This is a genomic window from Ensifer sp. ENS10 (genome assembly GCF_014852025.1).
Classification (GTDB): domain Bacteria; phylum Pseudomonadota; class Alphaproteobacteria; order Rhizobiales; family Rhizobiaceae; genus Ensifer.
The window spans coordinates 1-57,671 of sequence record NZ_JACVAS010000008.1 but is presented as its reverse complement, the minus strand read 5'-3'; the positions used below and the strand labels follow the sequence as shown (position 1 = coordinate 57,671).

Sequence of the window (57,671 nt, the reverse complement as noted above, 5' to 3'; positions counted from 1 at the left end):
ACCTTGCCAAGGCGGGCTCGGCTGTTCTCGTCATCAGCCAGGATCTGGACGAGATCTTCGAGGTGGCGACGGAAATCGCCGTCATCAGCGACGGGCGGCTCTCCGATCCCTATCCGGCGAAAGAACTCTCGCGCGAAAAGATCGGCCTGCTGATGGGCGGCATGTACGGCAAGACGGAAGGCACGGAGGCCGCACATGCGCATTGAACTGGAAAAGCGCGCCAAGGTCTCGACGCTGTTTTCGATCCTGTCGCCGTTCATCGCCTTCCTGCTGACGATTGTCTTCGGCGGCATCATGTTCGCGCTGCTCGGCAAGAACCCGGTGATGGCGCTCTACAGCTTCTTCGTCGAACCGTTGAGCGAGGTCTGGTCGCTGCACGAACTGGCGATCAAGGCAGCCCCCCTGATCCTGATCGGCGTCGGGCTTTCGGTCTGCTTCCGCTCCAACAACTGGAACATCGGTGCCGAGGGCCAGTTCATCATGGGCGCCATCGCCGGTTCGATCCTGCCGGTGGTCTTCTACGACTGGCAGTCGCCGCTGGTGCTGCCGCTGATGATGCTAATGGGCATGCTCGGCGGCGCTTTGTTTGCGGCAATTCCCGCCTTCCTCAAGGCGCATATGAACACCAATGAAATCCTGACGAGCCTGATGCTGGTCTATGTCGCTCAGCTCTTTCTCGACTGGCTGGTGCGTGGCCCCTGGCGCAACCCGGGTGGGATGAATTTTCCGGAGACGCGCACTTTCGCCGTCGATGCGATCCTGCCGGAGATGATCGCCTCGGGACGGACCCATTGGGGCTTCGCTTTCGCCATCATCGCGGCAGTCCTCGTCTGGTTCATGATGCGCTACACGCTGAAGGGCTTCGAGATTTCCGTTCTCGGCCAGTCGGAACGGGCAGGGCGCTTTGCCGGTTTCTCGTCGCGCCGGATGATCTGGTTTTCGATGCTGCTGTCCGGCGCCTTGGCTGGGCTCGCCGGCATATCCGAGGTCAGCGGTGCGATCCAGCAGCTGCGCCCGGTCATCTCGCCCGGCTACGGCTTCACCGCGATCATCGTCGCCTTCCTTGGTCGCCTCAATCCGCTCGGCATTGTGGCCGCCGGCCTGGTGCTCGCCTTGACCTATCTCGGCGGTGAAGCGGCGCAGCTTTCGATCGGCGTTTCCGAAAAGGTGACGCGCGTCTTCCAGGGATTGCTGCTCTTCTTCGTGCTCTCCTGCGACACCCTCATCCACTACCGCATCAAACTGGTCTTCGACCGGTTGACCGCGACAAACACCGAGGTGAGCCGCTGATGGGTATTGTCGAAGCGATCCTCTTGAGTGTCATCACCGCCGCGACCCCGCTGGTGCTCGCCGCGATCGGCGAACTGGTGACGGAACGCTCAGGCGTTCTCAACCTCGGCGTCGAAGGCATGATGATCATGGGGGCGGTCTCCGCCTTCGCGATCACCCAGATTACCGGCTCGCCCTATCTCGGCATGCTTGCAGGTGTTGCCTGCGGCGCGATCTTCTCGCAGCTCTTCGCTTTCCTGACGTTGACGCTCGTGGCAAACCAGGTGGCGACCGGCCTTGCCCTGACGCTGCTCGGGATCGGCGTTTCCGGCATGATGGGCGAGAGTTTCCTCGGCCTTCAGGGCATCAAGCTGCAGCCGATCACGATACCGCTTCTGGCGGACATTCCGGTTATCGGTCCGCTGCTGTTCCGACAGGACATCATCTTTTATCTATCGATTGCGATTGTCGCCGGCGTGCACTGGTTCCTGTTTCGCAGCCGCGCCGGTCTCAAGCTCAGGGCTGTCGGCGACAGCCACGCTTCCGCGCACGCGCTCGGCGTTGACGTCATCCGCACCCGTTATCTGGCCGTCATGTTCGGCGGCGCTTGCGCCGGGCTCGCCGGTGCGCAGCTGTCGCTCGTCTACACGCCGCAATGGGTGGAAAACATGTCGGCGGGGCGCGGCTGGATCGGGCTGGCGCTGGTGGTCTTTTCTTCCTGGCGGCCCTGGCGGCTGGTGGCCGGCGGCTATCTCTTCGGTGCGGTCTCGATCAGCCAGCTGCATGCGCAGGCCTTCGGTCTGGGTATTCCCTCACAACTCCTTTCATCGCTTCCTTATGTGGCGACGATCGTCGTACTCATTCTCATTTCGCACAACCGGCGCATGACCTTGATCAATACACCGGCATCGCTCGGCAAACCGTTCGTGCCGGACCGCTGACAGACAGTATTTCAGACAAACGTTTCTCAAACCGACAGGGGTAAAAAAATGAAGAAACTACTGCTCGCTCTCGCAAGCACCGCGGCGGTGATCGGCTTCGCCACGGGTGCCAGCGCTCAGGAAAAGGCCAAGGTCTGCTTCGTCTACGTCGGTGCCAAGACCGATGGCGGCTGGACCCAGGCGCACGACATCGGCCGTCAGGAGCTGGAAAAGCAACTCGGCGACAAGATCGAGACCCAGTATCTCGAAAGCGTGCCGGAAGGCCCCGATGCGGAGCGCGCAATCGAGCGCCTGGCACGCTCTGGTTGCGGCCTGATCTTCACGACGTCGTTCGGCTTCATGGATGCGACCATCAAGATCGCGCAGAAGTTCCCGGACGTGAAGTTCGAACATGCCACCGGCTACAAGACCGCGCCGAACGTCGCGACCTACAACAGCCGCTTCTATGAAGGCCGCTACATCCAGGGCCAGATCGCCGCGAAAATGTCGCAGAAGGGCGTCGCCGGCTACATCGCATCCTTCCCGATCCCGGAAGTGGTGATGGGCATCAACTCCTTCATCATCGGTGCGCGCTCGGTAAACCCCGATTTCAAGATCAAGGTCGTGTGGGCAAACACCTGGTTTGACCCCGGCAAGGAAGCCGATGCCGCCAAGGCGCTGGTTGACCAGGGCGTCGACATCCTGACGCAGCACACCGACACGACGGCTCCGATGCAGGTTGCCGCGGAACGCGGCATCAAGGCCTTCGGCCAGGCTTCCGACATGATCAAGGCTGGCCCGGAGACGCAGCTGACGGCCATTGTCGACACCTGGGGCGCCTATTACATCAAACGCACGCAGGCTTTCCTCGACGGCAAGTGGGAAACGACATCGAGCTGGGACGGCCTGAAGGACGGCATCCTGACGATGGCGCCCTACACCAACATGCCTGATGACGTGAAGAAGCTGGCCGAGGAAACCGAAGCCAAGATCAAGTCGGGCGAGCTCAAGCCCTTCACCGGCCCGCTGAAGAAGCAGGACGGCAGCGAATGGCTCGCAGCCGGCGCAACGTCTGATGACGGCACCCTGCTCGGCATGAACTTCTACGTCGAGGGCGTCGACGACCAGCTGCCGAAGTAAACGGCTGCACAGAAGCGAAGTGGGGCAAACCCCGCCGCCTGGCGGGGTTTGTTCGTTTCAGAATGGGGCATGGCAAGCCTGTGCGGCTACGATCGGACATCGTTTGCCAACGCCGATTTCGCCTGTCTTTCCGGGGGCTTTCCGGAATCGGTCGATCAAACTACACTCGTTTGCGCAAGTTTGGACAAACGGTCGGCGGCGCTGCGCAGCACCGATATCCGTGTGTCGGCAAAGTCAGGCAGGGGAGTGCCTGGAGGAGATGGATTGAACAGGAGTTTGCTGGAAACCGTTGTGTCCGGCTCGCGCAAACGCACGAGCCATGCGCATGTCGTCGATCAACTGGGAAAGGCGATCATATCCGGCGAGTTTCCTGTGGGCTCGATCCTTCCGGGAGATCCGGAGCTCGCCGCGCGCTTCAAGGTGTCGCGAACAGTACTGCGCGAGTCCATGAAGACGCTTGCCGCCAAGGGGCTGGTCGTGCCCCGTGCCCGCATCGGCACGCGCGTAACGCCGCGCAACGACTGGAACCTGTTCGACAGCGATATCCTGACCTGGCATTTCGAGTGCGGGGTCGATGAAGATTTTCTCTACCACCTGAGTGAAGTGCGCCTCGCCTTCGAGCCGCATGCAGCAGCCCTGGCCGCGCGAAACGCCTCGGAAGCGGAAATCAGCCGTATGATGCGGCTCGCCGTTGCCATGGGCGAAGAGGGACACACGGCAGAGAGCCTTGCCGTGGCGGATCTGAAATTTCACCTCGCTGTCGCCGAAGCCTCCGGAAATCCGTTCATGCGGACGGTCGGCGGGCTGATTGAAGCGGCGCTGGTTGGCGTCTTCAAGCTGAGCTCGCCTGTCGCCGAAAGGGGCGGCATAGACGAGGTCGCCCGCAACCATATCCGCATCGTTGAGGAAATCGGCCGCCGCGACGAAGTCGGCGCCCGGCTCGCGATGGAGAATGTGATCAAGATCGGTCGCGAGCGGGTCCGCAGCGCCTTGCATAACCGCGCCTGAGTTCAGCTTCTCCGGGATTGTTCGAAATCCCGCTATTGATGATCTCCAATGTTCAGCAGATCGCATAGATTTCAATGCTTGCGCTTGCTCAGATCGCCCGCTGGCCTTATCTGGTGATTGGTCGTTCCCAGCGGAGCGGCTTTCGTCAACGGTGATCTGGAGACCATGTCCGAATTTTTTGTCATTTTCGTCCTGCTTTTGATTAATGCATTTTTTGCTCTCTCGGAAATGGCAATCGTCTCGGCAAGCAAGCCCATGCTTCGCCAGATGGCAAAACAGGGAAACGCCCGCGCCGAGGTTGCGCTGCGGCTGGCGGAAGATCCCGGTAAATTCCTTTCCACGGTACAGGTCGGCATTACGCTGGTCGGCACGCTGGCCGGCGCCTATGGCGGTGCGACTATCGCTGCCAAGATCGCACCGACCCTCGATGAAATCGCCTGGATTCATCCCTACGGAAATACGGTCGCCGTCGCGCTCGTCGTCACCCTGATTACGTTCCTCTCGGTCGTGATCGGCGAGCTTATCCCGAAGCAACTGGCACTGAAGAATTCCGAAGCGCTGGCGATGTTCGTCGCGCGCCCGATGCATCTTCTGTCGCGGATCGCGGCTCCGATCGTCTATCTGTTCGAAACGGCCGCATCGGTCGCCATGCGCCTCCTCGGCATGCGCCCGGATGATCCGGACCATGTAACGGAGGAGGAAGTCCACGCGATCATGGCCGAGGGTGTCGAAAGCGGCGCGATCGAGAAGTCGGAGCACGAGATGCTCCGCCGCATCATCCGGCTTGGCGACCGCAACGTGAAGTCGATTATGACCCACCGGACCGAGGTGAGCTTCATCGACGTCAACGACAGTCTGGAGACGGTGGGCCGCAAGATCGGCCAATTCAACCATTCCCGTTATCCGGTGGTCGATGGACCGAGCGGCGACGTGCTTGGCGCCGTCCTAGCGAAGGAGGTCCTGAACGCCCCGACCTCCAGTCCGTTCGATGTGCGCAGGTACATAAAGGAAATCCACACCTTGCCGGAGACGGCTTCCTGCCTAAAGGCACTGGAAGCCTTCAAGTCGTCGAGCATCAATTTGGCGATGATCGTCGACGAATATGGCAGCACCGAAGGCATCATCACCATCGCCGATATCCTCGAAGCGATCGTCGGCGTGTTGCCGTCGAACTACGACGACATCGAACACGCGCTGATCCGTGTGCGTGAGGATGGCAGCTACCTCGTCGACGGCCGCACGCCGATCGACGAAATTCACCTGACGATCGGCATCGAAGGCATCGATGCCGACGGTAACTTCGAGACAATCGCCGGTTTCCTGGTGCAGCAGCTGCGCAAGACGCCGGAGGAGGGCGATATCGCCATCGCTCACGGCTACCGGTTCGAGGTAATCGACATGGATGCACGCCGGATCGACAAGATCCTGGTCAGCCGAAGCGACGAAGCGGCCAACTGATCCAGTCCATGAAACGTGTCGAGGGGGCCGGGGGCGCAGTTGCTCTCGGCGCGAGGCGGTAGCGTCGCTATGGATTGCCTCACCCGCCGCAAATGCAAAAGGCCGGGCTAAACCCGACCTTTTTCCAGATCACCGCGGGTCCGCTAGTACATCCGTAGTCGGAGGTCCTCGGCGGTGGTAGCTTGCTTGTACAGAGTTATGATGTCGGCGCCATGACACCAGCCACGGCTCCGGAGCAGAAATGAGTCCGTCCAGTATCGGCGACGCTTGGTCCGCCGGTCCGCGGATGCCAGCAGAATTGACAAAGCGGTTCAGCGAAGCCTGAGGATGTCGCAGGATGCGCCCTGGGGTGCTTCTGCAGCGTGCGGCCGGCGCACGATCAGGCAGTCGGACTGGGCAAAGACTTTCATCATCGACGAATCCTGCCGCGAGAACGGATGGGCAATGAGGTCACCATCCTCACCCTTAGTGAGCCGCGCGCGCACATAGTCCTGCCTGATGTCGTTGGCGGGCAAGGCGCTTGCAAGTTTCGCCGTCGTCATGCGTTCGCGGAACGGTAGCTGTGCGAGCTTGCGTGTCAGCGGCTCCAGGAACAGCAGCGCGCAAACGAGGCTCGAGACCGGGTTGCCGGGGAGGCCGAGCACGGTCGTAGCTCCGAGCTTGCCTACCATCAGTGGCTTTCCCGGCCGCATGGCGATGCGCCAGAAGTCGAGCGTCATGCCGCAGGAAAGTAGAGTTGCCTGAACCAGGTCATGGTCGCCGACCGACGCGCCGCCGAGCGTGACAAGCACGTCGACATCGGCTGCTTGAGCCCGCGCGACCTGAGCGGCGATTGCCTGCTGGTCGTCGGCGACAATGCCAAGATCGATGACCTCCGCGCCATTGTCGCGCGCGATTGCCGCGACGCCGAAGCTGTTCGAGGCGATGATCTGGTCCGGCCCCGGCTTGCTCCCGGGAGGCAGAAGCTCGTCGCCGGTCGCAAGGATTGCGATCTTCGGCCGCTTGAAAACGGGGAGATTCGCGTGGTTCATGCCCGCGGCCAGCGTCAGTCGCCCGGCATCGAGTAGGTTACCAGCCGATAGCGCCTTTTCGTCCTGAGCGAAGTCCTGTCCGGCCAAGCGGATATGGCGGCCCTTGCCGGGCACGAACTTGGTGCGGATCCGGTCTTCCGGCCGGCGCTCGGTATCTTCCTGGATGATCACCGTATCGGCACCGGCGGGCAGGGGGGCTCCGGTGAAGATGCGGACGGCCTCTCCAGGCCCCACCTCTCCCTTGAAGCCATGGCCGGCAGCCGATTGGCCGATCACAATAAGTTCCGCGCCAGCGGTCTCGATATCCTGATGGCGAACCGCATAGCCGTCCATCGCCGAATTGTCGAAGGCGGGATGAGTGACGAGTGCCGAGATATCCTCGGCAAGGACGCGGCCGACAGCGTCGTGAAGATCGACACGCTCTGCCAGTGGTCTCGGGGTTGCGCTGTCGAGAATTCGGTCGAGTGCATCTTCGACGGACAGCAGCGACATGACCTCAGTTCCCTTCGCGCCGAAAATCGCCGGACCGACCGCCGGACTTGCTGACCACCCGGATCCCGCCGATCTCCATTTCCCGATCTGCGGCCTTCGCCATATCGTAGATGGTAAGGCACGCGACGCTCACAGCCGTCAACGCTTCCATCTCGACGCCCGTGCGGCCGGTGAGTTTGGCGAGTGCCTCGACCCGGAGGCCGGGAAGCGTGGGGTCGGGCGTGATGTCAACGGCAACCTTCGTCAGCATCAGCGGGTGGCAGAGCGGGATGAGATTGGCGGTCTGCTTGGCGGCCATGATGCCGGCGAGCCGCGCGGTGCCGATGACATCGCCCTTCTTCGCATCGCCTTCGAGAATGAGCGTCAGCGTTTCCGCCTTCATGCGCACATGGCCCTCGGCGACCGCAATGCGCACCGTCTCGGCCTTTTCGCCGACATCCACCATGTTCGCTTCGCCGCTGCCACCAAGATGCGTGAGCGTCGGCTTACCCATCACTCGGCCGCCAATGTGTTTGCAGCGCCGGTCAGCAGGGTACGCGTGGCCGCTTCCACATCGCTCTTGCGCATCAGGCTTTCGCCGACGAGGAAGGTGGTGATGCCGCTCTTTTCCAGGCGCTGGCAATCCTCATGGGTGAAGATGCCGCTTTCGCCGACCAGCAGCCGGTCGGAAGGGACCATGCCTGCTAGCTGCTCCGAGACGGCGAGGTTGACCTCGAAGGTGCGCAAATTGCGGTTGTTGATGCCGACGAGGGGGGAGGCGAGCTTGAGCGCCCGTTCCATTTCCTCGGCGTCGTGCACTTCGATCAGCACATCCATGCCAAGCTCGAAGGCCGCATCTTCAAGGCGGCGGGCGTCGTCGTCGCTGAGCGAAGCCATGATCAGCAGGATGCAGTCCGCGCCCCAGGCCCGAGCCTCGAACACCTGGTAGCTTTCGAACATGAAGTCCTTGCGCAGTGCCGGCAGGCCGCAGGCCGCGCGTGCGGCTTCCAGAAAGGCCGGTGCACCTTGAAAGCTCGGCGCATCCGTGAGTACCGAGAGACAGGCGGCACCACCAGCTTCGTAGGCCTTGGCAAGCGCCGGCGGGTCGAAGTCCGGACGAATGAGCCCCTTGGATGGGCTCGCCTTCTTGATCTCCGCGATCAGCCCGAATGTGCCGCCGGCCCTGCGCGCGGTGAGCGCTGAGTGAAAGCCACGCGGCGCAGACTGTTCGGCAATATGCGCCTTGAGTTCGGAAAGCGGCGTCTGTGCTTTCGCGGCCGCGATCTCGTCGCGCTTGTAGGCTTCGATCTTGCGCAGGATATCCGTCATCGTTGCCGATCCTTCTTCAGGCTGCGTTCGAAACGCTGATCAGGCGCTGCAGCGCCATCTTGGCGCCGCCGCTCGAAAGCGACTGGCGGGCGAGCGCCATGCCCTCGCCGAGGTCTTTCGCCCGTCCGGCTATCATCAGCGATGCGGCCGCATTGGCAAGGGAAATGTCCCGATAGGGGTTCTCGGCGCCATCGAGCACGGCCTGGAGCGCAACGGCATTGTGCGCGCCGTCGCCGCCTTTCAGTACATCGAGCGTCACCGTAGGAAGGCCGAAATCGGCCGGCGTCAGCGTGAAAGTCGAGATCTTGCCGTCTTCGAGGGCAGCGACCTGCGTCGTCCCGGTCGTGGTGATCTCGTCGAGGCCTTCGCCGTGAACGACCCAGACATTTTTGGAACCGAGATCGCGCAGCACTTCCGCGAGCGGCTGTACCCACTGCGGCGCATAGACGCCGACCAGCTGTCGCTTGACGCCCGCCGGATTGGAGAGCGGGCCGAGCAAGTTGAATATCGTGCGCGTGCCAAGCTCCACCCGCGTTGGGCCGACGTGGCGCATTGCCGAATGATGCTGCTGTGCGAACATGAAGCCGACGCCCGCCTCGCGAATGCACTGCGAGATAGCTTCGGGGCCGATGTCGAGCTTGACGCCGAGGCACGAGAGCGCATCGGCGGTGCCCGACTTCGAGCTCAGCGCGCGGTTGCCGTGCTTGGCAACCGGTACACCGGCGCCGGCGACGATGAGCGAAGCGAGCGTCGAGATGTTGTAGGTGCCGGCGCCGTCGCCGCCGGTTCCGACGATATCGATGGCATCATCAGGTGCATCGACCGGCAGCATGCGGGCACGCATGGCGCCGACCGCGCCGACGATCTCATCGACCGTTTCGCCGCGCACGCGCAGCGCCATCAGGAAGCCACCGATCTGCGATGGCGTCGCGGCCCCCGACATGATGATTTCGAAGGCGGCACGCGCGTCTTCGCGGTTCAGCGCCTCACGGGCGGCCACCTTGGCGACGAATGGCTTCAGATCACTCATCGTTTGTTTCCTCGAAGCCTATCGTTGCGCAATTGCGGTTTCGCCGAGCGTCTGGTTGATCGTCACGCCATAAGCGGCCTGCAGCGTGGCGACCATTTGATCGACAATATCTGCACCGCTGACGCTGGCCAGAGCCTCGATCTGACGGCTATCGTCCTGCAGGGCATCCGTCGGGCCGCCATCCTCGACCGCCGTCACCTGCAAGAGCACCTGTCCCTCGCCACCGATGCCGGCAGCGTTGGTGACAAAACCGTTCGGGCCCGAGAAGGCAGCGACGACAGCCGCCGGGCTAAGGGCGGCGTCCGAAGTGGAGCGCATCAGGCCGGACTTCGTTTCGACGGCGAGGCCGAGTTCATTGGCAATGTCGGCAAGCTTTGCACCCTGCGCGAGACGCTGCTTCAGCTCACCGGCCTTCTTGGCAAGTGCTGCGCGCTGCTGTTCTGCCATCCAGTCGGCGCCGACTTCGTCGCGAGCCTCGTCCAGCGTGCGATCACGCGCGGGGGTAACTTCATCGAGGTCGAACCAGACATAGCCGTCGCGGCCGACATTCACCGGCAGGGTTTCTGCGCCGACATCCGCCTTGAAGACTTCCTGCAGAAGGGCTGCCTGCTCCGGCAGACCGGCAACGTCGTCGCCGTTCTTGTCCTTGCCGGTTGCATCGATCGCATCGATGGTCACCAGCTTCAGCTTGAGCTGGTCGGCCACTTCCTTGATCGGAGCCCCGGAAGCGCGCTCGTCCTCGATCTTGTCGTGGAGGCGCATGACTTCTTCGCTCGCCGCGGAAAGCGCGATGTCCTTGCGCAGCTCTTCCTTGACTTCGTCGAAGCTGCGCACCGCTTCCGGCCGGATATTCGTCACGCGGAGAATGACCGGGCCGAAGGCGCCGTCGACAACCGGAGATACGCCGCCGTCTGCGGCAACTGCGAAGGCCGCCTCGGCGACCTTGGCATCGGGCACGCGATCCTTGGAGAATTCGCCGAGAAGAACGTCGGCCGACGTCTTGCCTTCGGCTTTCACCAGATCGTCGAAGCTCGTGCCGGACGAGAGCTTGGCCGCTGCGGCGTCAGCCGCTGCACGCGACGGGAAGGTAAGCTGCTCGATGGTCCGCGTCGCAACGGTGCGGAAGCTCTCCTTGCGCCGGTCATACTCGGTGCGCATCTCATCTTCCGTCACGGCTGCGGTGTCGGCGACGTCGACCGGCTCGAGCTTTACATAGCTGACCTTGCGGTATTCGGGGGCGCGATAGTTTGCCTTGCGGCCATCGTACCAGGGCGTCAACACGTCGTCGCCCGGTGCCTTCACAGCGTCGATATTGGCGTTCGAGAGCAGCAGGTAGTCGACCGTCCGCTTTTCGTGGCGGTAGGCGCCGATCGCGTCGGTCAGCACCTTGGGAGCGGCATAACCGTCCGAGAGGGCATCGACGATCTGCGAACGGATCGCGGTCTGGCTCTGGCTGTTGATGTAGTCCTGTTCGCGCAGGCCGGCGTTGCGCAGAACGCTGGAGAACGTCAGACGGTCGAACTGGCCGTTGACGCTGTGGAACGCCGGATCGTCGGCGATCAGCTTGGCCAGCCGGTCCTGCGACAGCCCGAGGTTCATGTCGTCTGCAAGCTGGTCGAGAGCAGCGCCGGCGACGACCTGCGAATAGACCCGCTGTTCGATGCCGAAGGCGCGTGCCTGTTGTGGCGTCAGCCGCGTGCCGAGCTGGCGGGAGGCCTGAGCCAGCATGGTTTCATAGGTAAGCCGGAACTCCGGCGCCTTGACCTTGACGTCGCCGACGACCACCACCGCATCCGATTGGTTCGTCATCGTCAGAGATGAGCCGCCCCACACCATGAACGACAGCACGAGAATGACTAGCAGGCCTTTGACAACCCAGGTCTGGGCGGCAGTTCTCAGGAATTCGAGCATGGGGGCAGAAACCTCGTTGCAATGCGGCGGCCATTGGCCAAAACGAATTCGTTCCTTAAAACAAACGAAACAGGAAATGAAGGGTTGTTTGCCGCAAATTGCGCACGCTCACGGGATCGTTGGTCGATCCCGATCGCCCGGTTTTCAATGGTTGCCACCGGCGCATTGCAGCGCGCGCGTGAGATCGCCGGTCAGCCCGCCAGCCCATCGGGCGCGCGCGGTACAATCCATGTCGGATTCATTAGCCGGCAATTGAAATTTATCTGTCAGATTGTGTCGAATACGCCTTGGAACTGTGCTTCTGTTGCACGGTAAGGGGCGATTCTGAAGACCCCGCAGGAAGGCATGCCATGCAGTCGACAATCGTGATGGTCAATCTTTTTGGAGCAGTCGCACTGCTGCTCTTCGGCCTGTCGCTCGTCAAGGACGGCGTGACACGCGCCTTCGGTGCGCGCTTGCGCGCCGGTCTCGCCCAAGGAACCAACGGGGCCGTACGCTCGTTCGCGACCGGACTTGTGGCGACGCTGGCCCTGCAGAGTTCGACGGCCACCGCCTTGATGACCGCTTCCTTCGTGGAGAAGGGGCTCGTGCGCTCGCGCATGGCGCAGATCGTGCTTCTCGGGGCCAATGTCGGGACAGCCATGACCGCCTGGATCGTCGCGACCGGCATCGAGTGGCTGTCGCCGCTCGTGATCCTCGTCGGCGTAGTTCTGCACCGTGCCAGCCGCTCGAACGCCCGCCAGGGTCTCGGGGCGGCCTTTGTCGGCATCGGCCTCATGCTGCTGTCGTTGCATCTGCTGGGCTCGGCGACCGAGCCGATGCGTGATTCTCCGGCGCTCGCCGCGTTTCTCGGCATGCTCGACAGCGCCTGGCCCGTCGCGCTCATCATATCTGCCGGGCTTGCCTTCGCTTCATCTTCCAGCCTGGCGGTCGTCATGCTGGTCCTGTCGCTTTCGTCTGCGGGCATTCTCACCGTGGGGCTGACGGTGGCGCTCGTGCTTGGCGCGAACCTTGGAGGAGCGATCCCGCCGGTCATGGCGACCCTGGCTTCTGCCCCGTCCGCGCGCCGCGTCACTCTCGGCAATCTCGTCATTCGTGCGGTCGGCTGTTTGATTGCGCTGCCGCTGACCAGCATGAGCGTCGAGTTCCTGCAGAGCCTGCCGCTGCCGCGCCAGAACCTGCCCGTCGATATCCATCTTGCCTTCAATCTCGCCGTCGCGATCCTCGCCTGGCCTTTTGCCGGGCTATTGTCGCAACTGATGGTCCGCTTCATTCCCGATACGGAGACGGAAGAGAGCGGGCCGCGCTATCTCGACGAAAATGCCCTGCACACCCCGGTCATGGCGCTTTCCGGAGCGACCCGCGAGGTGCTGCGCGTGGGCGACCTGGTCGAGATGATGCTGATGCGCGCAGCCAATGCTTTCGAGAACAACGATCTCTCCGATATTCGCGACATCGCCAAGTTCGAAAAACAGGTCGACCAGCTACAGCAGGAAGTGAAGATCTTCCTGTCGCGCTTGGGGCGCGATGGTTTGAGCCAGGAAGACGGCCGGCGCTCGATCGTCATCATCGACTACGCCATCAACCTCGAGCATATGGGCGACATCATCGAGAAGGGGCTCTGCGATGAGATCGCCAAGAAGGTCAACAACGGTCTGAAGTTCTCGGAGGAAGGTTATCAGGAGCTGAAAAGCCTGTTCAATCTTACGATCGACAATCTTCGCGTTGCCCAATCCATCTTCGTCAGTCGCAATGCCGATCTCGCCCGCCAGCTCATCGAGGTGAAGGTGAGCGTTCGCCACATGGAGAAGCGTTCGGCCGAGCGGCACATCGAGCGGTTGCGCGACGGGCTGGTTCAAAGCCTGCAGACCAGCTCGCTGCATCTCGACATGCTGCGCGATCTCAAGCGCGTCAACGCGCATATCGCGTCCGTCGCCTATCCGATCCTGGAGGAGAGCGGGCTTTTGACCGAAAGCCGTCTCCGGCCCGAAGCCTAATCGTCAGATCTCAAGAGCCACTGGCGGCGGGCGCCGCGGCCTTTAATTCATTGCGGATGAAGGCGTCATAGCATTTCGTCAGCATCACTCGGGTGTGGCCGGGCTCGAGGCTCGGCTGATAGAGCGAAAGCAGCATGCGGTTTACGTTGGTGACCGGACAAGTCGGTACGAGCGCGATGTCGAGTGACCGGATAGCGGCGCGGACATTTTCATCCGGCGGAGGGACAGCACGGAACGGATCGGCACCGATGGCGACATGTTCCGGCGCGCGGCGATCCATCAGCCAGGGAAAAGGATTGGTGAAATCGACGTTGAGGATCGTCTCGAAACGTACGCCATTTGCCGTTTCATAGGCGCGCATCGCATCGATGGCTTCATCCACATTGGTCAGCCAGCCGGCCTGGAAATCGAAATCGCTGTAAAGCAGGAAAGACGGTAGCTCGCCGGCATCCGCCATGGCATCGAATGTGGGGCGATGCGCCGCATAGATATCGCGCAGGCGCTCGGCGCGCAGTGCGAGAATCGGCCGTAGATTGACTGCCCCCATCGTTTTGAGGTTTCGGCTCTCGAGCGGCACATTGTTGACGGCGCCGATCCAGGCGCGAGCGCTCTTTTGAACAATGGCGCTGGCCGGCGGCAGGGCGGCCGCCAGGGCAAGAATGGCCACTGTGATCGCACGTGGCTTGGGCGCGGCACCGCTGACCTCGTCGACAACGATCTTGAGCAGCAAAGGCAGCAGAAAGATAAAGGCCTGGCTGCCGGTGTTCTGGCTTTCGAAAAGAATGCCGGCGAAAACGAAGGCCGCCAGCCAAAGAAACGATTGGTCGAAGACGTCCGCGAGTGCCGATGCAGAGGGGTTCCCGCCAAGCTGTCGCAAGGACCGCGCAAAGGACAGAAGGTGCGCCACGAAAAGCACCAGCGCGAGCAGTCCGGCCGGAATCAGCAGGCCGGCATTGAGCGACGCCGCCTGCAGCAGACGCGGCAACAGGCTGCCGTCATTGACGGCCAGCAGCGCAAGGATGTCGTCGATATAGGCAGACACCGCGCCCATCGAAATCTCGACCACGGCCAGCACGGCGAAGAACAGCAACGCTACGGCTACCGCTGATTTGAAGGGGATACGGCCTGCGGCAAATGCCACTAGGCAAAGAACTGTGCCAGCGATAACGCCCGTGATCTTCACGAAAAAGAGAGCGGCCATCGCCGCTGCAACGACGACCACGAGAATACGACGGTCGCGAACATGAACCAATGCCGCTGCCAGCACGTAGAGGAGCTGGCAGACCTGGCGGTTGTAAATGCCGAAGCCATCGGAGCCGGGGTAGGGGTAGAAATCGCCGGTGTTGAACGGCACCACCGAGAAGACCAGGAACGGCAGCAGGATCGCATAGGCAAGGAGCGCAGAGCGCTTTTGCACGTCGAAGACGACGAGCGCGATCGCCGGCCCGGTGACGAGCAGCAAGCACCAGCTCGCCAGCAGCAACGGCTGGCCGTTGGGAAAGATGCCCTGGAGACCCGTGAACAGGTAGTAGCCAAGCGCGCCAACGGGCGTGAAGAAGTCGACTGACGGCACTTGCCCGTCTCGTATGCGGTTGGCGGCATCGAGATAAAGGTAGTGATCCCAGAACATCGGGCCGATCGGCTGCCGGATCGTGATGGAGAGCAGGAGCGCGAGCACGCCGAGGGTGACGACAAGCAAGAACAATGGTGAGCGGACGAAGGTGAGGGCCACGCTCGCCTGTCGTGCCTGTACATCCAGTTCGGTGCGGCTATGCATTGCGGTTTCGTTCCCCCCGGGGAGCGATGCACCCGCACTGCTTGCTGACACAGGCTCCGCGCCTTCTTATGCCATCATCCGGTTTTAAGCCGGTTAATGCGACGTGATTGTGAGAATTATGCTTCTCGCAATATCTTGGCGATACCACAGCGCCGAATCGTGCGTGATTTTGTACTTGAGGCGATTTCGATTTAAGAAATTGTGCAGGGGGCGTCGGCCTCGGAAAGACCAAGGAGACTATTGTATGGAACGGACGTGCCTGGCCATCATTCTGGCTGCGGGTGAAAGCACGCGGATGAAATCGTCCATGTCGAAGGTGCTGCATCCGGTCGCCGGCCGGCCGATGATCGCTCATGTCGTCCAGGCGCTGGCAAGCGCTTCGATTTCCGATATCGCCCTGGTGGTCGGTCGTGATGCGGAATCGGTTTCGGCGGCGGCCGATGTCGGCGGCGTGTCGGTCTCTTCCTATCTGCAGAAGGAACGGCTGGGCACGGGTCATGCAGTGCTGGCCGCGCGTGACGCCATAGCGAAAGGCTATGACGATATTCTCGTCGTCTTCGGTGATACGCCGCTGATCAAGCCGGAGCCGCTGAAGGCCGCACGTGATGGCCTTGCCGCCGGCAACGACGTGGTGGTGATCGGCTTCGAGGCGGCGGATCCGAGCGGGTATGGACGTCTAATCGTCAAGGACGGTGCCTTGCTCGCCATTCGCGAGCATAAGGATGCGACCGACGAAGAACGCCGCATCACCTATTGCAACGGTGGACTGATGGCGATCGACGGCCGCAAGGCGCTCGATCTCCTCGGGCGCATCGGCAACGCCAACGTCAAGGGCGAATATTACCTGACGGATCTCGTCGAGATCGTGCGCGAGATCGGCGGGCGGGCGATCGCCGTCGAGGCTCCTGAGGAGGAACTGACCGGCTGCAACACACGCGCCGAACTCGCCTTCATCGAGCGGCTCTGGCAGCAGCGGCGGCGCCACGAGCTGATGTTGTCGGGCGTATCGATGATCGCGCCGGAAACGGTGTTCCTCGCCTGGGATACGGTGCTTGAGCAGGATGTGCTGGTCGAGCCGAATGTCGTCTTCGGTCCCGGCGCGCGCGTCGAGAGCGGTGCGATCATCCACGCTTTCTCGCATGTCGAGGGCGCGACGGTCCGGGCAGGGGCGACAGTTGGTCCCTTTGCTCGGCTGCGCCCGGGCGCCGATCTTGGCGAAAAGTCCAAGGTCGGCAACTTCTGCGAGGTCAAGAAGGCGGAGATCGGCGCCGGCGCCAAGGTCAACCACCTGACCTATATCGGCGACGCCTTCGTCGGCGCGGGTTCGAACATCGGGGCCGGTACGATCACCTGCAACTATGATGGCGTGAACAAGCATGAGACCCGCATCGGCGAAGATGCCTTCATCGGGTCGAATTCGTCGCTGGTCGCACCGGTGACGATCGGCGATGGCGCCCTGGTCGCCTCGGGCAGCGTGATTACCGAGGATGTTCCGGCCGATGCCGTTGCCTTCGGCCGCGCGCGCCAGGAGATCAAGCCGGGTCGGGCGCGGCTGCTGCGCGAGCGCTACCTGGCTGTGAAGGCGGCCAAGAAAGCTGCGAAAACGGCCGAATAGATCTACAGCGCCGCGCGCCTTATCGGATGCGCAAAGGTCGCTGTAGCGCTTTGATTGCTGCAGGTTTTCTTGCCTGAATCGGTTGCGATTCAAGGAAGCCTGCGGAGCGTTAAATACTGAAACCGAAAGTGAAATCGGGGCGGATTGCCTCGCTCGACAAATGCTTTACCAAGGCAGCGCAACGGGCGGGACATCCGCCCTTATCGGCTGAGGCGCCACAACGGGCGCGGGGACAAATCGGAGACGACTATGTGCGGTATTGTTGGCATCGTTGGCAACCAGCCGGTATCGGAGCGCCTGGTTGATGCGCTGAAGCGCCTCGAATACCGCGGCTATGATTCCGCCGGCGTTGCGACCATCAATGGTGGAGCGTTGGAGCGCCGGCGTGCCGAGGGCAAGCTCGTCAATCTCGAGATCCGGCTTCGCGAAGAGCCGCTCGCCGGCACGATCGGCATTGCGCACACGCGTTGGGCGACCCATGGCGCGCCGACCGAGCGCAACGCCCATCCGCACTTCACCGACGGTGTCGCCGTCGTCCACAACGGCATCATTGAGAACTTTGCCGATTTGAAGGACGAACTGATCGCCGACGGCGCCAAGTTCGAGACGGACACCGACACCGAGGTCGTGGCACATCTGCTCTCCAGGTTCCGCCGCGAGGGCCTTGGCCGGCGCGAGGCGATGCATGCGATGCTCAAGCGGGTCACCGGCGCATATGCGCTCGCCGTGCTCTTTGAGGACGACCCGTCGACGATCATGGCGGCGCGCAACGGACCGCCGCTGGCGATCGGCCACGGCAAGGGCGAGATGTTCCTCGGCTCCGACGCGATCGCGCTTTCGCCCTTCACCAACGAGATCACCTATCTGATCGATGGTGACTGGGCGGTGATCGGCGCAAACGGCGTGCATATCTTCGATCTCGCCGGCAATGCCATCGACCGTCCGCGGCAGATCTCGTCGGCCGCCGCCTATATGATCGACAAGGGCAACCACCGGCATTTCATGGAGAAGGAGATCTATGAGCAGCCGGAGGTGATCGCGCACGCGCTCAGTCACTACGTCGATTTTGCCGGCAACCGCATCAAGGCACTCGGCGACACGATCGATTTTGCCAAGGTTCCGAGTCTCGCAATCTCCGCTTGCGGCACGGCCTATCTTGCCGGCCTCGTCGGCAAATACTGGTTCGAGCGCTATGCCCGCCTGCCGGTGGAAATCGACGTCGCTTCCGAGTTCCGCTATCGCGAAATCCCGTTGTCGCCGCAGTCGGCAGCACTGTTCATCTCGCAGTCGGGCGAAACCGCCGACACGCTGGCTTCGCTGCGCTATTGCAAGGAGCTGGGCTTAAAGATCGGCGCCGTCGTCAATACGCGCGAATCGACGATCGCCCGCGAGTCGGACGCCGTGTTCCCGATCCTCGCCGGTCCGGAGATCGGTGTCGCCTCCACCAAGGCCTTCACCTGCCAGCTCGCGGTGCTGGCGTCGCTCGCGATCGGCGCCGGACGCGCCCGCGGCACGGTCAGTGCAGACGAGGAGCAGGTGCTGGTTCGCTCTCTCGCCGAAATGCCGCGTATCATGGGCCAGGTGCTGAACGCGATCCAGCCGCAGATCGAGCTTCTGTCGCGCGAGCTGTCGAAGTGCCGCGACGTGCTCTATCTCGGCCGCGGCACCAGCTTCCCGCTGGCGATGGAAGGCGCGCTGAAGCTCAAGGAGATCTCCTATATCCACGCCGAAGGTTATGCCGCCGGCGAGCTGAAGCATGGACCGATCGCGCTGATCGATGAAAACATGCCGGTCATCGTCATCGCGCCGCACGACCGCTTCTATGAGAAGACGGTCTCCAACATGCAGGAAGTGGCTGCGCGCGGTGGCCGGATCATCCTGATCACCGACGAGAAGGGGGCCGCCGCCTCCAAGCTCGAAACGATGGCGACGATCGTGCTGCCAAATGTCGACGAGGTCGTCGCGCCGATGATCTTTTCTCTGCCGATCCAGCTGCTTGCCTACCACACCGCGGTGTTCATGGGCACAGACGTCGACCAGCCCCGCAACCTCGCCAAATCGGTGACCGTTGAGTGATCTACGTCCGGCATGAGCGCCCAGGAGATGAGAAGGGGATCCGCGAGGTGACCGCGGCCGCCTTCGAAGGGCATCCGCACAGTGATCAGAGCGAGCCCCTCATCATCGAACGCCTGCGCGAAGCCGGGGCGCTCAGCGTGTCTTTGGTTGCCGAGATGAACGACGAGATTGTCGGGCACGTCGCCTTCTCGCCCGTCACTCTGACGCCGGCAGAATCCGGCTGGTTCGGGCTTGGGCCTGTGTCGGTCAAGCCGGACGTTCAGGCACAGGGCATCGGCAGGCAGTTGATCCGCGAGGGCCTCGAATGGCTGCGTGCCGAGGGTGCCTCTGGCTGCGTCGTCGTCGGCGATCCTGCCTATTATCAAAAGTTCGGTTTCCGCAACGAATCGGCTCTTGTATTCCCCGGTTGTGCGCCGCAATATTTCATGGCGCTGGCTCTTTCCAGCGCGATGGCGGCTGGCACGGTCGCCTATCATCCGGCCTTTGGGGCCGAGTGAGGTTAAGACGGAAGAAGCATGACGGAACACTCAAAACGCGGCTATATCGGCACCCGGCTGCGCAACTATTTCCTGACCGGCCTGATCGTCTGCGCACCGGTGGCGATCACCGTTTGGCTCGTGCGCACGTTCATCGATTGGGCCGATGGGTGGGTGAAGCCGTATCTGCCGAACTTCTACAATCCGGACACCTATTCGCCCGTAGCCATTCCCGGCTTCGGGTTGCTCGTTGCCATTTTCGTGATCACGTTCGTCGGCTTCATGACCGCAAACCTCGTCGGTCGGTCGATCGTCAATTTCGCCGAGTCCCTGGTCAATCGAACGCCGCTCGTCCGTACGATCTACAAGGCAACGAAACAGATCTTCCAGACGGTGCTGCAGGAACAGTCGTCGTCCTTCAAGAAGGCAGGGCTGATCGAGTATCCGAGCCCCGGCCTCTGGTCGCTCGTGTTCATTGCGACCGACGTTAAAGGCGAGATCGCATCCAAGTTCGACGATCGTGGCATGGACATGGTGGCGGTGTTCCTGCCACCGACTCCGATCCCCACTGCCGGCTTTCTGCTGTTTGTTGCGCGCGACAAGATCATACCGCTTGAGATGAGCGCGGAAGATGCAGCCAAGCTGCTGATTTCCGGCGGCTTGGTGACGCCCGACTACAAGCCGCTCGCCAACGCGCCGCTGAAGATCAGCCAGCAGAAAACCGCCTGACATCGAGGCACACTTCGGGACGGAAACCGGCTCACGCTTTCTCGCCTCTAGCCGGCGCGCAGGAAGCGGATCGCCTCGTCGCGTCGGTAGAGATAGAGCAGCGTCCGGAGTGCTTCACCGCGTTCCGACGTCAGATCTGGGTCGCGCTCGATCACATAGGCGGCGTCCTTCCGCGCGATTTCCAACAGGTCGCCATGGGCTTCCAGGCTGGCGATGCGGAAGCCCGGCGTGCCCGACTGGCGCGTGCCGAGCAACTCGCCTTCGCCGCGCAGCTTCAAGTCTTCCTCGGCGATCAGGAAGCCGTCCTCGCTGTCGCGCAGGATCGAGAGCCGTGATCGGCCATTTTCGCTGAGCGGTCCCTTGTAGAGCAGGATGCAGGTCGAAGCCTCATCGCCCCGGCCAACGCGGCCGCGCAATTGATGAAGCTGGGCAAGGCCGAAGCGTTCCGCATGTTCGATCACCATGATCGTCGCATCGGGCACGTCGACGCCGACTTCCACGACGGTGGTGGCGACCAGCAAGCGGATCTCGCCATTCTTGAAGGCGAGCATGACTGCATCTTTCTCCGCCCCATTCATGCGACCGTGTACGAGGCCGACGGTGTTGCCGAAGCGTTTGGCGAGGCCTTCGTACCTCTCTTCCGCCGACATGACGTCGACTGCTTCCGACTCCTCGACAAGCGGGCAGATCCAATAGGCCTTTTTGCCTTCGCGAAGCGCTGCATCCAGCCGTTCGACGATATCGCCGGTACGCTCCGTCGGAATCGTCACGGTCTGGATCGGCTTCCGCCCGGCAGGCTTCTCAGTCAGCTTCGAGACATCCATGTCGCCGAAGGCCGCGAGCACCAGCGTACGCGGGATCGGTGTTGCCGTCATGACGAGCATATGCGGCGAGATTCCCTTGGCGGTCAGGCGCAGGCGCTGGTGAACGCCGAAACGATGCTGCTCGTCCACCACCGCCAGCGTCAATTCTCTATAGTTCACCGTATCCTGGAAAAGTGCGTGCGTACCGATCACCATCCGCGTCTCGCCGGATGCGATGCGATCAAGGATTGCATCGCGTTCCTTGCCCTTGGTGCGGCCAGTCAGGACGTCAATCGTGATGCCGGCCGGGGCGGCCATCCTGGCAAGGGTCGCATGGTGTTGCCGGGCGAGGATTTCCGTCGGTGCCATCAGCACGGCCTGGCCGCCGGATTCGACCGCTGCGAGCATCGCCATCAGCGCCACCATCGTCTTGCCGGAGCCGACGTCGCCCTGCAGCAGCCGCAGCATGCGTTCGGTGCCTGCCATATCCTTGAGGATGTCGGCAATAGCCGTGGACTGGCTCGCCGTCAGCGAAAAGGGAAGGGCGTCGATGACCGGGCGGGAGAGCGCGCCGGTAGCATGGACCGGAATGCCTGCGACCTTGCGCAGACGTTGCCGGACCAGTGCCAATGACAGTTGCCCGGCAAGAAATTCGTCATAGGCCAGGCGGCGGCGCGCGGGTGCCTGGGGATCGATATCCGTTGCATCCCGGGGATCATGCAGCGCTCGGAAACTCTCGGCCGCACTGGCGAAGCCCTGCTTGGTGAGCAGCGCATCGTCCACCCATTCCGGCATTTCCGGGACGCGGGCGACAGCCGCCTCGATCGACTTGCGCAAGGTCCGGGGCGAAAGTCCGGCGGTCAGACCATAGACCGGTTCGACCAGCGGCAGGTTTTCCGCCTCGCTTGCGCGGACCGCGTAGTCTGGATGGACCATCGAAGGCCGGCCGTTGAACCAGTCGACCTTGCCGCTGACGATCACCGTCTCATCCACCGGCAGCGATTTCTCCAGCCAATTGCCTTTGACCCGGAAGTAGGTGAGCGCCAGTTCGCCGGTTTCGTCATGCAGGAAGACGCGGTAGGGCAGGTTTGGTTTGCCGCGCGGCGGTGGCTGATGGCGATCGACCCGGCCGGTAATGGTGACGATTACCCCTTGCGGCGCATGGGCAATGCCGGGCTGCTGGCGACGGTCGATCAGCGAATGCGGCGCATGGAAGACAAGATCGACGACACGGCAATCCTCGATCGTTTCGCGGCCGAGCAGCTTGGCATAGAGCTCGCCGATCTTCGGGCCGATGCCGGGAAGCGTGTCGAGCGGTGAGAAGAGCGGGTCGAGCAGGGCGGGACGCATGGTGATGAAATTGCGATGATAAATCGGGCTTTGGCAAGGCTGACAATCACCAATTCAGAGTTTATAGAGCCCATTGACGACAAACCGTAGCCTAGAGCGTCCCGCTTTCAAGTGGTATCACTGAAGGCGACAAGGTGCTCTGGAATCAAAGCGCTGGAGCGTCCCTCGCGTGTTCGTCCGAATGCGCGGCGCTCTCCTGCATGTTGCCTTTCTCCCTAAATCCAATCCGGTTTAGGGACAAAAACATGCAGCAATCTAAAGTGCTACAGCGACTTTCGTGCGCCTTGGAAGACGCGCGGCGCGGTAGCGGGCGGCAGGAAGGAATTTCCATGACTGGCATCTCACGCACCAGCGCCGATCTCGATCCGCGGCGACGGCGGATCCTGTTCCGCGCCTGGCATCGCGGCATCCGCGAGATGGACCTGATCCTCGGGCAGTTTGCAGAGGCCGAGCTTTCGGTGCTTTCCGAAGTGGAGCTCGATGAACTCGAGACGATCATGCGCGAAGAGGACAATGATCTCGTCAGGTGGATCACCGGTGAACAACCTCTGCCCGTTCGCTATCAGACGCCGATGTTCGAGCGCATTGCCGCCTATCGTCCGGATTTCGACAAGCTTCCCGAAGGGATGAAATAGAGCGATGATGCTGGTTGGCCTTGATCCGAAGAAGATTGTCGAAGCACAACGAGAGATCACGATCGGCCCGGTTCCATCAGGCGCCGAGGCACTGGTTCTCGCCGAGCTCGCGCGGGCGGGCCAGCCGGTCGCCTATATTCTCTCGGATGGTCAACGGATCGCGGATCTTGAGCAGGTTCTCGGCTTCGTGGCACCCGATATCCCGGTATTGACGCTGCCGGGCTGGGACTGCCTTCCCTATGACCGCGTGTCGCCAAGCGCCGACACGTCAGCGCGGCGTCTCGCGGCGCTCAGTGCGCTCATCGCGCACAAGAAGAAACCGCATGCAGCGATCGTGCTGGTGACGATCAACGCTGCCCTGCAGAAGATCTCGCCGCAGAATGTGATCGAGAGTCTGGCGTTTTCGGCCCGCCCGGGCAACCAGGTGCGCATGGATGACATCGCGATGCGGCTCGAGCGCAATGGTTTCGAGCGCGTCGCGACGGTGCGTGAGGTTGGCGAATATGCCGTGCGCGGCGGCATCCTCGATGTCTTCGTGCCCGGCAGCGGCGAACCTTTGCGCCTCGACTTCTTCGGCGATACGTTGGAGACCATCCGCTCCTTCGATCCCGCAAGCCAGCGCACGACCGGCCAGGTCCGCTCTCTCGATCTCAACCCGATGAGCGAGGTGTCGCTGACGCCGGAGACGATCAGCCATTTCCGCAAGCAGTATCTGTCGCTTTTCGGCGCGACCACCCGCGACGATGCGCTCTACCAGGCCGTATCCGAAGGGCGGCGTTATGCCGGCATGGAGCACTGGCTGCCGCTCTTTTATGACGGGCTGGAGACGGTCTTCGACTATCTCCATGGTTTCCGCATCGTCACCGATCATCTGGCGCGTGAAGCTGCGGCCGAACGCTCGAAGCTCATTCTCGACTATTACGATGCCCGTCTGGCATCGGCCTCTCCCGGCAAATCGCAGACGACCCAGGGCACGCCCTATAAGCCGGTTCCGCCGGAACTGCTCTATCTGAATTCGCAGGGCTTCAATGCTGCACTGACCTCGCGCGACGCTATTCGTCTGTCGCCTTTCAACGAGCATGAAGGCGAAGCCCGGCAGGTGATATCGGTCGACGCGCGCCAGGGCATGCGCTGGGCCAAGTCGGCCGGCGAGGGCGAGACCGATAGCGAGCGCGTCAACGTCTTCGACCAGGCGGTCAAGTACATCGCCGAGCGGCGCTCGAAGGGCGCCAAGGTGGTCATTTCGGGCTGGAGCGAGGGATCGCTGGACCGCCTGTTGCAGGTGCTTGCCGAGCACGGACTCGGCAACATCAAGCCGATCAAGGCGCTGGCCGAGGTCAAGAGCCTGAAGCCGGGCGAGGCGGGATCGACCGTCCTCAGCATCGAGGCCGGCTTCGAGACCGGCGATCTCGTGATCATCGGCGAACAGGATATCCTGGGCGACCGCATGGTACGCCGTTCGAGGCGCCGCAAGCGCGGGGCCGACTTCATCGCCGAAGTCGCGGGCCTCGACGAGGGCAGCTACGTCGTGCATGCCGAACACGGCATTGGCCGGTTTGTCGGCTTGCGCACCATCGAAGCCGTCGGCGCACCGCATGATTGCCTCGAGCTCGTCTATGCCGACAATGCCAAGCTGTTCCTGCCGGTCGAAAACATCGAGCTTCTGTCGCGCTATGGAGCAGAAGGGACCGATGCGATCCTCGACAAGCTTGGTGGCGTCGCCTGGCAGGCACGCAAGGCCAAGCTCAAGAAGCGCCTGCTGGACATGGCAGGCGGTCTCATCCGTATCGCCGCCGAACGCCACACGCGTCGGGCACCGGTTCTTGCAGCGCAGGATGGCGTCTATGACGAATTCGCCGCGCGCTTCCCCTATGATGAGACCGAGGACCAGCTGAACTCGATCGAGGCCGTGCGCGACGATCTCGGCAGCGGCCGCCCGATGGACCGCCTCGTCTGCGGCGACGTCGGCTTCGGCAAGACGGAAGTTGCACTGCGTGCCGCCTTCATCGCGGCCATGAACGGCGTACAGGTCGCCGTCGTCGTGCCGACGACGCTGCTGGCGCGCCAGCATTTCAAGACCTTCTCCGAGCGTTTCCGCGGTCTGCCGATCCGCATCCAGCAGGCATCCCGCCTCGTTGGATCGAAGGAATTGGCGTTGACCAAGAAGGAGGTGGCGGACGGAAAGACCGACGTCGTCGTCGGCACCCACGCGCTGCTTGGCACGTCGGTCAATTTCGCCAATCTCGGCCTTCTGATCATCGACGAAGAGCAGCACTTTGGCGTCAAGCACAAGGAGCGGCTGAAGGAGCTGAAGTCGGATGTCCACGTGCTGACGCTTTCGGCAACGCCGATCCCGCGCACGCTTCAGCTGGCGCTGACCGGCGTTCGCGAATTGTCGCTGATCACCACGCCGCCGGTCGACCGCATGGCGGTGCGCACCTTCATCTCACCCTTCGACGCGCTGGTGATTCGCGAAACGCTGATGCGCGAGCATTATCGCGGCGGCCAGAGCTTCTATGTCTGCCCGCGCCTGAGTGACCTCTCGGAGATCCACGACTTCCTGAAATCGGACGTTCCGGAATTGAAGGTAGCGGTTGCTCACGGCCAGATGCCGGCAACCGAGCTCGAAGACATCATGAACGCCTTCTACGATGGGCGTTACGATGTGCTGCTTTCGACGACGATCGTCGAATCCGGTCTCGACGTGCCGACGGCCAATACGCTGATCGTGCACCGCGCCGACATGTTCGGACTTGCGCAGCTCTACCAGCTGCGCGGTCGTGTCGGCCGCTCGAAGGTGCGTGCCTTCGCGCTTTTCACGCTTCCGGTAAACAAGACGCTGACGGGACCTGCCGAACGACGGCTGAAGGTGCTGCAGTCGCTCGACACGCTCGGTGCCGGCTTCCAGCTGGCGAGCCACGACCTCGATATTCGCGGCGCCGGCAACCTGCTCGGCGAGGAACAGTCGGGCCATATCAAGGAGGTCGGCTTCGAGCTTTACCAGCAGATGCTGGAAGAGGCGGTCGCCGAGCTCAAGGGTGAAGAAGAAATCCACGATACCGGTTGGTCGCCGCAGATCTCGGTCGGAACCCCGGTCATGATCCCCGAACACTACGTGCCGGATCTGCATCTGAGGCTCGGTCTCTATCGCCGCCTCGGGGAACTGACGGATCTCAAGGAGATCGACGGCTTCGGCGCCGAAATGATCGACCGCTTCGGCCCGTTGCCGATCGAGGTCCAGCACCTCTTGAAGATCGTCTACATCAAGTCGCTGTGCCGTACGGCGAATGTCGAGAAGCTCGATGCCGGGCCGAAGGGTGTCGTGGTGCAGTTCCGCAACAAGGAATTCCCGAACCCGGCCGCGCTCGTCGGTTACATCGCCAAGCAGGGTACGCTTGTGAAGATCCGGCCGGACCACAGCATCTTCTTCCAAAGGGAACTGGCAACGCCGGAGAAGCGTCTTTCGGGCGCTGCGATGGTGATGACGCAGCTCGCAGGGTTGGCGAAATAGCCTATGCAGGCATCGCGCTGCCGCGTGATGCGGCAGCGTCAGCGTTCGCGGCGGCTCAGTTCGGCTTGCCGCTTGCCTTCATCTCGGCGATTTCGCGCAGCGCATTCGTCAACACGTCGACGGATTGCGCTCCCATCACGGCATATTGCCCTTCGAGGATGAAGCAGGGGACACCGGTCACGCCCATCTCGCGGGCCAAACCGACCTCTTCCTTGACCGCGTCCTTATCGGCGTCGGAGGTCAGCAACGCCGCGATGACGGGACGGTCGAGACCGGCCTTCTCGGCGATATCCAGAAGCACGGCGTGATCGCCGACATTGCGGCCTTCCTCGAAATTCGCCTTGAACAGCATGCCGACGACGGCCGTCTGCGCTGCCTCGCCGCTGGTTGCAGCCCAGCGGACGAGCCGATGCGCGTCGAGCGTGTTCGGGCTGATCTTCACGGCGTCAAAGTCGAAGGCGATGCCCTCGGCGTTTCCGAGTTCGCGCAGCATATCATGGGCGCGATCGACCGCCGCCTGGCCACCGAGCTTTGCCGCCAGGTGCTGCTTGTGGTCGACGCCTTCCGGCGGCAGGTCGGGATTGAGCTGATAGGGACGCCAGTTGACGGTGACGAGCACGTCGGGGACGTTGGTGATCGCCTGATCCAGCCTTGCCTTGCCCAGATAGCACCAGGGGCAGACGACGTCCGAGACGATATCGATGCTGACGGTTTGCATGGTGCGGGTGCCTTTCCTTGTTTTGGTATGTCGGCGAGATAAGCCGGTTTTATCCGGCTTTCAATGCGTTACCAAAAGGGAACCAACCCTCTATTGGGCGTTTTGATCCCACCAGGCCGGAAGCTGATAGCCATAAAGCGGCAACACATCGGGGCGGCCGATGTGCTTGCGTCGGGCCACCCACTGTGCGTCCAGATGATAGAGCGGAACCAGGTAGGAATTGTTGATCAGCAGCCGGTCGTGGGCGCGCACGGCAGCCGTGAAATCCTCGGTCGTGCGGGCCTGGAGAATGTTGTTGATCATGCGGTCGACATCCTTGTCGGCAACGCCGGCAAAGTTGTCGCTGCCCTGCCGATCCCTGGCCTGGGAGGACCAGCGCCCGGCCTGTTCGATGCCGGGTGACAACGTCGACGGGAAGGACTTGATGATCACGTCATAGTCGAAGGACTGACTGCGCTGCTGGTATTGCGAATCGTCGACGGTGCGCACCGACACCTGGATGCCCAGCGGCGCGAGGAAGCGCTGGTAGGCGAGGGCGATCTTTTCCTGGCCCGCGTTCTGGCTCATGATCTCGAAGGCGAGCGGCGCGCCCTTGGCGTCCACCATCTTGCCGTCCTTGATCTGGAAGCCCGCCTCTCGCATCAGCGAGACGGCGACGCGCAGCACGTTGCGATCGCGCCCGGAGGCGTCGGTCACCGGCAGCCGGTAGGTGCCATCGAGGATTGCCGGATTGATGCGATCGCGCGCATCGCCGATGAGGCCGAGTTCGCGGTCGTCTGCCGGTGCGCCGAGGAAACTCAGCGTCGAGTTCTGCCAATAGCTCTGGGTGCGCGTGTAGGCACCATCGAAGAGGTTCTTGTTGACCCACTCGAAGTCGAACACCAGCGCCAGACCCTGGCGGAGCTTGAGATTGTCGAACATCGGCTTGCGGGTATTGAACACGATGCCGAGCATGCCCGAGGGCGTTTTCGGCTTGAAGGTCTCTTTGACGACGTCGCCGGAGCGGACCGCCGGGAAATCGTAGCCGCGTGCCCACTTGGTGGCGCTGCCTTCCGGATAGATGTCGATCTCGCCCTTCTTGAACGCCTCGAACAGCGAATTTTCCTGGAGGAAGTATTCGACCGAGATTTCGTCGTAATTATCCTGGCCGACCTTCGACGGCAGGTCCTTCGCCCAGTAGTCCGGGTTTCTCTTGTAGACGATGCGTTCGCCGGGCTTCACTTCAGTGACACGATAGGGGCCGGAGCCGAGCGGCGGTTTCAAGCTCGTCTGGTCGAAGCTTGCAACGTCGATGGCGTGTTTCGGCAGGACCGGCGAGAGGCCGAGCAGCAGCGGAAGCTCGCGGTCGGCTTCTTCGGTGAAGGTGAAGCGTACGCTGCGGTCACCGACCTTCTCCATCTTCGCCACCTTGGTCAGGCGGTTGCTGAAGGGGACACGTCCCTTGTCGCGCATCAGTTCGAAGCTGAAGATCACGTCTTCAGCGGTGACCGGCTGCCCATCGGCCCAGCGGGCATTGGGGTTGAGGTTGAACTGGATGAAGGTCCGGTCGTCATCCCATTCAACCGATTCGGCGAGCAGGCCGTACATGGTGAAGGCTTCGTCGCGCGAGCGCTGCATCAGCGATTCGTAGACGAGGTTGCCGTATTCCGGATCCCACATGCCGCGCGCTGTCGTGCGCATGCTTTTCAGAATGAAGGGATTGAGGCTGTCGAAGCTGCCGACGACGCCGTAGGCGATCTTCCCGCCCTTTTTCACGTTCGGATTGACGTAGGGGAAGTTCTTGAAATCGGCTGGCAGCGCCGGCTCGCCGTGCATGGCAATGGCATGCACGGGCGCGGCTACCGCACCATTGCCGAACGAAGTGACGGTCATGAGCAGGGCCAGACCGGAAAGAAATGCACGCAAAGTCACCTCCCGTGAAGGGGTATCAACAGGCCGATTCCCTGAACGTTACCAATGGAGACCGATGAAGCCAACCGATCAGCCGCCCAAATTCCGCCCAGTAGCAAGTCAAAAAATGACAGGAAACACTGGATAATCGAAGCGAGCCAATGTAACAGGTGTTTCCGGAAACGGGGTCATGCATTTGCCTTATTTGGCCAACAGGACAACGGCGGCTGACGATACTCACCTGCGGAACGAACTGTTCCGTTACCGGATTTCAGGAGACGGAATCACAATGATCTTCAAGTCGAATTTTACCAAACGCTCGGCTATGGCAGCGCTGGCGCTCTCTGTAGCTGCTGCGGGCGTACCGAGTGTTGCATCCGCCCAGCAGGCGGGTGGCAAGCCGCCGCAGGGCTGGTTCAAGATCTGCACCAAGCAGGAAGACAATGACGTCTGCATCGTTCAGAACCTCCTGACCGCCAACAACGGCCAGCTCGTGACCGCCGTCGGCCTCATCACCGTAAGCGGCAAGGTCAACCGTAAGGTCCTGCAGGTTTCCGTACCGTCCGCACGCCTCATCCCGACGGGGGTCCAGATGCAGATCGACGGCGGCAAGCCGGTGAAGCTCGACTACGCAATCTGCATGCCGGACAAGTGCGTCGCCGAAGCGCCGCTGTCCGACCAGCTGATCGCCAGCCTGAAGAAGGGCAACGAGGTGGTCTTCACCTCGGTCAACTTCCAGCGCGCTCCGAACCCGATCAAGATGGCCCTCACGGGCTTCACCGGTATTTTCGACGGCGAGCCGATCGAGCAGTCGCAGCTCGAAGAGCGTCAGCGCCTTCTGCAGGAAGAAATGCAGAAGAAGGCGGAAGACGCCCGCAAGAAGCTCGAAGAAGCCCAGAAGGCTGCCAAGAAGAACTAAGCGATCTCTCGCTATTCCCAAAAAGAAACGCCCGGACTTAGCGTCCGGGCGTTTTTATTTGTCCGGGGCGAAAAGCCCTAGTGACGGAAAGCCGCCTTGGGCCTGTAGTGGCCGACGCCGTCCTTGTCGAACAGGGCATCGACTTGGGCGTGGCGCATCGGCCGGTCGCTGTCGTCGAACTCCAGGTTCTGCTCGGAAACGTAGGCGACATACTCGCTGTCGTCGTTTTCGGCGAACAGATGGTAGAAGGGTTGATCCTTGCTCGGGCGGATCTCCTGCGGAATGGCGTTCCACCATTCCTCGGTGTTGGCGTATTCCGGATCGACGTCGAAAATGACGCCTCGGAACGGGAAAATCCGATGGCGAACCACCTGTCCGATCTCGAATTTGGCGTTTCTTTGTTTCATGACGCAACACATCCTTTCAGGAGATTATCTGGGTTGGCGAACCCAAAACATCAATAGGGATCTCCCTTCCGCCCCGCGTTGGGCAATTGCGCTAGCTGTCCGGATAGACGCGCACAAGTTGCCGTCAACATAATATCACACAATTCGGCAAAGCGTGCCGCCCACCACAAGGTGCGGCGTTTCCAAGAGCGCGAGCATCAGCCGAAAAAGAAAGGCCGGCGACCTCGATCGAGGCGCCGGCCTTCTGCATGGGGTGCTTAGCTGGAAGCGGTGTTGCTGCCGGCCTGCATGGTCTTAGACCGAGTAGTACATGTCGTACTCGACCGGATGCGGCGTCATTTCGAAGCGCATCACTTCCTGCATCTTCAGTTCGATGAAGGAGTCGATCTGGTCGTCGTCGAACACGCCGCCGGCCGTCAGGTACTTGCGGTCCTTGTCGAGGCTTTCGAGCGCTTCGCGCAGCGAGCCGCAAACCGTCGGGATCTTCTTCAGCTCCTTCGGCGGCAGGTCGTAGAGGTCCTTGTCCATGGCCTTGCCCGGATGCAGCTTGTTCTTGATGCCGTCGAGGCCGGCCATCAGCATGGCTGCGAAGGCGAGGTAGGGGTTCGCGGTCGGGTCCGGGAAGCGGACTTCAACGCGCTTGGCCTTCGGGTTCGTGCCGAACGGAATGCGGCAGGAAGCCGAGCGGTTGCGTGCCGAATAGGCGAGCAGAACCGGTGCTTCGTAGCCCGGGACGAGACGCTTGTAGGAGTTCGTCGACGGGTTGGTGAAGGCATTCAGCGACTTGGCGTGCTTGATGATGCCGCCGATGAAGTAGAGGCAGGTTTCCGACAGGCCGGCATATTCGTCGCCTGCGAAGGTCGGCTTGCCGTCCTTCCAGATCGACAGATGCACGTGCATGCCCGAACCGTTGTCGCCGAAGATCGGCTTCGGCATGAAGGTTGCCGTCTTGCCGTAGGCGTTGGCGACCTGGTGCACGACGTACTTGTAGATCTGCATCTTGTCGGCGTTGCGCACCAGCGCGTCGAACTTGACGCCGAGCTCGTGCTGGGCGGCGGCCACTTCGTGGTGATGCTTTTCGACCGTTACGCCCATTTCGGACAGAACCGTCAGCATTTCCGAGCGCATGTCCTGGCAGCTGTCGATCGGCGGAACCGGGAAATAGCCGCCCTTGACGCGCGGGCGGTGGCCGAGGTTGCCGGTCTCATAGTCGGTGTCGTCGTTCGACGGCAGTTCCGAGGAGTCGAGCTTGAAGCCGGTGTTGTACGGATCGGCCTTGTACTTGACGTCGTCGAAGACGAAGAATTCGGCTTCCGGGCCGACGAAGACGGTGTCGCCGATACCCGATGCCTTGAGGTAGGCTTCCGCCTTCTTGGCCGTGCCGCGCGGGTCGCGGTTATAGGATTCGCCCGAAACCGGATCGAGAATGTCGCAGATGATGACCATCGTCGACTGCGCGAAGAACGGGTCCATATGCGCTGTTTCCGGATCGGGCATCAGCACCATGTCGGACTCGTTGATGGCCTTCCAGCCGCCAATCGAGGAGCCGTCGAACATGACGCCATCGGCGAACATGTCTTCGTCGACGCAGACCACATCCATCGTTACGTGCTGCAGCTTGCCCTTGGGATCGGTAAAGCGCAGGTCGACGAACTTGACGTCGTTGTCCTTGATTTGCTTCAGAATATCGCTTGCAGTCGTCATTTGCCGTTATTCCCTGTGTGAGATGACGAGGTTTGAAAAGAACCGGGCCGGACGGCCCGTGATATCAGATGGCGTCGAGGCCGGTTTCGCCCGTGCGAATTCGGATGACTTCTTCCACATTGGAAACGAAAATCTTTCCGTCACCAATGCGGCCGGTTTGCGCGGCATTGCGGATTGCCTCGATGACGGCCTCCGCGTTTTCGTCCGCCAGCACGACCTCGACCTTAACCTTCGGCAGGAAGTCCACCACGTATTCGGCGCCGCGATACAGCTCCGTGTGACCCTTCTGCCGCCCGAAGCCCTTGGCTTCCGTGACGGTGATGCCCTGCAGGCCGACTTCCTGAAGGGCTTCCTTCACTTCGTCGAGCTTGAAGGGCTTAATGATCGCTTCGATCTTTTTCATGAGAAAATGTCTCTCCGCTTCTCCCTTTAAAGCAGGATCATGCCCGCTCGCCCTGAATATGCACGTTGCATGCCAGTTTTTCTGCGAAAATCTGTCAGAACGACAAAAAATCTACTGCCACGACGTGGATTGCGGGGTTTCCATGCCATTTCCTGGCTGGGATCTGCCTAATTTTTATGATTTTCGATCGAAAGTTGCCCGGCATCGGTCGATGCTTTCAGTCATCAACAGGGTGAAGCACGTTATTTGAGCAACAAATATGTGCAAATGCATAATTTTGGGGCAAATCCGTGCTGGGTGTGAGGCCTTGCGTCACGCCGTCGGGCATGGATAAGTCTACGACATGCGCTCCGAACTTCAGCACTTGTTGATCACGCCCTCGGAAATGACGGCAATCGATCAGGCGGCCGCCCAATCCGGCATCGAAAGCTTCACACTGATGCGCAACGCCGGCCTGGCCGTGACCGCGGCGGCCTTGCGACACTTCCCGGATGCCCTCCGTTTCCTCGTGCTCTGCGGGCCGGGCAACAATGGCGGCGATGGTTATGTCGCGGCATGCGGTCTTGCGGAAAGTGGGGCGGATGTCGCGGTTTTTACACTCGGCAATCCCGCGGCACTTCAAGGCGACGCCGCACGCGCACGGTCGGAATGGAAGGGACCGGCGGCGTCGCTTGACGCAATCGAACTTCGGGCCGGCGATGTCGTCATCGATGCGCTGTTCGGGGCCGGGCTCTCGCGCGGTCTCTCGGGGGACGTCGTTCAGCTCATTGAACGGATCAACGCGAGCGGGCTCCCGGTCATCGCGGTCGATCTGCCGAGCGGCATCGATGGGCGGACCGGTGAAGTCCGTGGCGCCGCCTTCGCAGCCCGCCACACGGTAACCTTCATGGCGCCGAAGCCGGGCCACTGGCTTTTGCCCGGTCGATCCCTGTGCGGAAAGCTCGACGTCTTCGATATCGGAATCCCGCCGCGCATCGTGCTGGCCGAGGCCGGCCCGCTGCGTCTGAATTCGCCGACGGTCTGGTCCGGCTGGCGTGGAGATCTCGCGCCGTCAACGCACAAGTTCAGGCGTGGTCACCTCGTCGTCTTTTCAGGCGACCGGCAAGCAACGGGGGCCGCGCGCCTGGCGGCCACGGCAGGGCTCGCGGCCGGCGCCGGACTGGTCACGGTGGCAACGGGAAAGGCTGCGCTCGGCATCAATGCGTCGCAATTGACCGCTGTGATGGTCAACGAAGTGGAAGGTAAGCGAGACCTGACGAAATGGCTGCAGGATCGTCGCTTGGGCAGCTTCGTCCTCGGGCCCGGCTTCGGTGTCGGCAAGAAGGCGAGGGACTTTGCGCTTGCTTTGTGCGATCGGTCGCTGGTGCTCGACGCAGACGGGATCACGTCGTTTCAGGCGAACCGCGAGGAACTCTTCGCCGCGCTTGCGAGGGGCGGAGGGCAGATGGTCATGACGCCGCACGAGGGCGAATTCGCGCGCCTCTTTCCCCAAATTGCCGGCGACGGCGCACTCTCCAAGATCGAAAGGGCGCAGAAGGCGGCTCGCGAGAGCCATGCGGTCATCGTCTACAAGGGAGCAGACACGGTGATCGCAGCACCGGACGGTCGGGCCGTGGTCAATAACAATGCGCCAGCATGGCTGGCAACGGCCGGTTCGGGCGACGTTCTCGCCGGCATCATCGGCGCACATCTTGCTCAAGGGATGCCGGCCTTCGAGGCAGCGGCGGCCGCCGTGTGGCGACATGGCGCGGCCGGCAGCCAGGCCGGGCGGGGGCTCACCGCCGAGACATTGATTGGCGTCATACCGCCATTGGCGTGAGGCTGGAAATGCAACGCCTCGAGCAGCCGGACTTCATGGGAGGGACCGCTCGAGGCGCTTTTGTCTGTTTGCCCGGCTCTTAGATCATTTCATTGTTTCATCGAAACACTGATATGATCTAAGTCTTTGAAATTACGCAATTCCGGACGGAAAACCGTTTCACACTTTTCCTGGAATTGCTCTTAGCCGCGGGTGCCCTTGGCGATCGGCTCCTGATAGGTGAAGCCCATGTCCCAGGGGAAGTAGATCCAGGTGTCCTGGCTCACTTCGGTAACGAAGGTATCGACCATCGGCCGGCCCTTCGGCTTGGCGTAGACGGCGGCGAAATGCGCCTTCGGCAGCATGGCGCGCACTTCCGCGGCGGTCTTGCCGGTGTCGGTCAGGTCGTCGACGATCAGCACGCCTTCGCCGCCGTTCTCGGCGATTTCGGGTGCGATGCCCTTCAGCACCTTCATCTGACCCTGCGTGTCATAGTCGTGGTAGGACGCGATGCAGACGGTCTCGATCATGCGGATATTGAGCTCGCGGCAGATGATCGCCGCAGGAACCAGGCCGCCGCGTGTGATGCAGACCATGGCGCGCCATTCCTGGCCGTTGTCGGCGAGGCGCCACGCAAGCGCGCGCGCGTCACGGTGGAACTGGTCCCAGGAGACGGGAAAGGCTTTATCGGGCAGCGACATCAGTGGGCTCCGGCTTGTCTGTACTTGGTAAAGACGAAGCGTCCGGCAGATCGGGCAGGCGGGAACGCGTCATCCTGATTTGCCGACATGCAATAACGGCAATAGCGGTCAAAGTGCAAGGCTCTACAGCGCCGCGCGTCCTTTAAGACGCGCTAAGGGCGCTATACAGGGAAGTCACGCTTTTGCGCGTGCTTCGGTGATTGCCTGGATCATCGCCTGCACATCGGCTTCGGCCGCAGCCAGCGCCTGCGGATCGCGGGCACGCACGACAATATCGGTCGAGAAGTTCTTGCCGTCGAACTTGGGGTAGGAGCCGATGCTGGTCTCCGGATGGTTTTTCTGCACCTCCGTCAGCGGACTGCCGATATCGCCTTCGCCGAATGGCGAGCGAACGGTGCGCGAGAGGAGGGGCGAACCGACCTGAAGGCCGGGCAGCAAGGCGTCGAGCATGGCCTGAAACACCTGCGGCACACCGGCCATGACATGCACATTGCCGATCGCGAAGCCCGGCGCGGTGGAGACGGGATTCGGGATGTGGCGTGCGCCAAGCGGCATGCGCGCCATGCGCTTGCGGGCGTCGGTGAACTCCATGCCGCGGCGCTCGTACATCGCGCCGAGCAGGGCCATCGCCTCGGGCTCGTAGACGCACTCGACGCCGAAGGCGCGTGATATCGCGTCGGCGGTGATGTCGTCATGGGTGGGGCCGATGCCGCCCGAGGTGAAGACGTAATCGTAGCGGCTGCGTACGGCGTTGATCGCTTCGACGATGGCGGCTTCGTCATCGGCGACGATCCGCACTTCGCGCAGATCAATGCCCACCATGGTCATCATGTCGGCGAGATGGCCGATGTTCTTGTCCTTGGTGCGACCCGACAGAAGTTCATCGCCGATGGCGACCATCGCGGCAGTGACGATTTTTGTGCTCATCGGTAATTCCTACTTATATAAGCCAATCATTTAACAGTGATTGTTTATTGTTCGACGGGCGAGAACAGTCTGTTTCTCGGACAGCTTCTGGCAAGCGGCCGCATTTTGATAAATCTTCCCGGCAGCGGTGATCAAGTGGGATCGCTTGAATCCAAAGGAGCATTTTATGGCCAAGGTTCTTGTTCTCTATTATTCGGCATACGGACACGTCGAAACGATGGCCTATGCGGTGGCCGAAGGCGCGAAATCGGCCGGCGCCGAAGTGGACGTGAAGCGCGTGCCCGAACTTGTGTCGGAAGAAGTCGCCAAGGCTTCGTACTACAAGCTGGACCAGGCAGCGCCAATCGCCACCGTCGAAGAACTTGCGCAATATGACGCAATCATCTTCGGCGCAGGCACGCGCTACGGCACCGTTGCCTCGCAGATGCGCAACTTCATCGACCAGACGGGCAGCCTGTGGGCCAAGGGCAAGCTGGTCGGCAAGGTCGGCTCGGTCTTCACATCCTCTGCGACGCAGCATGGTGGCCAGGAGTCGACGATCCTCGGCTTCATCCCGACCCTGATGCACCACGGCATGGTCGTCGTCGGTCTTCCCTATGCCTTCCAGGGCCAGATGGGCCTCGACGAGATCAAGGGCGGCTCGCCCTACGGCGCCTCGACGATCACCGGCGGCGACGGTTCGCGCCAGCCCTCCGAGGTTGAACTCGAAGCCGCTCGTTTCCAGGGCGCACATGTCGCCAAGATCGCCGCGAAGCTCGCCGATTGATCGCTCAAGATATTGGATTTCTTGATCAAGGGCGGCTCCGAAAGGGGCCGCTCTTTTGATTCGCGACACGCCGTTTCGGAGTGATTCGCGAAGGTGGCAATTCGCACCGCACCTGTGGTAATATCCGCGGCGTTCGGCATGAACATGCCTTTGACGAGGAGGAAAGAACGGCCGTGCGGCAACGGCCCGCCGAAGACCGAAGCGTTTTCGGACGATTGGGAGGGAAGTATGGCGCGGATCACTTACACCATCGTTCCTCATGACGGAGGATGGGCCTATAAGGCCGCCGAAGCATATTCGGAGCCCTTTCCCAGCCGCGAAATGGCGCTAGCCGCCGCCAAGGCTGCCGCCGCCGAACAACAGGTCGGCGGCGACGACGAAGATATCAGTTTCCAGGATGACGAAGGCCACTGGCACTTCGAGCACACAGACGGCGGCGATCGGCCGGAAGCGACCGTAGAAGACGGCTAGTACGCTTCAAGGCAGGCCGGCTCAATCCGAACACAAGCGTGAGTATTGCGTGCACACCATCTCTCCCACGGAGGATATTCGATGCACTATAACGTTCAGATCTTCACCTGGACCCCGCGGCAGGGAGTCCACCAGGTCGGATCGGCAATCGAGGTGGACGCCCCCAATTCGAAGGCGGCAGCGGTCTCCCTTCTCGGCCTGAGGCTGGAAAACCAGGGATGCGCAACGAAGCTCGCCGTCCGGGTATGGCACGACGATGCTTACCGGGCCGAATGCGATTGCTACTACTACAACAGCTGAGCGGTCGCGCTCTCTGAAGCAACCTCTCGCTTCTCAGCGAGCGGCTACACGTGCGCGGAATAATCATTGAAAGCCGGATGTCTGGTGCACCCAACGGGAGAAAGTACGAACCAATCATGGTTGGCGATCGTTGAAATGTTGAGGTGGGCGGACGTCCTAAAAAACACGAGCCTACGCTAGGATCATTCGCGGCTCCCGCAATGGCCACGGCCTCGCCGATAGTGCTGAAGCACGTTGTTGTCCATGGCGCAGTTTTGATCCACGCCCAGCGAACTGCTCCCATCAGAGGCTTCCGGACTGACATCGTAATCCACTAGGTCAGAGGATTTTGATATCCATTCGGGGAGGGTCCGGACGCCAACGGACGCCCCCTCCCACAATCTCGCCACTCGTTTCGGAGTTCACGGCGATAAATTGGACCTTGTGGGCCTCGAGTGCTGTTCGCAGTTTCTCGCTGGCTTTGGCGGTCAGCGGCTTCTTTTCAAGCTCGAAGTCGCTGAGCGCTTTTTGCGTCACTCCTGACCTGTGCGCAAGCTCGAGTTGGCTCCACCCGAGCAGGGCTCGAGCCGCACGTATTAGATCAGCCGTCAACAACGTCGCCATGGCGTTGAAAGACCGGCATCCGGCATCCGTGTCAATAAATACGTACTGTACGAAAAAAAGACTCCAAATTACGTTATAAACCACCTATGGAATGTGCACGATCTAAACGAATCACGGGGCCGGCCGATATGATTACTGCGGCTTCCCGCCGCCCGGGTTGCGGTGCCCGGCGAAGGCTTCAAGCGAGGTGTTAGATGCAAGACTTCAATAACTGTTTCGACTTCAGCCGAACCGACCTTGTCCTCCGTTTGAGGTCCCTGGCCGACGATTTGGAAGTTATTGGCGACGCGACGGTAGTACCCCTTCCGACAGTTCGGCTTGATCGATGGGCGTTGGCAAAGCGGGCGGTCCCCTGCTTAATTGGTACACCGACTGGACACCCGAGGATTGACGATGGGAGGCCATGCTTTTCCAGTGAGCTCTACTACCTCGACCCGCAAGCAGGCCTCGCGAGGACGTTCTCTCGCTGGTATAGGCTGGGGAAGCCAGTTGATCTTGCGCACTTCGATAAACGCGACGGGGGCTGGTCATGAAGGCTTGGATTTTTTCAGACCTTCACACCGAGTTCGACGAAAAGGTCGTTCCCCTGACAGTTCCCGAGGCTGACGTCTGCATTTGTGCAGGCGACATTTGCGATGGAGGTCCCGCAAAGACCGTCCGCTATCTAGGTGAACACGTCGCGCAGTCGATGCCAGTAATTCTGGTCCCCGGCAATCACGAGTACTACAGGTCTTCGATCGCGGAAGGCTTGAAAGAGGCGCTGGACATCGCGGCCAAGCGCTACCCCAATGTTCACGTGTTGAGCCGCCGTGCGGTCACCGTTGCCGGCTATCGGTTCGTCGGCGCGACGCTGTGGGGCGACTTCAACCTTTACGGCAACATGTATTGGGCGCTTCGTACTGCGCAGAATGAATTGAACGACTTTCGCAAAATCAAGGTTTCGAAGCAACCGTATCAGCGGTTCACGTCGGGCCATGCGAGCGGCTTCAATAACATGGACAAGCACTTTATCCGGACCACCCTTGACGAGCCATATGATGGTACGACGGTCGTCGTCACGCATCACGCGCCCAGTGTTCTTTCGCTCGCTCCGGAATTCGTCGGCGCACCGTTGACCCCAAGCTTCGTCTCAAATCTCGAGCTGGACATCGCCAAATACCAACCCGTCGCCTGGATTCACGGCCACCTGCACAATCGAAGCGACTACTCCATCATCGACACCCGAGTAGTCTGCAATCCGCGTGGTTATCCCGATGAACCGGTGCCCGATTTCGACCCGGGTCTTGTAATCAACCTCGGAGATCACACAGTTGGCTAGACGTTCTGACAAGCGGTTTCGCTGCCCCTGGAAGCTGTCGAAACCGAACGACGATCCTTATGTCACCCTGCCGGTTTTCCTGGCCTACTGTTCGATCGCGGCGGCGCTTCGTTCCAGGAATCGGAAGAACTCGAAGTTCATTGCGATTTTGCAAATCCAACACGACTGCTACTTGCCGATTTACTCCCAGGCTGCCGAGGTTTTTCTTATGGGCCTCTGGGAGGAGCGGGACTACAATCCGTGTATCAGCGCTTGGGACGAAAAACGCCACAGGGACCAAGTCGTGGCCCTAAACAAGGACCAGGCGATTTTCTTCGCAGGGCCCGACCGAGAGTTGGACACCGAAGCGTGGCTTCTCGCGGATGTCGTGGTGAGCGTAGCGCCACCGACCAGAAGGCAGGCAGAGGCGGCGCTGCGACGTTACGGCATTCCCGTGTCCGAGAGAGACGTCGAAATCCTGTTGTCGGAGACATGGTCTCGGCTACATCAGGCCTTCCAAACCCGCCGTCAGCCAGCTTCCGCGATGGAGCGGCTACGCCAGTATCCCCATGTTTCGCCAGTTGCAAACAAGGACTCCGAGGGCCCAATGCTTGCCGAAATGCACGGGTTCGGATCGCTTCTCGAATGGGGGCACGACCTCGCGATCGACTTGGCAGAGTACAAGGCGGGGCGCATCCAGTGGGAGGATGTCGACTCCGGAGTCTTGATTTACGGGCCGCCTGGATCGGGCAAAACGATGTTTGCCGGCGCGCTGGCGAAGACCTGCGGCGTTCCTTTAGTCTACGGCTCTGTTTCCGCGTGGCAGACAGCGGGGGCCTTGGACGAGCACTTGAAGGCAATGCGCGCATCGTTTGACGAAGCGAAAGCCAAGGCTCCATCGATCCTATTCGTAGACGAGGTCGACACGTTCGGAGACCGAAGCGCGACTGACCGCAACCGCGGCTACATGCGCTCCCTAATCGCCGGCTTCCTTGAATTGCTGGATGGTTTCAATCGACGCAAAGGGGTGATCGTCGTCTCGGCATGCAACAACCCGGAACAGCTCGACCCGGCAATCCGCCGACCAGGCCGGCTCGGTCAGCATTTCGAAGTGACGCTGCCTGACGAAAATGCCAGGCGTTCAATTCTGAAGCATCACAGCGGGATTGACCTCGATCCGAACCAGGCCGAGCAGTTTACCCTCGCGACCGAAGGTTATTCCGGAGCCGACATCGGGCAACTCGTGCGGTTTGCAAAGCGATCGGCGCGACGACGAAGGGAAGACCTCGCCGGTTCGCACATTGTTGCAGAATTGCCGACCGCACCCGAGCTTCCGACCGACTACCTTCGCTCCGTCGCGGTCCACGAGGCCGGACACGCCCTTGTCGCCGTCGAGCTCGGGTTCGGAGAACTGGTGAGCGTTAAAATCGCCAGCTACGCCATCCCTGGGAACGGCAATCAGGTCGGAGGGGCGGTCTACGCGATGCCGCGGCATATGCGCAGGACCAGGGCCGCCTACCTTGACGATATCGCCGTGAGCTTGGGAGGCATCGCTGCCGAAACGGTGGTGTTCGATGCGTTCTTCGACGGCGCGGCGGGTTCCCATACTGCCGACCTGAATACCGTGACCAGAGTCGCGACACTGTTGGAGGCCGGTCTCGGCATGGGGCACACGCTGGTGGTGGCTGATAACGCCGCGAGCCGCCTCGATGCCCTTCGTGCCAGCGATCCCGAATTGCGAAGGAGAGTGCACGACATCATCTCTAGCGAGTTCGAGCGGGCAAAGGAGATTGTCAGGAGTCGACGTGCCGCATTGGATGAGATCGCCGGACGATTGATCGAAGCGAAATCGCTGTCTGGCGACGAGGTCCGGGAGATCATCCAAAGACACCGTCGGCCGACGGTCAGCCTTGCGAAGCTTCCCCGCAGCATGGGTACATAGACATGCCACGGAAACGCAAATCGCGGAATATGCGCCGCTCGCGGTCGATCAGGTTGAAGCCGGCAGCGGAGCAACACACCGAAGATCGTTCTTTTGGCTCTGGTCTCGATGAGGTCGGGTTTCGTCCTCTGGGAAGGCGCATTTTGGTGGCCAAGTGCCGTTCGCAAGGCGAGCGGGCAAAGACTGCCTCAAAAACCAAGTCGGAACCGTCGACCGCGAAAGACAGCCCCGCACTGCTTGCGGACGACCCCTTAGGTTACGACACCCACGATCCGTCGTGGGTTCGCAAAGCGGTCGAGCATGCCTTGTCGGGTGCGGACAAGGACGCGATCGAGAAAGAGATCGACGCGGCGTTACGGCGGTGGAAGCTCCGGGACTGATCTGTATGAGCGGTATGATCGCATGGCCACGATCGGTGGCGAAACAGGAAAACGTTATACTCCGCTGCTCTTTGCTTGGTCGGCGAAACTTCGCATAGAAAAGTCCTCAGCAAAGGTCCGCGTTGACTTCGAAATGGCCTCGGCAGAAATCGCCGCTGAGGGGCATTTTGGCGGACCTAATCACGTTTCGAAGGAATCGGGTTCATGGAAGAGGTGTCGTCAGACAAGCTCGTCAGGATCGTGAGTAAGGTACGAGCCTCCCAAGCTTAGCCGGCAAGGCGACGACGGTCGATGCTTCCCAAAAACGATTTGTCGTGCGCCATTTGCTCGCCAGCGGTAGAAGTATTGGGGGAAGACAACTGACAAGAGCGCTCAACCTGCTAAGCTGTCTTTTGATCCCGATTCGGTGTCGAAGAATGTGGGACGTGTGAATATGATTTGCTTGAGGGGCGAGACATTTCCTACCAATGACGATAACGCCAAAATCCATCAAATTGCTTTGGTCTGGTGCGGCTGGACATTGTTCTTTTGAAGGTTGCCATGAACGCCTTTGTCACCCAGAAGCTCAAGGTGCTGCGCCGTATACCTTAGGTGAGATGGCGCATATTCGCGGTGATAAACCGGGCGCAAATCGACACGATTCTTCTCAGACGCAGGCCGAACGTGACGATTATGCAAATCTTATCTTGCTTTGTCCAACCCACCACACACTGATAGATAAAGAACAGAACGAAGGAGTGTACACGGTCGATATTCTTTTGACGATGAAGCAGGCCCATGAAGCTAAGGTGATAGCCAGAATGGCGGCCGACACGGAACCCGATCGCGTAACATTGTCGAAGCAAATATTGACCCTGATAGAGGAAAACTATCAGGTATGGCTTACATATGGCCCAATGTCAGATGCCGCCCGAAAAGAGCCCCACAACGAAGCTGTGCACGCAATATGGACTTCAGAAAGACTGTCGACCATCGTGCCTAACAACCGAACAATCTCTGCGATGCTTCTAAAACACCGAAAGGTGTTCGAATCAGAAGAACAAGCTGCTATTTCGGCTTTTTTGCTCCACGCTCGGAGCTATGAGCGTTGGGTGAACGACGAGATCAGTTACGCGGCGGTTCGAAGGTTTCCCCAAGAGTTCGCCGATACTATTAGGAAGATTGCACATGGCGGCGTTTAAAGACGAGTTCCCTTGGTCGAGCTACAACGGGCGCTTCAAATTCTTCGAAGACAGGATGAGCTTACATGAAAATGTAGGCGATCTCGTTGAATTGGGCGACGGCCTCTTTGAACTTAAAAGGATTTCTGGAGAGCAACTGCGTGTTTTTGTGTGCGAATGCTACACGTTTGGGGTCGCCGAGTTCATTGAAACTCGAGAGCATTGCGGCGATTTGAACGCAATTGTTATCAGCTCAAATTGGTGTGGCTATACGGACGAGGTGAAAGATCATTGCAAAGACATTCAAATTGGAGTCTTCACTATAGGCGAGTTCATGGGAGCACTAAACCGCGAAGATTTTTGGAATTACGTGGTTCCTGATGAAAAAAAGAGGCTTTGAACTAGAGGAGTTGTCGCAGAGCGTAAAAATCTATGGTTTCGGATCGTATTTCACCAATCCAGGGTCTGCGGGCGACATCGACTTGTTAATTCTTCATAGTAATGTAGGGCTCGCCTCGAGCCACTTCGCGATTGCTTGTAAGCAACGTCTAAGGTTCGCAATTCCTCGAGCGGATATAACGATGCTATCTGCTGCTGAAGAAGTGCAATTGGCGTTTATCGACAAGGCGCGGGCACGCCTGCTTGGCGATATCAACATGAATACAATGGATGGGGACTTGGATCAGCTTCTCAGCGATATAGCGCCGCGATGGTAGTAGACGTTACCGGCACAAACGCTTCGTTGTGCCAGGGTCTGGAGTGTTCATTGTGGCATCTAGGAATTAGGGGAGTTGTATGGCCAAGCCGACCGCGAAAAAGTCAAGGAAAAAGCGGCTTCCTCCCTTGGAAACTCGGTTCACCTTTCAAGATGGAGCGCTGGTCGCAAGTACTGGCAAAGCTCTTCGATCGGCACAGTATGCAGTATACGATGAGGCTACAGGCTTTGAACGTAACCTCAAGCTGTGGCGAAAGACAGGCACCGACGCTGACAATGATTTGAGGGACCTTTGGGTCCATGAAATGCGCCAGGTACAGCGCGTGATGTCGTACTCTGGTGCAAGTGACGTCATTGTGGACATCATCGAATTTGTAGAGGATGAGGAAAATTTTGGTGTGTTATTGGAGCACGCCGGTCAGCCTCTGTCGTTCAAGCGGGAGCACGTGTCAAGCCAACACTGGCTGAAGAACCTTGGAGCCGTTCGGGCACGATCTCTATTTTGGCAGAACTTCAAACGAGTTGTTTGGGCGTTGGGTATCATTCACGCCCAAGGTTTGGTTCACGGCAATATCGATACAGCGGCAATCATGACCGAGGGCGCTGACGAACCGGATTTTCAGCTCACCGGGTTTGAATGGAGCCTGCGGGTGGCTGCAGATAATCCCAACCCTCAGCATGCGAAAAAAGCGGACAAAGTGGTGTCCGCCCGGCCCTTGAAATACTCCTTTGAGGAAGATTGGAAATCGTTAGGACGCTTGATCGGCCAACTCCTAGATACAGGCATTCGCTCTTCGGGCGAACTGTACAACTTGGGAAAGCTCAAAACGCCGATATCGCTGAGTAATAGTGAACGAGTGCTGTTGAAACGCTTGGCTGCACCGACGCGCACCGACAATCTTGAGGCACAGTCAATCGTCCGCGCAATCGACGACGTTATTGCTGAAGTGGGCCGATCGGGAGCCGCCCGCGCGGGCACCTTGGTCCTTATGTTCACTCCCGCTTCGAAGTTAGGGGAAGCGGTTTACGACATGACAGGGGGGCAGATCGCAGTTGACGAATATCGTCGTCAGCTCGATTGGGTTCGGGCCGACCTCGATGGTGGAGCGACTTTGCTGGCACCCCGAGACTTCGAACCAAATACAAGCAAACTCCAACTGATCACTACGACGATGCGATACTTGCTAGTCCCTTTTCGGCAGGAGGGATCAGTAACTTGGGACATCGGCGTCTGCGTCACGGCGGAGCCCCGTCCTGAAGCACTCTCGTTCCACGAGCAAGAGGAACATGAATTGGCACAGCCGATTGAAGTCGTGGGCGCTTCACGTTTTGCGCAGGAGGCGCGCGCTCGGCTCGGTCCAGACGCGCTCGACTGGAGCGCTTTTGCGTCGACGAGAACATCTCGCGTGTCTGGAGGCCGGTTGGACCTGATACAACAAGCGTTGCTTTTGATTCAGGTTATCGAAGCCGTCGTAAAGGCTCTCGAAGTCTATCCTATTGAGATCATAAAGGAGCAGTCCGAAGCAGGCAGACAATTTGTACTTCTGCGCGGGGCACGCGACAACGATCGCGACAAGATCGCTAAGCGGATCGGTCTTATCGACACTCACACGTCCCTCAAACGTCTGTTCGAGGATGACCAGCGCGACGGTGATGGGAAGTGGCGCATATCGCAAGCTGCTAGCCTCGGCGCTAGTCGAAGGGAAGATGTAACTGCGACATTCACTCAGATAGAAGAACTCAACGGCAAACACGCATATCGCTTCGAATTAGATGAAGGATTACCAAACGGCCAAACTCTCTTCCTCAGAGCCGAGCGGGATGTTGGCACAGAAAACCAGATCGTACGGCGTTTGAAGATCATCAAGGGCCTTTCCACGCGCGTAGACTTGGCAGAGATGCTCGACAACGTTTGGCGAGTTCGCCGATCAAGCCGACTATCAATCGACACCAAGAACACCAACGACAAGCATTTGATGGATTTGGACGAGCCGAAGCGTTCTAGCTTGGCTGGACTATGGGAGACGTTGCCGGCCTATTTTGTGGTGGGGCCACCCGGCGTGGGTAAAACTAAACTGGCGACAGAGGTTGTTCGACGCCGCTTCGTTGAAGACTCTTCGACCCGAATGCTTGTCACAGCACAAGGACACGATGCGCTCGACCACCTTCAAGAAAAGGTGGAAGAGACCTTGAACGCAGCCAAACTCGATTTGATTGTTGCGCGGTCATCAACGCCGGACCGAAAAGCAGGAGCAACGGACGTCCAGCATACGGGACATGCTATATTACGTGTCCTCTCCGAAAGTAAGCTTGCCCAGCAGTTGCCGGTTTCAGCAAGGGACCGGATAATCTCGTTAGCCGAGGCTGTCGGTCGTGTTGCTCAATCACGCGACGCATCCCTAAGGGATGAGCGCGTGGGCCTTAATGCGGTGTCAAGCCTAGTTCTTGATGCGGCTAACGTCGTCGTATCGACACTGAACTCGGCGGACGTCGAGCGCCTTGTAGAAGCACGCGAACAATTTGACTGGGTAGTGGTGGAGGAGGCGGCAAAAGCGCTTGGCCCCGAACTGGTGGGGGCGCTTTCCCTTTCTGGCAGACGTTTGCTCATCGGCGACCACCATCAATTGCCGCCGTTCGAGGCAGATCGCCTGACAAAAATTTTGATCGACCACGGGCGAGTAGCCGAAGTGGTGCTAATTGCTGACCAGTATGTTGGTACATTGTTGCGCGATGGAGAGTTGAACGAACTCAACGAGGTCGCTGACAATGAAGGCAGGTTGCGTGAGATCGCGGATATAGGCCTGCGTTTGCTAGAGCCATTTAGGTCTGTAGTTTCTGAAGACGAAAGGCGCGCCAGGGTCGATCTCACACATCGGCCAGTCTCGTCCACTCTAACACAACAACGGCGTATGGACCCGGCAATCGCCGAGATCGTCTCGCGCTCGTTTTATCTCGGCGGGCTGTCAACGGAACACAACCGCGCGCAGGAAGCTAAGAAAGCGCCAGTTGGTTTTCACTGCAAAAGCCTCTCCACGTCGCCCGTAATCGTCATAGACTTCCCGCACGTAAGCGCGACGGGCGTCGGGGCCAAGTATGAACATTATCGCCCGCGATTCCACAATCCGGCAGAGGTACGAGCTGTAACGGAAATTTTGCGACGGCTCCGTCCTGATCGGATGGAAAGGCACGAAAAAAGCCCCTCTCTCGCAGTATTGTCTTTTTATAAGGCACAGGTAGAGAAGCTGAATGAGAAAATCGACGGCGCGATTAAAGCAGGTACATTAGCGCATCTTGGTGGCTTTGTCCCTGCAGCCACCAACGGAGCCTGGGCAAACACTGTCGACGGTTTCCAAGGCAATGAAGCCGATATCGTGATCCTATCATTGGTTAGAAACAATTCCGGAAGCGGTGTAAGCGCGCTAGGCTTCCTTCGTGATCGTCGCCGATGGAACGTCGCGCTAAGTCGCGCGAAATCGAAACTTGTAATCGTCGGTAGCCTGGCATTCTTGCGAGAGGCCGTGAGAGGCGTAAATCCCGATGGGTTGGATCACGACCTTGCGTTTCTCACAAGTGTCGATGAGGTCATCAATGAGTTGCTCGAGCGACCTTGTGGAGACGGGCCGGCCCCTGCGGCGCGCCTCCTTCCCAAAGACTTGGGAGTTTCTTAGTCATGCTGATAGCTGTTCCAATTTTTCGGTTGTCTTGTCGCGTGACGATTGACAAGGGGCGCGCGTGGAGCGTGGTCGAAGAAGCTATCCTATGGGCGGTCAGCCAGAATTCGGCGAGCGTGGCCGATCTCGTCGCAGCATCTGGGTTGAAAAAACAGGTGATTGTCGCGGCATTGTCGCGCTTGATGCGCTTCCGCTTGGTTGAACTGACTGTCGTCGGCGGTGCCGCTCGGTTCGTTGCAAGCAACTATGGTCGCGACGCCATCACAGGTGGCAAGCCGCTTCCGTTTTTTCCGAAAAAAGAGCCCAAACGAGTCGGGTTCGTCATCGAACGGGTAACTGGAGAGTACTTCCCTCAAGGACAGGTTCGTGTCGCATCGCGTAGCGGCCTAGAAGCTGACAGCGATCCCGACAAACGAATGATAGTAGTCGAAGGAGGCGGGCCTGTTATTTCGCACGAGGCAAACCTAGCCCGGCTAGCCCAAATTGCCGTGAACGGCTACGACGAACAACTCGCAAACGTGGATGGCCGGACCGCTTCGATGCGCTCTGAGTTCATGCTCGTTAGGGTTATCGACGGTGTGATACGAAATCTCCCTGAGGGCGCATCAGATAAATTGCGCGGCATAATCGAGCGAGTAGCAGCGTTGCCGTCAGCCAACGCCACAGTACCAGTAACCTACGAAGGTCCAAGCGCTGAGATAGAAGAGCCGGTCACTAGCCATAGCATCGAATTTCAGCCAGAAGACCTAATTGTCGGCGCGAAAAACCAAAAGGAATTGCTGATACAGCTGATATCGTCTGCCAAGTCTCGGATGATCATTCACTCAACATTTCTTGACCATAAAAGATTCCGAGAACTACTTCCCGAAATTCGTTCTGCATGCGTCCGTGGCGTAACTTTCGATCTTTTGTGGGGAGCCGAAAAACTCGGAGATGATGAGGAAATCAAGAATGCACTCTCAGCTGTAGAGATCGCGCGTATCGTACGCGAAGATGCTGACATTGGACGCCGGTTCCGTGTCCACATGAAGAGCACGGGATCACATGCGAAATTGCTGTTAGCTGACAACGAAGATGGCGACTGGCTCGCCGCGGTCGGCTCATGCAACTGGTTATCATCACCTTTCCTGGCGGTGGAACTGACTGTCGTACTCAGGACGCAGTCGGTGGTCGCGGACGTGGCTGTCGCGCTGCAGCGTATGGCGGGTCGGCGCGCGCTTTCCGACGACATCGCGACCGAGATGTCTTTTTTGGCTCGCGACCTTAAAAGCCGGAAAAGTCCCAGTGGTAATGGAACTGCTACCTTGATCCTTGGCGACCATCATGACGTCGTCATGCGAACAGGCAGCGGCATGGCAGTGCGGAAAGTCCTGGCAGGAAGTAATCGCTTAGGTTCAACAGCAAGACCGGGTTTCATAATCCAAGCTGAAGCTGCCCTTGAACGCCTGTCAGGCCTAGATGTCACTCTCCTTTACACAATAGCTTCTGGTCCATTGAGGAAGCGACACGCACGGACACTAGCTGAAGAAGCTGCTGACAACGGGTTTCGGCTGGTGCGGCTAGAAAAGCCACTCCTACATGGCAAGTTCCTATCGTGGGACGACGATGATGTCGCAATAACGAGCCTTAATTGGGGGTCTAGTAGAACACCAGACGATTTTCCAGAAGCTGAGATCGGCGTTCATATAAATTGCCCAGGGATCGCCCGTGATTTAATGCAACGGATCGAAAGTATTTACCCCGAGATAGGGCATGAAAGCTATCACCCGGTAGAGACAGCATGATGCCAATACAATTCCGCCCGATCGGGCCACCATCACTATGGTCAGAGTCTCGCATATCCACCGGTCATCGCCTGCTGCCAGAAATGCGCATAGACGTTGTTTGCAACCAGCTGCTTTTCCGCTGGCGTGAAGGGCGGCGTCGGGAGCTTTATGAAGACTTCATCGAGAATTAATGTCTCCACTTCGCCCTTCGTCTGCTCCTTTTCCCAAAAGCGTTCGAGTTTTGCGAGCTGCTGCTTGATCGTGGCTAACATCTCCCGGCTCGCCTGCTTGACACGTTCACGATCCGTCTTGCTCAGATCGTCCCTTTTCAGCAAGTCGAACACGGCCAGTTCCTCATCAGAGAGGTTCTCTGTCGCAGCCCGCTCCTGTTCCTCGTCGAGGCTTTGAACGAGTTCAACCAGCCGCCTGAAGGTCTCCTCGATCGTCGTGCGGTCCTTTTCGCTGTTGTAGTCGGCAACGATGTCTTCGTATTTTCTCTGGAAGTCCATGCGCGTGGGATTGCGCGCCAGCATCTCCGCAAGCTTCTCCTCAACGATGCTACGGATGTCCTGAATTGTCGTCGCTTTGCGGGTGACCTTCCTGGAGAACTCGTCACGCAGCCGTTCGAGGTTTATTTGGCTGAGATCGAAGGTCAAGCCCTCGGCCTGGTCTTGACCGAGTGCCTCAGTCCGGATGGAGTCGTTGACGATCCGATGTAACTCCTTCAACAACGCGGTGACATCGGCGGTGTCGCGCCGTTCGGTCAGCTTCTTGTAGATGGCTTCAATATTGTCGTGGCGCTCGGCATAGGCGAATACGCTCGGCTCCACCAGCAGTGATTTAAAGCGGATGAAGACCTGTCGAGCCATGATTTCGAAGCGGCGTTTGGCCTCATCGGTTGAATAGACTGCATCCACGGCATCGGCCAAGCCCTTTATCCGTGAGAAACCCTTCGCCCCGATCAAGGTCGCCGGCTCGAAGCCGAACCCACGCAAATGCGCCTCGGTTGCCTCGATGGCCTCGATGAGGGCCTGAACCCGTTCTTCGATCGGCGCGACGATTTCCTCGCCGCCGGCACCATCCTCACCCAGCGCGTACTGCGCAAGTGCGGCGCGAAGGCTCTTCAACATACCGTTATAGTCGACAATGAGGCCGTGGTCCTTCCCGGGATAGACCCGGTTCGCCCGAGCTATGGCCTGCATCAGTGTATGCGCCTTCATCGGCTTGTCGATGTAGAGGGTAGAAAGGCATTCGACGTCGAAGCCCGTCAACCACATCGCGCAAACGATCGCAACGCGGAAGGGATGCTTCGGGTCTTTGAATGCAGTTTCGACGTCAACGCGCTCGCCGCTATCGGTCTCGAAGCCCTTCTTCATCAGTGCGCGATGAGGAATTATGTCGAAGGCCCATTTCTTGAAATCGGCGACCTCGTTCTGCGCTTCACTGATGATGATCTCGACAATCGTCTCGTCGAGCCACGTGGCTTTCCTTTCGAGATTTTCGATTTTGTCATTCAGCTCGGCACGGGCGGCTTCATCGGTGGTCGCTATGGCCTCAGCTTTTTTGACTTCGATTTCAGCGCGGACTTCGGCGGCCTTGGCCTGCCAGTGCGGCGTAATCAGTTGGTACATGCGGGCGCAGGTGATCTTGTCGATACAGACAAACAAAGACTTCCCGGTTTCCCACCGTATTGCGCAATGCTCGACGAAATCTGCCGCAATCTTATTCAACCGCTCGTCGGCCGTGATGACCTCGTAATCCTTGCCAAGCAGCTTGTCGAGCAGTGTGGCCTGATCGGGGTCGAGTTCGGCCTCCTCGATCTTCGCCGCAATGCGGTCGTTCAAATCCGCACGGGAGACGCCGAGTTTTTCGCCGCGGTTCTCGTAAATGAGTTTGACCGTCGCGCCATCCTCTTCGGACCGCTTGAAATCATACTTGGAAACGTAGTCCCCGAAGATGCGCTTGGTAATTTCGTCCTGCTTGAAGAGGGGGGTTCCCGTGAAGCCGATAAAGGCGGCATTCGGCAGGGCCAGACGCATATTGCGCGCGAGCCGCCCGGCCTGCGTGCGGTGCGCCTCGTCCGATATCACGATGATGTCGTCGCGCTCGCTGTAGGGCTCCTTGGGGTCGACATCCTGATTGAACTTGTGGATCAGGCTGAAAATGTAGCGGTGGTTTTCCTGCAGCAGCTTTTGCAGGTCGGTTCCTGACGCAGCACGCGGCGTGTCCTTGTCTACAACTCCGGTCCCCACGAAAGACTTGTAAATCTGGCTGTCGAGGTCTTGCCGATCGGTCATGAGCAGGAAGGTGAAATTGCCCTCGATCTTTCGGCGGACCTTCTCGGCAAAAAAGGCCATCGAGTAGCTCTTACCGCTGCCTTGCGTGTGCCAGAAGACCCCAAGTCTTCCGAGGTCGGGATGAGCACGTTCAACGATATTAACGGGCCCTTCTGGAATGAAGGACGGCAATTTTGACAACCCAGCTTCCCTTGCCGCAACGAGCCGCTTCTGATCCTCGGCGGCGCGCCTCTCCAGCGGTAGTTCAATGACTCGATGCCGAAGTCGCTTCTCAGGTGGGAATTCCCGCTTTAGCTCTTCCTGATGGGCGACGGACGCGACGGCGCGGTTGACGCCGAGAACCTGATGGTTGCGTGCGACCACCTTGCGTGTCTTTCCAGCCTTGCTCTCGTCGAACAGGATGAAGTTCTCGACAATATCGAGCAGCCGGTCATGCGCCAACATGCCGTCAAGCAGCGCTTCGGCGTCCACCTTGCCCTTGTCGGCTTCATCCTGCCGCTTCCACTCGTAGAAATGATCCCACTCGCTGGTGATCGAGCCATAGCGGGCGCGATCACCATTCGACACGATCAGAAAAGCGTTATGGTGGAAGGCATGGGCGATCACGTTCTCGTCCATGTAGTCGCTGAGATTGCCGTCAAATCCAGCGCGGATGTTCTTGTAGACCGCCTTCAACTCAATGAAGACAAGGGGCAGCCCATTGACGAAGCAGACCAGGTCGGCACGGCGATTGTAATTCGGGGTGCGCAAACCCGTGAGCTTCAGTTCCCGGACTGCAAGGAAGCGGTTCGATCCGGGCTTGTTGTCAAAATCGATCACGCGTGCGCGGATATCATGACGCTTTCCGGCGGCGTCACGCCACGAAACGGGAACGCCATTGCGGATAAGGCGCACGAAGTCTTGATTATGCTGGATGAGCGAACGGCTGAAGTCGTTGGATGTAAGCGCGCGCAGAGCGTCTTCGATAGCGGAAGTGGGCAGTTCGGGATTTAAGCGTTCCAACGCTGCGCGAAGGTCGCGGGTGAGGACTGCTTCATTCGTGCTGTTACGACCGAGCGTACCCTCAGGCCCAAAGGTCTCTTCGTTGAAGGCATAGACGGTCTCCCACCCGAGCCCGTCTTTCAAATGCTCGGCGAAGGTTTTCTGCACCAGCCGATCTTCGCCGTTAATGCCAGTGACTGCCATTCAACCTTCCACCACCTTTCCCGTCACGATCTCGCCCCGCCGAACCGTGATATGCAGTCGTCCTGCGAATGTAACGCCTTGTGCCAATTGCGCAAGTTGTCTGAAAGCGGGGGCACGACCTTCGCCTGTGGGCTCGCCACGCGGCAGCTACACCGCAATTTCCCCATTCATCAGGCGCGGCAAGAGAAGATCGCGAGCTTGGACGAGCTTCCGATTTTGCTGTTCGAGCTTCGAGATCAATTGAAAGTTCGGTTCGGTAGATTCATGAAAATGCGCCAAAAGTGCCTTTGGCGGCACGACAACAATTGCCCGCTCGAAGTCATCTGGGCGAACCGCAGGATAACCTGCTCCCGTCGCGTGGTTCACTAGGTGACCTACGAATTGGTCGGTGGTCACGGACACGTAGAGCCAGGTAAAAGGGACCTCCCGGGCTGACAACACCGTGAACCCGGTGGAAATAACGTCGATGTCCGACGGTTCTAGGACCAGGGCAAAGGCGCGCAGATTCGGCCTGACATTCGACCAGATTATGTCCCCAGATTTGGCCTTGCGGCGTGCGCGTCCAGGGGCATCATTTGATGACATTCGGGTCTTCGATATAATTCTACCCTGAGAGACTGACGAGATGTCGATGTAGGTGATCTCATCCGGTAGCCCCTTTGCCTGATAGCTCTCTCTATTGGTATCAGCCACATCTCCCAGCGTCCTTTGCTTCCACCCCTCCGGCAACCCACCAATGAACTTGGTGTGCTCGTGACCTGGAAAACGGAAGTGGACGAACCACTCGCGATAGAGCATCCGCGCCGCTTGCTCCAACAGCGCAATCCGCCGTAGGTTGTTGCCGATTAGGTCGTCGTAGCCAGATATGATCTCTTCCAGCCTTTTTTGCTGGTGCAACGGTGGAAGTGGCAACTCGATACGACTCATATCGCGTATCGGCAATTGCGGCTGAGCAACGCCGCTACGCATTTGTCCGACCTGCAATTTGAAGGCATCAGAGCGTAAGAACGCATACAGATACGAAGGAAGGATTTTGGAACGATCACACCTAAGAATCACCATTCCGGAATTTATGCGTACGTTTTCGTATGAAACGCTGTCATCGTAGTGTGCAACGTTACCAAGTGTGCCGCGCGTGGTTAATACCACGTCATGCCTCTGGAGCTTTCCCTTGCGAAGCTGAGCATCCTTCTGCTCATCAACAAACTGACCAGTGCTGAAATCAAATCCAGACTTAGTGACGTTGGTGGCGCTTAGGAAAAGGCAATATCCTGAATCGCGAAAATCACTTTGTTTTGGATAAGCCTTGCCGCGATCTCCGTCAATGATTTCGAACGGAGCGTTCGCAAAGTTGGTGACAAGATAACCCAACTTAACCTCCCAGTTCTTCGAAATTCTTGGTAATGCGCACCGCCAGTTCGACAGCCTCGTCGTTAAGGCCCTTCAGATCGATATGGATAGAGCGCAAAGCTTCCTCAAAATCGAAGTCGTCGTCCGCTTCCTCCTTCGCGACGCCGACATAGCGGCCCGGTGTGAGGCTCCAGTCATGGCCCTTGATCGTGGTGCGATCGACGCGCTTCGCAAGCCCCTCAACATCCCGCCACACCGCATCCGGGAACCGCTCCTGCAACCAGTCTGCCTGCTTGCCGAAATAACGCGTCAGCCGCAGTGACTCGACAGCCGCAGCTCGTGCTTCATCGAGCGCCTTGCGAGCCCGGTTTATTTCCGCATTGTTCCAAATGCCGGTATCCCGCGCCGACAACTCCTTCACAGCAATGTCAATCACCCGGCCCACCAGCTTTGCCGCAAGGTCGATCTGCTTCGTTAAATCTCGGCACTGTTCAGCCAGTGGATGCAGAGCAATTCGCGCAGCGTTTAGCCCAACATTGTCACGTGCCGCCTCCGCCCACGTCGTATCCTGCGCCGCCGCTTCCGTGCTGAACGCCCGGACGTCGGTTACCAGTAGTGCCTGCAGATCGCAAAGCTCATCCAACGGGCCGGCCAACGGATCATCTTCGCGCATCATTCTTGCGAAGGGTTTCATCAAATCGATGAGTTTGCCGAACGCCGCCTCGAAAGCCAACAGCGGTTCCCGCGCCTTCGCACCAAGATCGATTGCCTCGATCAGATAACTTTCCACCAACTTCAGGAACCGGTCCTGTTGACCGCGATATAGCCAGACGATGGCGGCAATGTTCTTCTGCTGCTCCGGACTGAAATCGCATACGGAACGCGAGACTTTGCGGAAGATTTGCCGCGCGTCGAGCATCAGCACATGGTCGCGTCTCGCTTCATCCTTCTCCTTCGTTCGGTCGAAAAACCAAAGTTGGCAGGGTACCGTGCGCGTATAAAAGAAGTTGCTGCGAATATCGATCATGACATCGACCGCGCCAGTCTCGACGAGCTTCTGGCGCACGATCGCTTCATCGCGGCCGGCGCTCGATGCCTGCGAGGACATGACCACGCCCGCACGGCCCGTCTCGTTGAGGTAACTGTAGAAATAGGACAGCCAGAGGTAGTTGGCGTTCGAGACTTTCTTGGTCTTGTTCACACCCGGCAGACCGAAAGGCAGGCGTTTGTCGCCCTTCACCTTCTCGGCATCTACTTCATCGACGTTGAACGGCGGATTGGCCATCACGAAGTCGCACTTGCCGACGAGTTCGTGCGGGTCCTTGTAGTAGGTAATCGCTTCGTTTCCGGCGCGGATCGTGCCTTGCAGGCCGTGGACCGCGAGATTGATCTGCGCAAGCCTGGCCGTCGTTTCGTTCTTCTCGTGACCGTAGAAGGTGACACGCTTCATCGTGTCCTGACCGGCATCCTCAATGAAGTGACTTGACTGGACGAACATACCTCCCGAGCCACAGGCGGGGTCGAAAATGGTGCCGTGGTCCGGCTCGATCACGTTCACGATCGTCTGCACGATCGAGGGGGGCGTGAAGAACTCGCCGCCGTCATGCGCCCCCTGCTTCGAAAATTCGGCCAGGAAGTATTCGTAGATGCGTCCGAAGACGTCCCCGGAAGCCGCGCGCAAGCCCTCGGTATCGAATACCCGCATCATCTCTTCCAAAACACTCGCATCGAACCGCCCGTAGTCTTTCGGCAGCTGACCCGACAATGGCGGAAAGGCGTCTTCGATGGCGTCCATGGCCGCGGTCAAGGCCGCGCCGAGATTTCCATCCTTTGGAGTCTTGAGAATGACATCAAATCGCGCGGCCTCCGGAAGGTTTAAGGCGCGACGGCGGGTAAAGTCGGCATCAACCAGCGGGCGATCCGGCATCTTGCCAGCTGCCTTGTCTGCATCGATCGCAGCCTTCGCTTCATAGAAGCGGTTCGTCGCATGGCGGAGGAAAATCAAGCCCATGATAGGCATGAAATATTCGTTCGAAGCCAGGTTGGAGTTCGCACGAAGAGTGTCGGCGAGCTTCCAAAGGCCAGATTCGAATTTCTCCAGTCCTTGCAGGTGGTCAGCGATCATACTATTGCGGTCCTTCACTTGTTTTCGTCATTCATTCCTCGCGGTATGCAAATGAGTGCCGTGGATGCAGCCACGGTCATCGGCGTCCTGGCATTTTCCAGGGGCCCTCGACGCGGAAGCCTACTTAACCAAGACCCCATCCTCGCGTCGGATTTCATAGTAGTCGTCACGAACATCGGCAAAGTACTCGGATTGGGCAGGCAAAAACCTCGGAGGCAGAGGTGTGGACGCCAATGGGTTGTGAGCGACAATCATGGGGCGGGGTTCGCCAAGCAGGAGAATTTCGTCGACATCGACGGCCCAGATCGCGCTGATAGGGGAGAAAGCCGGGTCCAGAAATGTGTCCGCCGGGACTTCAGCGCCTGATGGCTTCCGAACTCGTGTCCGATGTTGATGTCCAGCGCCGAGTTCTTTCAGTGTTACGCGATCGATCCTGATTTGCAGCGGACCAATGGCTAGCGTGGCCTCAACCGCGAAAGGATGTTGGCTGATACCATTCAACTCAGTAAAAACACCGCCGAACCCACGGAGCAGACGCCCATTGACAGCGACAACATAGACGTCGCCCTCACGGACTATTCTCTTGTCCAAATAACCCGGAACCCGATCGCCGGTCTTTCGGTCAATGCGTCCCAGAAGTTTTTCCGCCTTTCCCTTTAGAGCAGCAGTCCATCTTAGGAGCAATTCCTCGTGTGGGAAGCTGACTACGTTGCCGACGGTGTGATTTATCCAGGCGTCTGGCAGGCCCGTTGGCTCGGGCGTAATCACCTCAATCCATATGCGTTGACCGCCATGCTCGACCAGAAAATCGGGACCTTCCGCCGCGTGGGACAGCTTCAATCCGGATGCTTCCAGTTGGTGGGCCAGGAGCACTTCAGTAAACTGTTGCCAGAATACGGAGTGGTTGTCCGAGCAAAGCCGTTGCTCACAGTTGTTGTCGGCGAGGCCGGACGCGATATGATCCCGACACAGGCGAAGTGTTCGTTCTCGAATCGCGTCTCCAGCTTCGCCCGGAAACGGATATCGCCTGGCGATTGCCTCCTCGAGGCTCATTGAACTGTGTCTTTCGATTGAGCCTGACTCTTCAACGACGTCTTCCAATTCATTCGCTTGTCACCCGGTAACGTCGGCGAATTAGTCTTCGTCAACGCTCTCACAATTAGTAGACGCGAGGCGATTCGTCATGCTGCCATCGAGTCTATCGTTCGTCCTACAACTGAACTCGAGGTCGCGAGTTTTGTGCCGCTTCAGTGGCAGCTTTGCGGGAGTTGGGTAGCCACAAGTATTGAAAGACCCCAACCTTCTGAAAAAGCAAAATCGAGGACATCGTTACATGTACCATCTCAGTCAATCACGGACACGTCGAGCAATAATGGAAGACTTCGTTTGAAAATCAAAGGGTTATTGACCCTTATTCACTTTATATGTTAGGATTGGCTAACGTGAAAGTCGGTCGAGAACTCAAACGAGAACGATTAGCCTCAAGACAATCTGGGCCACCTTTCAAATCGAAGTAAGCGCGTAGGGACCCCCACGTATCATTTGGCGCGCTGATCGGGGATTTTGTGCATGAGTTATGCGGAGAATCCTATGAGCGACAGTGTGAATCAGCCACGAACATTCGAGGTTTTGACGGCGGC

General features: G+C 59.6%; 46 protein-coding genes (1 of these 46 running past the window's edge). 27 read left to right on the top strand and 19 right to left on the bottom strand.

Going from position 1 to position 57,671, the window contains the following annotated elements:
• From IB265_RS24580 to IB265_RS24555, 6 genes are all read left to right on the top strand, one after another.
• A protein-coding gene (locus IB265_RS24580) for an ABC transporter ATP-binding protein (protein WP_057255900.1) crosses the window boundary here: on the top strand, positions 1 to 206 show its 3' end. 1,369 nt of this gene lie to the left of the window's left edge; only the last 206 of its 1,575 coding nucleotides appear in the window; the start codon falls outside the window, past its left edge; the stop codon is at positions 204 to 206.
• The gene (locus IB265_RS24575; protein WP_057255902.1) at positions 196 to 1,290 is read left to right on the top strand and encodes an ABC transporter permease; all 1,095 of its coding nucleotides are present in this window, start codon (positions 196 to 198) and stop codon (positions 1,288 to 1,290) included. Before IB265_RS24580 ends, IB265_RS24575 begins: the two co-directional genes overlap by 11 nt.
• Entirely contained in the window at positions 1,290 to 2,210 is a 921-nt protein-coding gene (locus IB265_RS24570) for an ABC transporter permease (protein ID WP_057255904.1), read from the top strand. The genes IB265_RS24575 and IB265_RS24570 overlap by 1 nt, the downstream gene beginning before the upstream one ends.
• 48 nt (positions 2,211 to 2,258) lie before the next feature.
• Positions 2,259 to 3,329, top strand: a complete 1,071-nt coding sequence (locus IB265_RS24565) for a BMP family ABC transporter substrate-binding protein (protein ID WP_057255906.1) — start codon at positions 2,259 to 2,261, stop codon at positions 3,327 to 3,329.
• Positions 3,330 to 3,593: 264 nt separating this feature from the next.
• A complete protein-coding gene (locus IB265_RS24560) occupies positions 3,594 to 4,337 on the top strand; it encodes a FadR/GntR family transcriptional regulator (protein ID WP_057255908.1) in 744 nt (247 codons plus the stop codon).
• Positions 4,338 to 4,502: 165 nt separating this feature from the next.
• Entirely contained in the window at positions 4,503 to 5,795 is a 1,293-nt protein-coding gene (locus IB265_RS24555; protein ID WP_057255910.1) for a hemolysin family protein, read from the top strand.
• A gap of 311 nt (positions 5,796 to 6,106) precedes the next feature.
• Here the strand turns inward: IB265_RS24555 and glp are convergent, their stop codons facing one another.
• The 5 genes from glp to IB265_RS24530 are packed head-to-tail and all read right to left on the bottom strand — an operon-like array spanning position 6,107 to position 11,567.
• Positions 6,107 to 7,318, bottom strand: coding sequence for a gephyrin-like molybdotransferase Glp (gene glp, locus IB265_RS24550; protein ID WP_057255912.1), 1,212 nt, complete (start codon positions 7,316 to 7,318; stop codon positions 6,107 to 6,109).
• A gap of 4 nt (positions 7,319 to 7,322) precedes the next feature.
• Positions 7,323 to 7,811 carry a cyclic pyranopterin monophosphate synthase MoaC gene (gene moaC / locus IB265_RS24545; protein WP_057255914.1) on the bottom strand — a complete coding sequence of 163 codons (489 nt, stop codon included), beginning with the start codon at positions 7,809 to 7,811 and terminating at the stop codon, positions 7,323 to 7,325.
• Positions 7,811 to 8,626 carry an indole-3-glycerol phosphate synthase TrpC gene (gene trpC / locus IB265_RS24540; protein ID WP_057255917.1) on the bottom strand — a complete coding sequence of 272 codons (816 nt, stop codon included), beginning with the start codon at positions 8,624 to 8,626 and terminating at the stop codon, positions 7,811 to 7,813. Before trpC ends, moaC begins: the two co-directional genes overlap by 1 nt.
• A 16-nt stretch (positions 8,627 to 8,642) precedes the next feature.
• A complete protein-coding gene (trpD, locus tag IB265_RS24535; RefSeq protein ID WP_057255919.1) occupies positions 8,643 to 9,656 on the bottom strand; it encodes an anthranilate phosphoribosyltransferase in 1,014 nt (337 codons plus the stop codon).
• Between the two features lie 18 nt (positions 9,657 to 9,674).
• Positions 9,675 to 11,567 carry a peptidylprolyl isomerase gene (locus IB265_RS24530; protein ID WP_057255921.1) on the bottom strand — a complete coding sequence of 631 codons (1,893 nt, stop codon included), beginning with the start codon at positions 11,565 to 11,567 and terminating at the stop codon, positions 9,675 to 9,677.
• A 350-nt stretch (positions 11,568 to 11,917) separates the two neighbouring features.
• Here IB265_RS24530 and IB265_RS24525 point away from each other — a divergent pair, with 350 nt between their 5' ends.
• A complete protein-coding gene (locus IB265_RS24525) occupies positions 11,918 to 13,564 on the top strand; it encodes a Na/Pi cotransporter family protein (RefSeq protein WP_057255922.1) in 1,647 nt (548 codons plus the stop codon).
• A 10-nt stretch (positions 13,565 to 13,574) separates the two neighbouring features.
• Here the strand turns inward: IB265_RS24525 and IB265_RS24520 are convergent, their stop codons facing one another.
• Complete coding sequence (locus tag IB265_RS24520; RefSeq protein ID WP_057255924.1) at positions 13,575 to 15,341, bottom strand: hypothetical protein; 1,767 nt, start codon at positions 15,339 to 15,341, stop codon at positions 13,575 to 13,577.
• 244 nt (positions 15,342 to 15,585) lie between these two features.
• Between IB265_RS24520 and glmU the strand changes: the two genes are divergently transcribed.
• From glmU to IB265_RS24500, 4 genes are all read left to right on the top strand, one after another.
• Positions 15,586 to 16,956, top strand: coding sequence for a bifunctional UDP-N-acetylglucosamine diphosphorylase/glucosamine-1-phosphate N-acetyltransferase GlmU (gene glmU, locus IB265_RS24515; protein ID WP_057255926.1), 1,371 nt, complete (start codon positions 15,586 to 15,588; stop codon positions 16,954 to 16,956).
• Between the two features lie 249 nt (positions 16,957 to 17,205).
• Positions 17,206 to 19,032: a glutamine--fructose-6-phosphate transaminase (isomerizing) gene (glmS, locus tag IB265_RS24510; protein WP_057255929.1), complete on the top strand. Its 1,827-nt coding sequence runs from the start codon at positions 17,206 to 17,208 to the stop codon at positions 19,030 to 19,032.
• Entirely contained in the window at positions 19,032 to 19,529 is a 498-nt protein-coding gene (locus IB265_RS24505; RefSeq protein WP_057256082.1) for a GNAT family N-acetyltransferase, read from the top strand. Before glmS ends, IB265_RS24505 begins: the two co-directional genes overlap by 1 nt.
• Before the next feature lie 18 nt (positions 19,530 to 19,547).
• Entirely contained in the window at positions 19,548 to 20,237 is a 690-nt protein-coding gene (locus tag IB265_RS24500) for a DUF502 domain-containing protein (RefSeq protein WP_057255931.1), read from the top strand.
• A gap of 47 nt (positions 20,238 to 20,284) precedes the next feature.
• Here IB265_RS24500 and recG read toward each other — a convergent pair whose 3' ends face one another.
• A complete protein-coding gene (gene recG, locus IB265_RS24495; RefSeq protein WP_057255934.1) occupies positions 20,285 to 22,390 on the bottom strand; it encodes an ATP-dependent DNA helicase RecG in 2,106 nt (701 codons plus the stop codon).
• 329 nt (positions 22,391 to 22,719) lie between these two features.
• Between recG and IB265_RS24490 the strand changes: the two genes are divergently transcribed.
• Together IB265_RS24490 and mfd are read left to right on the top strand one after the other, a co-directional pair.
• On the top strand, positions 22,720 to 23,025 hold the full coding sequence (locus tag IB265_RS24490) for a succinate dehydrogenase assembly factor 2 (protein WP_057255936.1): 306 nt from the start codon (positions 22,720 to 22,722) through the stop codon (positions 23,023 to 23,025).
• 7 nt (positions 23,026 to 23,032) lie between these two features.
• Positions 23,033 to 26,536 carry a transcription-repair coupling factor gene (mfd, locus tag IB265_RS24485; RefSeq protein ID WP_057256084.1) on the top strand — a complete coding sequence of 1,168 codons (3,504 nt, stop codon included), beginning with the start codon at positions 23,033 to 23,035 and terminating at the stop codon, positions 26,534 to 26,536.
• A 55-nt stretch (positions 26,537 to 26,591) separates the two neighbouring features.
• On the opposite strand, the gene IB265_RS24480 is transcribed toward mfd, so the two are convergent.
• Together IB265_RS24480 and IB265_RS24475 are read right to left on the bottom strand one after the other, a co-directional pair.
• The gene (locus IB265_RS24480; protein ID WP_057255939.1) at positions 26,592 to 27,254 is read right to left on the bottom strand and encodes a DsbA family oxidoreductase; all 663 of its coding nucleotides are present in this window, start codon (positions 27,252 to 27,254) and stop codon (positions 26,592 to 26,594) included.
• Positions 27,255 to 27,344: 90 nt separating this feature from the next.
• Positions 27,345 to 29,126: an extracellular solute-binding protein gene (locus IB265_RS24475; protein ID WP_057256086.1), complete on the bottom strand. Its 1,782-nt coding sequence runs from the start codon at positions 29,124 to 29,126 to the stop codon at positions 27,345 to 27,347.
• Positions 29,127 to 29,433: 307 nt separating this feature from the next.
• Here IB265_RS24475 and IB265_RS24470 point away from each other — a divergent pair, with 307 nt between their 5' ends.
• Positions 29,434 to 30,063, top strand: a complete 630-nt coding sequence (locus IB265_RS24470) for an invasion associated locus B family protein (RefSeq protein ID WP_057255942.1) — start codon at positions 29,434 to 29,436, stop codon at positions 30,061 to 30,063.
• Positions 30,064 to 30,140: 77 nt separating this feature from the next.
• Here IB265_RS24470 and hspQ read toward each other — a convergent pair whose 3' ends face one another.
• The 3 genes from hspQ to IB265_RS24455 form a co-directional block, all read right to left on the bottom strand.
• Positions 30,141 to 30,470 (bottom strand): heat shock protein HspQ, encoded by a 330-nt coding sequence (gene hspQ, locus IB265_RS24465; RefSeq protein ID WP_057255944.1) that lies wholly within the window; start codon positions 30,468 to 30,470, stop codon positions 30,141 to 30,143.
• Between the two features lie 294 nt (positions 30,471 to 30,764).
• On the bottom strand, positions 30,765 to 32,174 hold the full coding sequence (glnA, locus tag IB265_RS24460; RefSeq protein ID WP_057255946.1) for a type I glutamate--ammonia ligase: 1,410 nt from the start codon (positions 32,172 to 32,174) through the stop codon (positions 30,765 to 30,767).
• 64 nt (positions 32,175 to 32,238) lie between these two features.
• Positions 32,239 to 32,577 (bottom strand): P-II family nitrogen regulator, encoded by a 339-nt coding sequence (locus IB265_RS24455; RefSeq protein ID WP_003528058.1) that lies wholly within the window; start codon positions 32,575 to 32,577, stop codon positions 32,239 to 32,241.
• Between the two features lie 343 nt (positions 32,578 to 32,920).
• Between IB265_RS24455 and IB265_RS24450 the strand changes: the two genes are divergently transcribed.
• Complete coding sequence (locus tag IB265_RS24450; protein WP_057255948.1) at positions 32,921 to 34,396, top strand: bifunctional ADP-dependent NAD(P)H-hydrate dehydratase/NAD(P)H-hydrate epimerase; 1,476 nt, start codon at positions 32,921 to 32,923, stop codon at positions 34,394 to 34,396.
• A gap of 182 nt (positions 34,397 to 34,578) precedes the next feature.
• Here the strand turns inward: IB265_RS24450 and gpt are convergent, their stop codons facing one another.
• Entirely contained in the window at positions 34,579 to 35,076 is a 498-nt protein-coding gene (gene gpt, locus IB265_RS24445) for a xanthine phosphoribosyltransferase (protein ID WP_057255950.1), read from the bottom strand.
• Positions 35,077 to 35,250: 174 nt separating this feature from the next.
• Entirely contained in the window at positions 35,251 to 36,003 is a 753-nt protein-coding gene (locus IB265_RS24440) for a competence/damage-inducible protein A (RefSeq protein WP_057255952.1), read from the bottom strand.
• Between the two features lie 166 nt (positions 36,004 to 36,169).
• On the opposite strand from IB265_RS24440, the gene wrbA reads away from it, so the two are divergent.
• From wrbA to IB265_RS24425, 3 genes are all read left to right on the top strand, one after another.
• Positions 36,170 to 36,769 (top strand): NAD(P)H:quinone oxidoreductase, encoded by a 600-nt coding sequence (gene wrbA / locus IB265_RS24435; protein ID WP_057255954.1) that lies wholly within the window; start codon positions 36,170 to 36,172, stop codon positions 36,767 to 36,769.
• A gap of 228 nt (positions 36,770 to 36,997) precedes the next feature.
• Positions 36,998 to 37,240, top strand: a complete 243-nt coding sequence (locus IB265_RS24430) for a DUF2188 domain-containing protein (protein WP_057255956.1) — start codon at positions 36,998 to 37,000, stop codon at positions 37,238 to 37,240.
• An 81-nt stretch (positions 37,241 to 37,321) separates the two neighbouring features.
• A complete protein-coding gene (locus tag IB265_RS24425) occupies positions 37,322 to 37,540 on the top strand; it encodes a hypothetical protein (protein WP_057255959.1) in 219 nt (72 codons plus the stop codon).
• Positions 37,541 to 37,858: 318 nt separating this feature from the next.
• Here the strand turns inward: IB265_RS24425 and IB265_RS24420 are convergent, their stop codons facing one another.
• Positions 37,859 to 38,143 (bottom strand): helix-turn-helix domain-containing protein, encoded by a 285-nt coding sequence (locus IB265_RS24420; protein WP_080790238.1) that lies wholly within the window; start codon positions 38,141 to 38,143, stop codon positions 37,859 to 37,861.
• A gap of 194 nt (positions 38,144 to 38,337) precedes the next feature.
• Between IB265_RS24420 and IB265_RS37610 the strand changes: the two genes are divergently transcribed.
• The 9 genes from IB265_RS37610 to IB265_RS24380 all read left to right on the top strand — a co-directional run bounded on the left by IB265_RS37610 (position 38,338) and on the right by IB265_RS24380 (position 49,092).
• Positions 38,338 to 38,676, top strand: a complete 339-nt coding sequence (locus IB265_RS37610; RefSeq protein WP_309140453.1) for a DUF6634 family protein — start codon at positions 38,338 to 38,340, stop codon at positions 38,674 to 38,676.
• Entirely contained in the window at positions 38,673 to 39,461 is a 789-nt protein-coding gene (locus tag IB265_RS24415; RefSeq protein WP_192495222.1) for a metallophosphoesterase, read from the top strand. Before IB265_RS37610 ends, IB265_RS24415 begins: the two co-directional genes overlap by 4 nt.
• A complete protein-coding gene (locus IB265_RS24410) occupies positions 39,454 to 41,382 on the top strand; it encodes an AAA family ATPase (protein WP_246806028.1) in 1,929 nt (642 codons plus the stop codon). Before IB265_RS24415 ends, IB265_RS24410 begins: the two co-directional genes overlap by 8 nt.
• 2 nt (positions 41,383 to 41,384) lie before the next feature.
• Positions 41,385 to 41,762 carry a hypothetical protein gene (locus IB265_RS24405; protein WP_192495221.1) on the top strand — a complete coding sequence of 126 codons (378 nt, stop codon included), beginning with the start codon at positions 41,385 to 41,387 and terminating at the stop codon, positions 41,760 to 41,762.
• 467 nt (positions 41,763 to 42,229) lie between these two features.
• Positions 42,230 to 42,943, top strand: a complete 714-nt coding sequence (locus tag IB265_RS24400) for an HNH endonuclease (protein ID WP_192495220.1) — start codon at positions 42,230 to 42,232, stop codon at positions 42,941 to 42,943.
• Positions 42,930 to 43,322 (top strand): hypothetical protein, encoded by a 393-nt coding sequence (locus tag IB265_RS24395; protein ID WP_192495219.1) that lies wholly within the window; start codon positions 42,930 to 42,932, stop codon positions 43,320 to 43,322. Before IB265_RS24400 ends, IB265_RS24395 begins: the two co-directional genes overlap by 14 nt.
• A complete protein-coding gene (locus IB265_RS24390; RefSeq protein ID WP_192495218.1) occupies positions 43,303 to 43,638 on the top strand; it encodes a hypothetical protein in 336 nt (111 codons plus the stop codon). The genes IB265_RS24395 and IB265_RS24390 overlap by 20 nt, the downstream gene beginning before the upstream one ends.
• A 79-nt stretch (positions 43,639 to 43,717) precedes the next feature.
• Entirely contained in the window at positions 43,718 to 47,305 is a 3,588-nt protein-coding gene (locus IB265_RS24385) for a DEAD/DEAH box helicase (RefSeq protein ID WP_192495217.1), read from the top strand.
• Between the two features lie 2 nt (positions 47,306 to 47,307).
• Positions 47,308 to 49,092, top strand: a complete 1,785-nt coding sequence (locus IB265_RS24380) for a phospholipase D-like domain-containing protein (RefSeq protein ID WP_192495216.1) — start codon at positions 47,308 to 47,310, stop codon at positions 49,090 to 49,092.
• Between the two features lie 41 nt (positions 49,093 to 49,133).
• Here IB265_RS24380 and IB265_RS24375 read toward each other — a convergent pair whose 3' ends face one another.
• The 4 genes from IB265_RS24375 to IB265_RS24360 all read right to left on the bottom strand — a co-directional run bounded on the left by IB265_RS24375 (position 49,134) and on the right by IB265_RS24360 (position 57,084).
• Positions 49,134 to 52,556 carry a type I restriction endonuclease subunit R gene (locus tag IB265_RS24375; protein ID WP_192495215.1) on the bottom strand — a complete coding sequence of 1,141 codons (3,423 nt, stop codon included), beginning with the start codon at positions 52,554 to 52,556 and terminating at the stop codon, positions 49,134 to 49,136.
• 147 nt (positions 52,557 to 52,703) lie between these two features.
• Positions 52,704 to 53,927, bottom strand: coding sequence for a restriction endonuclease subunit S (locus tag IB265_RS24370; protein WP_192495214.1), 1,224 nt, complete (start codon positions 53,925 to 53,927; stop codon positions 52,704 to 52,706).
• A 1-nt stretch (position 53,928) separates the two neighbouring features.
• Complete coding sequence (locus IB265_RS24365; protein WP_192495213.1) at positions 53,929 to 56,031, bottom strand: class I SAM-dependent DNA methyltransferase; 2,103 nt, start codon at positions 56,029 to 56,031, stop codon at positions 53,929 to 53,931.
• 120 nt (positions 56,032 to 56,151) lie between these two features.
• On the bottom strand, positions 56,152 to 57,084 hold the full coding sequence (locus tag IB265_RS24360; RefSeq protein WP_192495212.1) for a hypothetical protein: 933 nt from the start codon (positions 57,082 to 57,084) through the stop codon (positions 56,152 to 56,154).
• Positions 57,085 to 57,671: the final 587 nt, after the last annotated feature.

What these genes read in the sequence shown, in the direction of transcription:
- IB265_RS24575 (WP_057255902.1), top strand. Translation starts at nt 196, where the DNA reads ATGCGCATTGAACTGGAAAAGCGCGCCAAGGTCTCGACGCTGTTTTCG.
- IB265_RS24570 (WP_057255904.1), top strand. Translation starts at nt 1,290, where the DNA reads ATGGGTATTGTCGAAGCGATCCTCTTGAGTGTCATCACCGCCGCGACC.
- IB265_RS24565 (WP_057255906.1), top strand. Translation starts at nt 2,259, where the DNA reads ATGAAGAAACTACTGCTCGCTCTCGCAAGCACCGCGGCGGTGATCGGC.
- IB265_RS24555 (WP_057255910.1), top strand. Translation starts at nt 4,503, where the DNA reads ATGTCCGAATTTTTTGTCATTTTCGTCCTGCTTTTGATTAATGCATTT.
- glp (WP_057255912.1), bottom strand. Translation starts at nt 7,318, where the DNA reads ATGTCGCTGCTGTCCGTCGAAGATGCACTCGACCGAATTCTCGACAGC.
- moaC (WP_057255914.1), bottom strand. Translation starts at nt 7,811, where the DNA reads ATGGGTAAGCCGACGCTCACGCATCTTGGTGGCAGCGGCGAAGCGAAC.
- trpC (WP_057255917.1), bottom strand. Translation starts at nt 8,626, where the DNA reads ATGACGGATATCCTGCGCAAGATCGAAGCCTACAAGCGCGACGAGATC.
- trpD (WP_057255919.1), bottom strand. Translation starts at nt 9,656, where the DNA reads ATGAGTGATCTGAAGCCATTCGTCGCCAAGGTGGCCGCCCGTGAGGCG.
- IB265_RS24530 (WP_057255921.1), bottom strand. Translation starts at nt 11,567, where the DNA reads ATGCTCGAATTCCTGAGAACTGCCGCCCAGACCTGGGTTGTCAAAGGC.
- IB265_RS24525 (WP_057255922.1), top strand. Translation starts at nt 11,918, where the DNA reads ATGCAGTCGACAATCGTGATGGTCAATCTTTTTGGAGCAGTCGCACTG.
- IB265_RS24520 (WP_057255924.1), bottom strand. Translation starts at nt 15,341, where the DNA reads ATGCATAGCCGCACCGAACTGGATGTACAGGCACGACAGGCGAGCGTG.
- glmU (WP_057255926.1), top strand. Translation starts at nt 15,586, where the DNA reads ATGGAACGGACGTGCCTGGCCATCATTCTGGCTGCGGGTGAAAGCACG.
- glmS (WP_057255929.1), top strand. Translation starts at nt 17,206, where the DNA reads ATGTGCGGTATTGTTGGCATCGTTGGCAACCAGCCGGTATCGGAGCGC.
- IB265_RS24500 (WP_057255931.1), top strand. Translation starts at nt 19,548, where the DNA reads ATGACGGAACACTCAAAACGCGGCTATATCGGCACCCGGCTGCGCAAC.
- recG (WP_057255934.1), bottom strand. Translation starts at nt 22,390, where the DNA reads ATGCGTCCCGCCCTGCTCGACCCGCTCTTCTCACCGCTCGACACGCTT.
- IB265_RS24490 (WP_057255936.1), top strand. Translation starts at nt 22,720, where the DNA reads ATGACTGGCATCTCACGCACCAGCGCCGATCTCGATCCGCGGCGACGG.
- mfd (WP_057256084.1), top strand. Translation starts at nt 23,033, where the DNA reads ATGCTGGTTGGCCTTGATCCGAAGAAGATTGTCGAAGCACAACGAGAG.
- IB265_RS24480 (WP_057255939.1), bottom strand. Translation starts at nt 27,254, where the DNA reads ATGCAAACCGTCAGCATCGATATCGTCTCGGACGTCGTCTGCCCCTGG.
- IB265_RS24475 (WP_057256086.1), bottom strand. Translation starts at nt 29,126, where the DNA reads ATGACCGTCACTTCGTTCGGCAATGGTGCGGTAGCCGCGCCCGTGCAT.
- IB265_RS24470 (WP_057255942.1), top strand. Translation starts at nt 29,434, where the DNA reads ATGATCTTCAAGTCGAATTTTACCAAACGCTCGGCTATGGCAGCGCTG.
- hspQ (WP_057255944.1), bottom strand. Translation starts at nt 30,470, where the DNA reads ATGAAACAAAGAAACGCCAAATTCGAGATCGGACAGGTGGTTCGCCAT.
- glnA (WP_057255946.1), bottom strand. Translation starts at nt 32,174, where the DNA reads ATGACGACTGCAAGCGATATTCTGAAGCAAATCAAGGACAACGACGTC.
- IB265_RS24455 (WP_003528058.1), bottom strand. Translation starts at nt 32,577, where the DNA reads ATGAAAAAGATCGAAGCGATCATTAAGCCCTTCAAGCTCGACGAAGTG.
- IB265_RS24450 (WP_057255948.1), top strand. Translation starts at nt 32,921, where the DNA reads ATGCGCTCCGAACTTCAGCACTTGTTGATCACGCCCTCGGAAATGACG.
- gpt (WP_057255950.1), bottom strand. Translation starts at nt 35,076, where the DNA reads ATGTCGCTGCCCGATAAAGCCTTTCCCGTCTCCTGGGACCAGTTCCAC.
- IB265_RS24440 (WP_057255952.1), bottom strand. Translation starts at nt 36,003, where the DNA reads ATGAGCACAAAAATCGTCACTGCCGCGATGGTCGCCATCGGCGATGAA.
- wrbA (WP_057255954.1), top strand. Translation starts at nt 36,170, where the DNA reads ATGGCCAAGGTTCTTGTTCTCTATTATTCGGCATACGGACACGTCGAA.
- IB265_RS24430 (WP_057255956.1), top strand. Translation starts at nt 36,998, where the DNA reads ATGGCGCGGATCACTTACACCATCGTTCCTCATGACGGAGGATGGGCC.
- IB265_RS24425 (WP_057255959.1), top strand. Translation starts at nt 37,322, where the DNA reads ATGCACTATAACGTTCAGATCTTCACCTGGACCCCGCGGCAGGGAGTC.
- IB265_RS24420 (WP_080790238.1), bottom strand. Translation starts at nt 38,143, where the DNA reads ATGGCGACGTTGTTGACGGCTGATCTAATACGTGCGGCTCGAGCCCTG.
- IB265_RS37610 (WP_309140453.1), top strand. Translation starts at nt 38,338, where the DNA reads ATGCAAGACTTCAATAACTGTTTCGACTTCAGCCGAACCGACCTTGTC.
- IB265_RS24415 (WP_192495222.1), top strand. Translation starts at nt 38,673, where the DNA reads ATGAAGGCTTGGATTTTTTCAGACCTTCACACCGAGTTCGACGAAAAG.
- IB265_RS24405 (WP_192495221.1), top strand. Translation starts at nt 41,385, where the DNA reads ATGCCACGGAAACGCAAATCGCGGAATATGCGCCGCTCGCGGTCGATC.
- IB265_RS24400 (WP_192495220.1), top strand. Translation starts at nt 42,230, where the DNA reads ATGACGATAACGCCAAAATCCATCAAATTGCTTTGGTCTGGTGCGGCT.
- IB265_RS24395 (WP_192495219.1), top strand. Translation starts at nt 42,930, where the DNA reads ATGGCGGCGTTTAAAGACGAGTTCCCTTGGTCGAGCTACAACGGGCGC.
- IB265_RS24390 (WP_192495218.1), top strand. Translation starts at nt 43,303, where the DNA reads ATGAAAAAAAGAGGCTTTGAACTAGAGGAGTTGTCGCAGAGCGTAAAA.
- IB265_RS24385 (WP_192495217.1), top strand. Translation starts at nt 43,718, where the DNA reads ATGGCCAAGCCGACCGCGAAAAAGTCAAGGAAAAAGCGGCTTCCTCCC.
- IB265_RS24380 (WP_192495216.1), top strand. Translation starts at nt 47,308, where the DNA reads ATGCTGATAGCTGTTCCAATTTTTCGGTTGTCTTGTCGCGTGACGATT.
- IB265_RS24375 (WP_192495215.1), bottom strand. Translation starts at nt 52,556, where the DNA reads ATGGCAGTCACTGGCATTAACGGCGAAGATCGGCTGGTGCAGAAAACC.
- IB265_RS24365 (WP_192495213.1), bottom strand. Translation starts at nt 56,031, where the DNA reads ATGATCGCTGACCACCTGCAAGGACTGGAGAAATTCGAATCTGGCCTT.
- IB265_RS24360 (WP_192495212.1), bottom strand. Translation starts at nt 57,084, where the DNA reads ATGAGCCTCGAGGAGGCAATCGCCAGGCGATATCCGTTTCCGGGCGAA.